Origin of the sequence: Microbacterium resistens NBRC 103078, assembly GCF_001552355.1 — a bacterium.
Classification (GTDB): Bacteria; Actinomycetota; Actinomycetes; order Actinomycetales; family Microbacteriaceae; genus Microbacterium; species Microbacterium resistens.
In genome coordinates this window covers 1-49125 of sequence record NZ_BCRA01000039.1, presented here as the reverse complement: position 1 = coordinate 49125, position 49125 = coordinate 1, and the positions used below count along the sequence as shown (strand labels likewise).

Annotated in this window: 45 protein-coding genes and 2 pseudogenes; 28 read left to right on the top strand and 19 right to left on the bottom strand. The window is 69.9% G+C overall.

The window, feature by feature from the left end; all coding sequences use genetic code 11:
* Window positions 1–608: IclR family transcriptional regulator (locus MR1_RS08230; RefSeq protein ID WP_409366244.1), on the bottom strand; the 608-nt coding region annotated here is incomplete at its 3' end.
* Window positions 609–660: 52 nt separating this feature from the next.
* Between MR1_RS08230 and hutH the strand changes: the two genes are divergently transcribed.
* The 3 genes from hutH to hutI all read left to right on the top strand — a co-directional run bounded on the left by hutH (window position 661) and on the right by hutI (window position 5141).
* The gene (gene hutH, locus MR1_RS08225; protein ID WP_067244898.1) at window positions 661–2202 is read left to right on the top strand and encodes a histidine ammonia-lyase; all 1542 of its coding nucleotides are present in this window, start codon (window positions 661–663) and stop codon (window positions 2200–2202) included.
* The gene (gene hutU / locus MR1_RS08220) at window positions 2195–3865 is read left to right on the top strand and encodes a urocanate hydratase (protein ID WP_067244896.1); all 1671 of its coding nucleotides are present in this window, start codon (window positions 2195–2197) and stop codon (window positions 3863–3865) included. The genes hutH and hutU overlap by 8 nt, the downstream gene beginning before the upstream one ends.
* A gap of 100 nt (window positions 3866–3965) precedes the next feature.
* Window positions 3966–5141, top strand: a complete 1176-nt coding sequence (gene hutI, locus MR1_RS08215) for an imidazolonepropionase (protein WP_067244894.1) — start codon at window positions 3966–3968, stop codon at window positions 5139–5141.
* A gap of 89 nt (window positions 5142–5230) precedes the next feature.
* Here hutI and MR1_RS08210 read toward each other — a convergent pair whose 3' ends face one another.
* Both MR1_RS08210 and MR1_RS08205 read right to left on the bottom strand, forming a co-directional pair.
* Window positions 5231–5503: a hypothetical protein gene (locus MR1_RS08210; RefSeq protein ID WP_067244891.1), complete on the bottom strand. Its 273-nt coding sequence runs from the start codon at window positions 5501–5503 to the stop codon at window positions 5231–5233.
* A complete protein-coding gene (locus MR1_RS08205) occupies window positions 5500–5739 on the bottom strand; it encodes a hypothetical protein (protein WP_067244889.1) in 240 nt (79 codons plus the stop codon). Before MR1_RS08205 ends, MR1_RS08210 begins: the two co-directional genes overlap by 4 nt.
* A 142-nt stretch (window positions 5740–5881) precedes the next feature.
* Between MR1_RS08205 and MR1_RS08200 the strand changes: the two are divergent.
* Window positions 5882–6534, top strand: a pseudogene (locus MR1_RS08200) (NAD(P)H-binding protein).
* Window positions 6535–6624: 90 nt separating this feature from the next.
* Here MR1_RS08200 and MR1_RS08195 read toward each other — a convergent pair.
* Together MR1_RS08195 and MR1_RS08190 are read right to left on the bottom strand one after the other, a co-directional pair.
* Complete coding sequence (locus tag MR1_RS08195; RefSeq protein ID WP_067244887.1) at window positions 6625–7527, bottom strand: arginase family protein; 903 nt, start codon at window positions 7525–7527, stop codon at window positions 6625–6627.
* A gap of 16 nt (window positions 7528–7543) precedes the next feature.
* Window positions 7544–8821, bottom strand: coding sequence for a DUF445 domain-containing protein (locus tag MR1_RS08190; RefSeq protein WP_067244884.1), 1278 nt, complete (start codon window positions 8819–8821; stop codon window positions 7544–7546).
* Between the two features lie 152 nt (window positions 8822–8973).
* Here MR1_RS08190 and MR1_RS08185 point away from each other — a divergent pair, with 152 nt between their 5' ends.
* Window positions 8974–9246, top strand: coding sequence for a metal-sensitive transcriptional regulator (locus MR1_RS08185; RefSeq protein WP_067244882.1), 273 nt, complete (start codon window positions 8974–8976; stop codon window positions 9244–9246).
* Window positions 9247–9499: 253 nt separating this feature from the next.
* Here the strand turns inward: MR1_RS08185 and MR1_RS08180 are convergent, their stop codons facing one another.
* The gene (locus MR1_RS08180) at window positions 9500–14449 is read right to left on the bottom strand and encodes a type ISP restriction/modification enzyme (RefSeq protein WP_067244879.1); all 4950 of its coding nucleotides are present in this window, start codon (window positions 14447–14449) and stop codon (window positions 9500–9502) included.
* 125 nt (window positions 14450–14574) lie between these two features.
* On the opposite strand from MR1_RS08180, the gene MR1_RS20045 reads away from it, so the two are divergent.
* The gene (locus MR1_RS20045) at window positions 14575–14886 is read left to right on the top strand and encodes a helix-turn-helix domain-containing protein (protein WP_067244877.1); all 312 of its coding nucleotides are present in this window, start codon (window positions 14575–14577) and stop codon (window positions 14884–14886) included.
* Between the two features lie 153 nt (window positions 14887–15039).
* On the opposite strand, the gene MR1_RS08170 is transcribed toward MR1_RS20045, so the two are convergent.
* Complete coding sequence (locus tag MR1_RS08170) at window positions 15040–15960, bottom strand: sugar kinase (RefSeq protein WP_067244875.1); 921 nt, start codon at window positions 15958–15960, stop codon at window positions 15040–15042.
* The gene (locus MR1_RS08165) at window positions 15957–17138 is read right to left on the bottom strand and encodes an MFS transporter (protein ID WP_067244872.1); all 1182 of its coding nucleotides are present in this window, start codon (window positions 17136–17138) and stop codon (window positions 15957–15959) included. The genes MR1_RS08170 and MR1_RS08165 overlap by 4 nt, the downstream gene beginning before the upstream one ends.
* 438 nt (window positions 17139–17576) lie before the next feature.
* Between MR1_RS08165 and nrdH the strand changes: the two genes are divergently transcribed.
* From nrdH to nrdF, 4 genes are read left to right on the top strand one after another with little or no spacing between them, the layout of a single operon-like run.
* Window positions 17577–17810: a glutaredoxin-like protein NrdH gene (gene nrdH, locus MR1_RS08160; RefSeq protein ID WP_067202914.1), complete on the top strand. Its 234-nt coding sequence runs from the start codon at window positions 17577–17579 to the stop codon at window positions 17808–17810.
* Between the two features lie 8 nt (window positions 17811–17818).
* The gene (gene nrdI, locus MR1_RS08155) at window positions 17819–18277 is read left to right on the top strand and encodes a class Ib ribonucleoside-diphosphate reductase assembly flavoprotein NrdI (protein ID WP_084344453.1); all 459 of its coding nucleotides are present in this window, start codon (window positions 17819–17821) and stop codon (window positions 18275–18277) included.
* Window positions 18274–20418 carry a class 1b ribonucleoside-diphosphate reductase subunit alpha gene (gene nrdE, locus MR1_RS08150; protein WP_084344452.1) on the top strand — a complete coding sequence of 715 codons (2145 nt, stop codon included), beginning with the start codon at window positions 18274–18276 and terminating at the stop codon, window positions 20416–20418. The genes nrdI and nrdE overlap by 4 nt, the downstream gene beginning before the upstream one ends.
* Window positions 20419–20463: 45 nt before the next feature.
* Window positions 20464–21441: a class 1b ribonucleoside-diphosphate reductase subunit beta gene (gene nrdF / locus MR1_RS08145; RefSeq protein ID WP_067244868.1), complete on the top strand. Its 978-nt coding sequence runs from the start codon at window positions 20464–20466 to the stop codon at window positions 21439–21441.
* 362 nt (window positions 21442–21803) lie between these two features.
* Here nrdF and MR1_RS08140 read toward each other — a convergent pair whose 3' ends face one another.
* From MR1_RS08140 to MR1_RS20705, 4 genes are all read right to left on the bottom strand, one after another.
* Complete coding sequence (locus MR1_RS08140; protein WP_157517970.1) at window positions 21804–22034, bottom strand: single stranded DNA-binding domain-containing protein; 231 nt, start codon at window positions 22032–22034, stop codon at window positions 21804–21806.
* A gap of 476 nt (window positions 22035–22510) precedes the next feature.
* Complete coding sequence (locus MR1_RS08135; protein ID WP_255218116.1) at window positions 22511–23113, bottom strand: HAD-IA family hydrolase; 603 nt, start codon at window positions 23111–23113, stop codon at window positions 22511–22513.
* Between the two features lie 213 nt (window positions 23114–23326).
* Window positions 23327–24211 (bottom strand): NAD(P)-dependent oxidoreductase, encoded by an 885-nt coding sequence (locus MR1_RS08130; protein WP_067244862.1) that lies wholly within the window; start codon window positions 24209–24211, stop codon window positions 23327–23329.
* 168 nt (window positions 24212–24379) lie between these two features.
* A complete protein-coding gene (locus tag MR1_RS20705; RefSeq protein WP_409366243.1) occupies window positions 24380–24607 on the bottom strand; it encodes a MerR family DNA-binding protein in 228 nt (75 codons plus the stop codon).
* Window positions 24608–24864: 257 nt separating this feature from the next.
* Between MR1_RS20705 and MR1_RS08125 the strand changes: the two genes are divergently transcribed.
* From MR1_RS08125 to MR1_RS08110, 4 genes are all read left to right on the top strand, one after another.
* Window positions 24865–26265 carry an MFS transporter gene (locus MR1_RS08125; RefSeq protein WP_067244860.1) on the top strand — a complete coding sequence of 467 codons (1401 nt, stop codon included), beginning with the start codon at window positions 24865–24867 and terminating at the stop codon, window positions 26263–26265.
* Window positions 26262–26918, top strand: a complete 657-nt coding sequence (locus MR1_RS08120) for a LysE family translocator (RefSeq protein WP_231820302.1) — start codon at window positions 26262–26264, stop codon at window positions 26916–26918. Before MR1_RS08125 ends, MR1_RS08120 begins: the two co-directional genes overlap by 4 nt.
* Window positions 26919–27038: 120 nt before the next feature.
* Window positions 27039–27458 carry a hypothetical protein gene (locus tag MR1_RS08115; RefSeq protein ID WP_067244858.1) on the top strand — a complete coding sequence of 140 codons (420 nt, stop codon included), beginning with the start codon at window positions 27039–27041 and terminating at the stop codon, window positions 27456–27458.
* A 67-nt stretch (window positions 27459–27525) separates the two neighbouring features.
* Window positions 27526–28350 carry an alpha/beta fold hydrolase gene (locus MR1_RS08110; protein ID WP_067244855.1) on the top strand — a complete coding sequence of 275 codons (825 nt, stop codon included), beginning with the start codon at window positions 27526–27528 and terminating at the stop codon, window positions 28348–28350.
* 556 nt (window positions 28351–28906) lie between these two features.
* On the opposite strand, the gene MR1_RS08105 is transcribed toward MR1_RS08110, so the two are convergent.
* Together MR1_RS08105 and MR1_RS08100 are read right to left on the bottom strand one after the other, a co-directional pair.
* Window positions 28907–29350, bottom strand: a complete 444-nt coding sequence (locus MR1_RS08105; protein WP_157517968.1) for a hypothetical protein — start codon at window positions 29348–29350, stop codon at window positions 28907–28909.
* Between the two features lie 266 nt (window positions 29351–29616).
* Entirely contained in the window at window positions 29617–30939 is a 1323-nt protein-coding gene (locus MR1_RS08100) for an FAD-dependent oxidoreductase (RefSeq protein WP_067244851.1), read from the bottom strand.
* Window positions 30940–31026: 87 nt separating this feature from the next.
* On the opposite strand from MR1_RS08100, the gene MR1_RS08095 reads away from it, so the two are divergent.
* Window positions 31027–31380, top strand: coding sequence for an ArsR/SmtB family transcription factor (locus MR1_RS08095; RefSeq protein WP_084344451.1), 354 nt, complete (start codon window positions 31027–31029; stop codon window positions 31378–31380).
* On the opposite strand, the gene MR1_RS20510 is transcribed toward MR1_RS08095, so the two are convergent.
* Window positions 31326–32387 (bottom strand): hypothetical protein, encoded by a 1062-nt coding sequence (locus MR1_RS20510; RefSeq protein ID WP_067244847.1) that lies wholly within the window; start codon window positions 32385–32387, stop codon window positions 31326–31328. The genes MR1_RS08095 and MR1_RS20510 overlap by 55 nt on opposite strands.
* Here MR1_RS20510 and MR1_RS20700 point away from each other — a divergent pair.
* The 4 genes from MR1_RS20700 to soxR all read left to right on the top strand — a co-directional run bounded on the left by MR1_RS20700 (window position 32292) and on the right by soxR (window position 34757).
* Window positions 32292–32507 (top strand): thioredoxin domain-containing protein, encoded by a 216-nt coding sequence (locus MR1_RS20700; RefSeq protein WP_409366245.1) that lies wholly within the window; start codon window positions 32292–32294, stop codon window positions 32505–32507. The genes MR1_RS20510 and MR1_RS20700 overlap by 96 nt on opposite strands.
* A 79-nt stretch (window positions 32508–32586) precedes the next feature.
* Window positions 32587–33201 carry an isochorismatase family protein gene (locus MR1_RS08085; protein WP_255218115.1) on the top strand — a complete coding sequence of 205 codons (615 nt, stop codon included), beginning with the start codon at window positions 32587–32589 and terminating at the stop codon, window positions 33199–33201.
* The gene (locus tag MR1_RS08080) at window positions 33198–34130 is read left to right on the top strand and encodes a GlxA family transcriptional regulator (protein WP_067244846.1); all 933 of its coding nucleotides are present in this window, start codon (window positions 33198–33200) and stop codon (window positions 34128–34130) included. The genes MR1_RS08085 and MR1_RS08080 overlap by 4 nt, the downstream gene beginning before the upstream one ends.
* Window positions 34131–34289: 159 nt before the next feature.
* Window positions 34290–34757 (top strand): redox-sensitive transcriptional activator SoxR, encoded by a 468-nt coding sequence (gene soxR, locus MR1_RS19315; RefSeq protein ID WP_084344448.1) that lies wholly within the window; start codon window positions 34290–34292, stop codon window positions 34755–34757.
* Window positions 34758–34819: 62 nt separating this feature from the next.
* Here soxR and MR1_RS08075 read toward each other — a convergent pair whose 3' ends face one another.
* Window positions 34820–36271: an MFS transporter gene (locus tag MR1_RS08075; protein ID WP_067244844.1), complete on the bottom strand. Its 1452-nt coding sequence runs from the start codon at window positions 36269–36271 to the stop codon at window positions 34820–34822.
* A gap of 829 nt (window positions 36272–37100) precedes the next feature.
* Between MR1_RS08075 and MR1_RS08070 the strand changes: the two genes are divergently transcribed.
* Genes MR1_RS08070 through MR1_RS08045 form a run of 6 tightly spaced genes read left to right on the top strand, consistent with a single transcriptional unit; the run spans window position 37101 to window position 43725 of the window.
* Window positions 37101–37922 carry a tryptophan synthase subunit alpha gene (locus tag MR1_RS08070; RefSeq protein ID WP_067244842.1) on the top strand — a complete coding sequence of 274 codons (822 nt, stop codon included), beginning with the start codon at window positions 37101–37103 and terminating at the stop codon, window positions 37920–37922.
* Window positions 37919–38761, top strand: coding sequence for a GntR family transcriptional regulator (locus MR1_RS08065; RefSeq protein ID WP_067244839.1), 843 nt, complete (start codon window positions 37919–37921; stop codon window positions 38759–38761). The genes MR1_RS08070 and MR1_RS08065 overlap by 4 nt, the downstream gene beginning before the upstream one ends.
* 23 nt (window positions 38762–38784) lie before the next feature.
* The gene (locus tag MR1_RS08060; protein ID WP_067244837.1) at window positions 38785–40290 is read left to right on the top strand and encodes a sugar ABC transporter ATP-binding protein; all 1506 of its coding nucleotides are present in this window, start codon (window positions 38785–38787) and stop codon (window positions 40288–40290) included.
* A complete protein-coding gene (locus tag MR1_RS08055) occupies window positions 40287–41267 on the top strand; it encodes an ABC transporter permease (protein ID WP_217996204.1) in 981 nt (326 codons plus the stop codon). The genes MR1_RS08060 and MR1_RS08055 overlap by 4 nt, the downstream gene beginning before the upstream one ends.
* A 1-nt stretch (window position 41268) precedes the next feature.
* On the top strand, window positions 41269–42738 hold the full coding sequence (locus tag MR1_RS08050) for an FGGY family carbohydrate kinase (RefSeq protein WP_067244834.1): 1470 nt from the start codon (window positions 41269–41271) through the stop codon (window positions 42736–42738).
* A 33-nt stretch (window positions 42739–42771) separates the two neighbouring features.
* Window positions 42772–43725, top strand: coding sequence for a sugar ABC transporter substrate-binding protein (locus tag MR1_RS08045; protein WP_067244833.1), 954 nt, complete (start codon window positions 42772–42774; stop codon window positions 43723–43725).
* A 200-nt stretch (window positions 43726–43925) separates the two neighbouring features.
* Here MR1_RS08045 and MR1_RS08040 read toward each other — a convergent pair whose 3' ends face one another.
* Window positions 43926–44306, bottom strand: a complete 381-nt coding sequence (locus MR1_RS08040; RefSeq protein WP_067244831.1) for a VOC family protein — start codon at window positions 44304–44306, stop codon at window positions 43926–43928.
* Between the two features lie 145 nt (window positions 44307–44451).
* On the opposite strand from MR1_RS08040, the gene MR1_RS08035 reads away from it, so the two are divergent.
* Window positions 44452–45381 carry an aldo/keto reductase gene (locus MR1_RS08035; protein WP_067244903.1) on the top strand — a complete coding sequence of 310 codons (930 nt, stop codon included), beginning with the start codon at window positions 44452–44454 and terminating at the stop codon, window positions 45379–45381.
* A 185-nt stretch (window positions 45382–45566) separates the two neighbouring features.
* Here MR1_RS08035 and MR1_RS08030 read toward each other — a convergent pair whose 3' ends face one another.
* Window positions 45567–46322: a sugar phosphate isomerase/epimerase family protein gene (locus MR1_RS08030; RefSeq protein ID WP_067244828.1), complete on the bottom strand. Its 756-nt coding sequence runs from the start codon at window positions 46320–46322 to the stop codon at window positions 45567–45569.
* Entirely contained in the window at window positions 46319–47860 is a 1542-nt protein-coding gene (locus MR1_RS08025; protein WP_067244826.1) for a UxaA family hydrolase, read from the bottom strand. Before MR1_RS08025 ends, MR1_RS08030 begins: the two co-directional genes overlap by 4 nt.
* Window positions 47861–47989: 129 nt before the next feature.
* Between MR1_RS08025 and MR1_RS08020 the strand changes: the two genes are divergently transcribed.
* Complete coding sequence (locus MR1_RS08020) at window positions 47990–48769, top strand: glucosamine-6-phosphate deaminase (protein WP_067244823.1); 780 nt, start codon at window positions 47990–47992, stop codon at window positions 48767–48769.
* Window positions 48770–48774: 5 nt separating this feature from the next.
* Window positions 48775–49125: pseudogene (locus MR1_RS08015) on the top strand (hypothetical protein); the annotation flags it as partial.

The window sequence follows — 49125 nt, the reverse complement described above, 5'->3', positions numbered from 1 at the left end:
GTCACCTCCCCGTCCTCGGTCGCGTGCCCGGCACGGCGGACCTCCCGCAGCACCTCACGCAGCTCGACGGGCCGGGTCGGGCCGCGCCCGGTGCGGTCCGCGAACGCGGAGGCGTCGGGGTACAGCGCCCGCACCTGCGCCGCGGGGAGCGCGGCGAGCATGGCCCGTCCGGTGGCGGTGAGATGGGCGGGCAGCCGGACGCCCACGTCCGTCACCAGCGCCGGGCGCCGGGCCGCCCGCTCCTCGACGATGTAGAGGACGTCCCGCCCGGTCATCACCGCCAGGTGCGCGCTCTCGCCGATCCGGTCCGCCAGACCCGCGACGACCGGACGCCCGAGCCGAGCCAGGGGCTCCTGGCGGGCATAGCCGCCGGCCAGCTCGAAGGCCGCGGTGCCGAGGCCCCAGCGGCGCTCCTGCGGCAGATGCACGACGAACCCGTGATCCTCCAGCGTCGCGAGGAGGTGGTAGACCGTCGAGCGGGGGATCGACAGATCGCGGGCCAGGGCCGACGCCGCCACCGGCCCCGGCCGCCGGGCCAGATGGCGCAGGATCCGCAGCGTCTGGTCGGCCGCCGGGACCTGCGGACGATTGTCTGGGATCACAGACAAAGGTTGCCACAGCGATCGACCGCGCGGAAGGCGCGCGGTGTGGAATCGAGGCATGCCGGATCCCTCTCCCGTCCTCGTCGGCGCCGCGACGCTGACTCCCGCCGCCGTCGTCGCCGTCGCCCGCGACAGCGCCCGTGTCGAGATCGCGCCCGAGGCGCGCGCCCGCGTGGCCGCCGCGCGCGGGGTCATCGACGCGATGGCCGCGGATCCCCGTCCGCACTACGGCGTCTCCACGGGCTTCGGCGCGTTGGCCACGACCTTCATCGCGCCCGAGCGGCGCCGTCAGCTCCAGGCGAGCCTCATCCGCTCGCACGCCGCCGGCACCGGTCCCGAGGTCGAGACCGAGGTCGTGCGGGCGCTGCAGCTGCTGCGCCTGCAGACCCTCGCCTCCGGCCACACGGGGGTGCGGCCGGAGGTCGTCGACGCCTACGCGGCCATGCTCAATGCCGGGATCACGCCGATCGTCCGCGAGTACGGGTCCCTCGGCTGCTCCGGCGACCTCGCCCCGCTCGCGCACATCGCTCTCGCAGCCATGGGGGAGGGCGAGGTGCGGGGAGCGGACGGTGCCGTCCGCCCGGCGGCCGACGCGCTCGCAGAGGCCGGGATCGAGCCGCTCGTCCTCGTGGAGAAGGAGGGGCTCGCCCTCATCAACGGCACGGACGGCATGCTCGGGATGCTCCTGCTCGCCCTCCACGACCTGGACACCCTGATCACGACGGCCGACCTCGCCGCGGCCATGTCCATCGAGTCGCAGCTCGGCACCGACGCGGTCTTCGCCGCGGACCTCATGGCCCTGCGCCCGCAGGTCGGGCAAGCGGCCTCCGCCGCGAACCTCCGCGCCTTCCTCGGGTCCTCGCCCATGGTCGCGAGCCACAAGGGCCCGGAGGACGGACGCGTGCAGGACGCCTACTCACTGCGGTGCTCGCCGCAGGTGCACGGCGCGGCCCGCGACACGATGGCCCACGCCGCCTCCATCGCCGAGCGGGAGCTCGCGAGCGTCGTGGACAACCCCGTCGTGACCGCGGACGGGCGCATCGAGTCGAACGGCAACTTCCACGGCGCCCCGGTGGCGGCGGTCCTGGACTTCCTCGCGATTTCCGTCGCGGACGTGGCGTCCGTGTCCGAGCGCCGGACCGACCGCGCCCTCGACCCGGCGCGCAACCACGGCCTCCCGCCCTTCCTCGCCCACGAGGTCGGCGTGGACTCCGGCCTCATGATCGCCCAGTACGCCGCCGCCGGCATCGTCTCCGAGCTCAAACGCCTCGCCGTCCCCGCCTCGGTGGACTCGATCCCCTCCTCGGCGATGCAGGAGGACCACGTCTCGATGGGCTGGGCCGCGGCGCGAAAGCTCCGCCGGGCGATCGACGGGCTGGCCCGGGTCCTCGCCGTCGAGATCATCACCGGCGCCCGCGCGCTGGACCTGCGCGCGCCGCTGGAGGCGGGACCCGCCACCGGCGCGGTCCGCGACCTCGTGCGCACGGTCGCCGCGGGGCCGGGTCCCGACCACTTCCTCTCTCCCGACATGGAGGCGGTGACCGAGCTCGTCCGCTCGGGGGCCGTCGCCCGCACTGCGAAGGAGCACGCGAATGTCTGACCCGTCCTCGACCGGCGCACGTCCGCCGGTCCGCGCCCCCCGCGGCAACCAGCGCACTGCGAAGAGCTGGGGCGCGGAGGCTGCCAAGCGCATGCTGATGAACAACCTCGATCCCGAGGTCGCCGAGCATCCCGAGGACCTCGTCGTGTACGGCGGGACGGGGCGTGCGGCGCGCAGCTGGGCCGCCTACGACGCGATCGTCCGGACCCTGGACGAGCTGGAGCCGGACGAGACGCTGCTCGTGCAGTCCGGCAAGCCCGTGGGGGTCTTCCGCACCCACGAGTGGGCGCCGCGGGTGCTCATCGCGAACTCGAACCTCGTGGGCGACTGGGCGACCTGGCCGGAGTTCCGCCGCCTGGAGGAGCTCGGGCTCATGATGTACGGCCAGATGACGGCGGGATCCTGGATCTACATCGGCACCCAGGGGATCCTCCAGGGCACGTACGAGACGTTCGCCGCCGTCGCCCGGTCGCTCGGTCGCGACTCGCTGCGCGGCACGCTGACGCTCACCGGGGGCGCCGGCGGCATGGGCGGCGCGCAGCCGCTCGCCGTCACCCTCAACGAGGGCACGGTGCTCATCGTCGACGTCGACGAGTCGCGCCTGGCCCGCCGCGTGGAGCACGGCTACCTCGACGAGTACACGACCGACCTCGATGCCGCCATCGCGCGGGTCGTCGCCGCGAAGGAGGCCGGCGAGGCCCTCTCGGTCGGCGTCGTCGGCAACGCCGCGGAGGTGTTCCCGGAGCTGCATCGTCGCCGCGTGCCGATCGACATCGTCACCGACCAGACGAGCGCCCACGACCCGCTGGCGTACCTGCCCGTGGGGATCCCGTTCTCGCAATGGCGGGCGGAGGCCGAGCGCGACCCCGAGGGGTTCACGGCCCGGGCCCGCGCCTCGATGGCCGCGCACGTCGAGGCCATGGTCGCGTTCCAGGACGGTGGGGCCGCGGTGTTCGACTACGGCAACTCGATCCGCGCCGAGGCGCAGCTGGGCGGCTTCGATCGCGCCTTCGCCTTCCCGGGGTTCGTCCCGGCCTACATCCGTCCGCAGTTCGAGGAGGGGCGCGGGCCGTTCCGGTGGGCGGCGCTCTCCGGGGATCCCGAGGACATCCGCAGGACCGACCGCGCGATCGCGGAGCTCTTCCCCGAGGACACGGCGCTGCACCGCTGGCTGGAGAAGGCGGGGGAGAAGGTCCGTTTCGAGGGGCTGCCCGCACGGATCTGCTGGCTGGGCTACAAGGAGCGCCACCTGGCCGGGCTGAGGTTCAACGAGATGGTCGCCTCGGGGGAGCTGTCGGCTCCGATCGTCATCGGCCGCGATCACCTCGACTCCGGCTCCGTCGCGTCTCCCTACCGCGAGACGGAGGCGATGAAGGACGGCTCGGACGCGATCGCCGACTGGCCGCTGCTGAACGCGCTGCTGAACACGGCGTCGGGGGCGTCGTGGGTGTCGCTGCATCACGGCGGCGGCGTCGGGATCGGTCGGTCGATCCACGCCGGTCAGGTCACCGTCGCCGACGGATCCGAGCTCGCCGCGCAGAAGCTCGAGCGTGTGCTGACGAACGATCCGGGCACCGGGGTCATGCGGCACGTCGACGCGGGCTACGAGCACGCCAAGGACATCGCCCGCGAGCGCGGTCTCACGGTCCCGATGGGCCTGTGACTCGCGCGTTCCCCCATCGAGTGGTCAGTTTCTGTGGGTTCGGGCGGCCCCAACCCGCAGAAACTGACCACTCGGCATCACACAGAGGGAGGATGGCACCGTGCGCACGCTGATCACGAACATCGGGGAGCTGACGACCAACGACCCGCGGCGGGCGGCGGCGGACCCGACGGGGACCCTGCACGATGCGGCGGTGCTCGTCAAGGACGGGCGGATCCGCTGGGTCGGGACGACCGGTGACGCACCCGCGCCGCGCGAGGCCGAGGAGACCGTGGACGCCGCAGGGCGTGCCGTGATCCCCGGCTTCGTCGACAGCCACAGCCACCTCGTGTTCGGCGGGGATCGCGCTGCGGAGTTCGAGGCGCGGATGGCGGGTCAGAAGTATGCCGCGGGCGGCATCCGGTCCACCGTCGCCGCCACACGCGCGGCCACGGACGACGAACTGCGCGCCCGGCTGCGCGGCCTCCTCGACGAGATGCACGCCCAGGGCACCACGACGGTGGAGGTCAAGAGCGGATACGGCCTGGATGTCGCGACCGAGGAGCGGCTCGTGCGGCTGGCGGCCGAGGCGACCGAGGAGGTCACGTTCCTCGGGGCGCACGTGGTGCCGGCCGAGTACGCGGACGACCCGGACGCGTATGTCGATCTCGTGACGGGGCCGATGCTCGACGCCTGCGCTCCGCATGCGCGGTGGATCGACGTGTTCTGCGAGACGGGCGCCTTCACGGTCGCCCAGTCGCGCCGGATCCTGGAGGCCGGGATCGCCCGAGGGCTGCGCCCTCGGCTCCACGCCAGCCAGCTCGGCCCCGGGGACGGCGTGCGTCTCGCGGTCGAGCTCGGCGCCGCATCCGTCGACCACGGCACGTTCCTGACCGACGACGACATCGCGGCGCTCGCGGGGTCGGACACGGTCCTCACGCTCCTCCCGGGCGTGGAGTTCTCCACGCGCCAGCCATACCCGGATGCGCGGCGGCTCATCGACGCCGGCGTGACGGTCGCCCTGGCCTGCGACACCAACCCGGGATCCAGCTTCACGTCCTCGATGCCGTTCTGCATCGCCGTCGCTGTGCGCGACATGCGGATGACGGTGGCGGAGGCGGTGTGGGCGGCCACGGCGGGCGGTGCCGCGGCCCTGCGCCGGGAGGACGTCGGCCGCATCGCACCGGGCGCCCGCGCCGACCTCGTCCTCCTGGACGCGCCGACCCGCGTGCACCTGGCCTATCGGCCCGGTGTCCCGCTCGTGCACCGCGTGTGGAAGGACGGCCTCCCCGTCTGATCCCGGATCCGCGCGCGTTTGGGGCGCCCTCCGGGGGATCGGGGCGCGATACGGGGCCGGAACGCCCCAGAACCGGCCCCGAGCCGGGGTCACGCACGGTCGCGCAGGGACTCCTCGCCGTGGCCGCGCGCGCAGTGCGCGCAGCAGTAGACGACGCCGTCCGCCTCCACGCCGTGGCCGATCACGCGGCACCCGCAGTGGGCGCACGTCGGAGCCATGGCGTGGATCGCGCACTCGAAGCTGTCGAACGTGCGCGTGCGGCCGGCCTGGGTCACGGTGAACGACCTGTCGTAGACGTTGCCGCAGACCTCGCAGACCGCCGTCGTCGTCGATCCCGCCGCGGCGTCGACCGCCCCGCTCATGCCGGGACCTCCTCGACCTCCTCCAGCCGGGCACGGAGCATGCGCTTGCCCTGCTCGCCGGCCTTGAGGCTGTTGTGCTGCACCTTGCGGAACCACTCGGCGAGCTCCGCGTCGCCGGCCTGCTCCGCGTCCTCGATGTACGTCTGCATCTTCCAGGCGTTGCGCAGCGACGCCTCCAGGACGCAGACGAGGTTGTAGTTCTCGTCCTTCATCGCCCGGGCGGGCTTGTCCTCCATGATCGATCCTCTCTGTCGGGATCACCCCACCCTCACGCGGGGAGCACCGGGGGCCGAGGGGCTGGCGGACGCGGGGGCACGTGCGTATCCTGACCCGGCTCGACCGGCCCGCGTGCCGGATCCTCGGCGTAGCGTGGACGGCATGACACGCATCCTCCTCATCGGCGGCCACGGCAAGATCGCCCTTCTCCTCGAGCCCCTGCTGGCCGCGCGCGGAGACGAGGTGACGGCCGTGATCCGCGACGCCGCCCAGGCGGAGGACGTCCGCCGCGCCGGGGCCGACCCGGTCGTCTTCGACGTGGAGCGCGAAGACCGCGGCGCGCTCGCCGCCCTCATCGCCGGACACGACGCGGTCGTGTGGTCGGCCGGCGCGGGCGGGGGAGACCCGGCGCGCACCCGGGCCGTGGACCACGACGCGGCGATCCGCTCGATGGACGCGGCGGCGGACGCCGGTGTCGGCCGCTACGTGATGGTGTCGTACTTCGGATCCTCGCCGGATCACGGCGTCCCCCGGAGCACTCGTTCCACGCCTATGCCGAGGCGAAGGCGGCCGCGGACGAGCATCTGCGGGCAACGGCGCTCGACTGGACCGTGCTCGGGCCGAGCCGGCTCACCGACGCCGCGCCGACCGGACGGATCGACGCGACGGCGACGAGCTCGGGAGAGGTGCCGCGGGCGGACGTCGCGGCCGTCGTCGCCGCGGTGCTCGCCGATCCGTCCACCGTGCGGCGCACGATCCGGTTCAACACCGGAGGCGTCCCCATCCCGGAGGCGGTCGCAGGTCGGGACGGCTGACGGATTCGGGGCGCGTTTCGCTGATTCGGGGCGCGTCGTGGGGCCCGGAAGCCCCAGAACGGACCCCGAACCCCCGGAACAGACCCCGGCTCAGCCGCGGGCGGCGAGCGCGGCGAGCAGCTCCAGGACGCCGAGCGCGGCGAGACGCACGGTGCGCCCGTCCTCGGCGTCGGCGGTGGCGTCGACCTCGGCGAGGTCCGCGCTCACGACCCGCGGATCCGCGACGATCGCCCGGACGAGGGCCCGCAGCTCCCACGCGGCGAACCCGCCGGGGACGCTCGCCGGGCAGCCGGGCGTCGCGGCCCGGTCACAGGCGTCGACGTCGATGTCGAGGTGGACGCGCGGATCCGCGCCCGCCCCCGCGATCTCGACGGCCTCGGCCACGACGTCGTCGATCCCGCGGCGGCGCACCTCGTCGATCGTGATGACCCGGATGCCCCAGTCGGCGGCGCGGGCGGCGTACGCGGCGGAGTTGGCGAAGTCTGCGATGCCGATCTGCACGATCCGCCGCGGATCGATCCGCTCCCGCTCGGGCGCGTCCTCGACGAGGCGGCGCACGGGCGAGCCGTTGGAGACGCCGTCGCGGAGGTCGAAGTGCGCGTCGATCGTGATGAGTCCCGACGCGCCCGCGCCCCGGGCGACCGCGTACGTCAGGGAGTTGTCGCCGCCGAGGGCGATGACGAGGCGCGCCGTCTCGGCCAGCGCCCGTACCCGGTCCACCGTCCGGGCGACGCCGTCGTCGCCGTCGGGCTCGGTCACGTCGCCGGCGTCGGCGATGCGGAGGAGAGCGTCCAGGTCCTGCACCGGCGGGCCCATCACGGTCGGGCTGTAGCGGCGCAGGGCCTCGCGGATCGCCGCCGGCGTCGCATGCGCGCCGGTGGGGGACAGCGACGTGCGCCAGGTGGGCACGCCGAGGAGCACGGCGTCGGCCGGGCCGTCGGGGGCGGGCCAGTCGCCGCCGCGCGGCCAGAGGGGATCGTGGGAGAGGGCCATGGCGGCTCCGTTCGAGTCAGACGCCCGGGATCAGGGCGTGGGCGACGGTGAAGATGGCCAGCCCCGCGAGCGCCCCGACCACCGTGCCGTTCAGGCGGATGTACTGGAGGTCCCGGCCGACCATCAGCTCGATCTTCTCGGTCGTCTCGGCCGGATCCCAGCGCTCGACGGTGTCCGTGATGATCGACGCGATGTCGTGCCGGTAGCGGTCGACGAGGAAGACGGCGGCGTCGGTCACCCACCCGTCGACGCGTGCCTGCAGGGCGGTGTCGGTGGAGAGGCGACGGCCGACGTCGGCGAGGGCGGCGACCGCGCGGCGGCGCAGGCCGCTGTCCTCGTCCGCGAGCGCGGTCAGCAGGCCGTTCTTGGCGGTGGTCCAGGCCTCGGCGGCGAGGGCGGCGACCTTCGGGCTGTCGAACACCGTCGCCTTGGCGTTCTCGAGCCGTGCGCGGGTCGCCGCATCGTGCTGGAGGTTGTCGGCGAGGCGGGCGAGGTAGCGATCGATCGCGTGCCGGGCGGGATGGGCGGGATCGGCCTGGACGGCGCGCACGAACTTGAGCGCCTCGTTGTAGGCCGCCTCGTCCACGAGCCGTTGGGCGACGCGCGGGACCCAGGACGGCAGGCGCCGCGAGATCAGCCCCTCGAACGTGTCGCGGTTGGCCGCGAGCCATGTCTCCAGGCTGTCGACCGCGAGGTCCACGGCGCCGTGGTGGGCACGGCTCTGCACGACCTTCTCCAGCCACCCGCCCGCGGCCGGGCCCCACTCCGGCTGGACCAGGTGCTCGCGGGCGAGGTCGGCGATCAGGTCGCGCACGTCGTCGTCGCTGAGCGCGCGGAGCACGGCCGCGGCGACGGTCGCGCCCTCCGCGGCCACGCGTTCGGCATGCCGCTCCTGGCCCAGCCACTCGCCGAGCCGCGCGGCGATGTCGGTCTCGTCGAGCTTCGTGCGCACCACCTCGGCGGCGAGGAAGTTCGTCTCGACGAACTCGCCCAGGGAGCGCCCGATCTCGTCCTTGCGGTTGGGGATGATCGCCGTGTGCGGAATCGGGAGGCCCAGCGGACGCCGGAACAGCGCGGTGACGGCGAACCAGTCGGCGAGGGCTCCGACCATGCCGCCCTCGGCCGCGGCACGGACGTAGGCCAGCCACGGGTACCGGTTCTGGAGCCAGAACGCGACGACGAAGGCGACGGCCATCACGAGCAGCGCGACGAGGGCCACGGCCTTCATACGCCGCAGCGACCGCAGGCGCTCGCGGTCGGCCTCGGAGAGCAGGGCGGGCGGTGCGGTCACCATGGTCGCTATCCTGCCACCCTCGTCCTGCCGACTCCGGACGCGCGGTCCGCGTGCCCGGGGAGGCCCCTGCGCCGTGAGCCGACGTCCGCCGACATCATCGGTCCGGCGGGGGATCGACCCGTTCCCGGCCGGATCCGGTCTACGCTCGGAGCGTGATCGAAGACATCAAGAAGCGCGCCCTGCACCGCGCCAGCATCCTGGAGGGCCAACTGCGCGGGGTGACGCGGATGATCGAGGGCGAGGAGTACTGCATGGACATCATCACGCAGTCCCGCGCCATCCAGCGTTCGCTCGAGTCCCTCAACCGCCTCCTGCTGGAGAACCACCTCCGCACGCACGTCTCCCACATGTTCGACGAGGGCGGCCCCCAGCGCGATCAGGCCGTCGAAGAGCTGCTGAAGGCGTTCGACTTCAACTCCAAGTAGTCCGTCGGCGGGGCGTTTCGTCTCGTCGCTGCGCTCCTCGCTCAACGACCGGTGGGTTTCGGTGGTTGAGCGAGCGGAGCGAGTCGAAACGCGCGGATCCGACGGCGGGGGCGCCCCGCCGCTGCGCTCCTCGCTCAACGACCGGTGGGTTTCGGTCGTTGAGCGAGCGGAGCGAGTCGAAACGCGCGGATCCGACGGAGGGGCGCCCCGTCGCTGCGCTTCTCGCCCGACGACCGAGTGCGCCGGGATCCGCTCAGGCGTCGAGCACCTCGAACGGCGGCAGGCCCGCGATGAGGAGCCGCGTCTGCATCGACAGCGTGACGAGGGACCCGATGAGGCGCACGACGTATCGCGGATCGGCGCGATCGCGCAGCCAGGCGTTGGGATCGTTCACGATGCCGGTCTGCGCGTCGACGCGGACGCGGTAACGGTCCAGGATCCACTCGAGGGGACTGCGTCCGCCGATCCGGTACTCGTGCGCCTCCTCCGGGATGCCGGTGAGGGTCAGGAAGGCGTTGTAGCGGATCGCGCTGCGGTCGCGGCGCGTCGTCCAGGTCATCCGATCGATCGCGTACCGCGCGGCGTCGTCGTCGGTGGGGGCGTCGATCGCCCAGACCTCGGCCAGCGGGAACCCGTCCGCCGCCTCGTACCCGAGGTGCAGCGCCGCCAGCGCCTCGCCGGTGCGGACGTACGCGCGGATGTCGGCCACGACCGGGATCCGCGGCAGCACGCGCTTCAGATCCGCCTCGTAGCGGGCGCGGTACTCGGGATGGTGCAGGATCGCGTACACCGCGGAGAACACGTCGCCCTTCGTCAGCTCGTCGTCCTCGTAGACGCGCCGATACCGGGCGAGCGTCTCGTCGGTGATGTTGTCGACGCGCCGGTACCCGTCCACCACGACCTCGTCCTCCGTCGGATCGAGGCCGTCCAGGGCGCCGAGGTCGAGGCCGGTGGGTGCGGCGAGCGGCTCCCAGCGCCAGCGCGCGAAGACCTGGGCGTCGCCGACGACGTGGAGGTCCGGGATCGCGTCGACCATCAGCGGGACGTCCGCGCCGCGGGCATTGACCGCGATGGCGCGGTTGGGGTGCGCCGGGGTCGGGAAGAGCCGGGGGAGCTGGTAGGTGCAGTTGTTCATTCGCTGCGTGGGATCGAAGTAGATCGGGGTGCGGACGAACGGGCGGTACACGCCCTCCCGGTAGCCCGCATCGGAATGGGCCGTCTCCCGGTCGCGGTCGACGTCGCCGAGGTTGACCCGGTCCCAGCTGCCCCGGCGCGGGTCGCGGGTGACGAGCGTCCGCGGGCGGGTGCCGCCGGCGGCGAGGGACCGGACCCTTCGCCGTTCGCCGTTCAGGAAGTCGACGTGCCGGCGGACGTTGGCGCGCAGCAGCGTCCGGTCGAAGTTGACGCACCACGCGTCCCGGTTGGTCTTGAGCCCGTTCGAGGACAGCGCGAACACCCCGTCCGGCCCGGACAGCGCGCGGAAGGCGCCGAAGCGCTCGTCGCGCTGGTTGAGCCAGTCGCCGGCGGCGTTGGGGAGGATCTCGCGGAACTCGGATCCGCGGAGGGACGCCTCGGTGCGCAGTGCGTCGAGCTTCTGCTCACGGGTCATCGCGTCGCCCATGCTGCGGTAACGGATCCGGGCGGGGCCGACGTGACCGGCGCGCTTGACGAGGACGGCGATCACGACGCCGGTCATGATGTCGAAGACGTTGCCGCCCTCGTTGCGCGCCGCGTCGCCGACCCGGCCGCGGATGCCGCCGCGCAGGTCGTAGAGGAAGACGTCGCTGAACTCGTCCCCGAAGGCGAGCCGCACCCCGTCCGCGGTGTTGCCGTCGACGAACCCCGAATTGGACACGAACGCGATCACGCCCTCGTCGCCGATGCGGTCGGTGGCCCACCGGAGCGCGCGGAAGTACGAGTCGTAGAGCGAGTTCTTCAGGGTCGCCGTGGAGCGTTTCGCGTAGGTCTCCTCGATCCTCGCGTCGAGGGCGGGGTAGCGGGCGTTCTGGTTGTCGTCGTTGGCGCTGCGCTGCCCGACCGAGTAGGGCGGGTTCATGACGATCACGTCGATCGGCGCGCGGCGCTGCCGTTCGAGGCGCTCGGTGTTCTCGGGGAACACCCCGCCGGCCAGCTCGTGGTCGCGTTCGTCCATCGCGAAGGTGTCGGTGAGGCTGATGCCGGGAAAGGCCGCCTCCCCGGCGTCCGGCGTCGTGCCGGTCAGCTCGCGGAACACGCTCTCGAGGTTGACGGCGGCGATGTAGTAGCTGAGCAGCACGACCTCGTTCGCGAAGAGGTCGTGACGGTACTTGTACGCGAGGTTCTCCGGCGGGACGAGGCCGAGCTGGAGGAGGCGGGTGAGGAACGTGCCGGTCCCGGTGAAGGGATCGAGGATCCGCACGCCCCGGTCGCCCAGGCCGCGGTCGAAGGCGGCCCGGAACGCGTCGTCGGCCGACCGGAGGATGTAGTCCACGACGTCGACCGGGGTGAAGACGATGCCCATCCGGTCGGCGAGCTTCGGGAACGCCTTCGCGAAGAACCGGTCGTAGAGCGTGACGAGGAGGCGCTGCTTGGAGGTGAAGTCCGGGAGACGGCGGATGTGGTCCGTGATTCCGGAGTAGAAGGACTCGAGCGGCTCCCGTTCACGGGCGAACGCCGCGTTCTCGGAGAAAGAGTCGATCACCTCCTGCATCGTCAGCGACACGGGGTTCGCGCGGGTGAACGAGTCGTCGGGGAACATGGCGTCGAAGACGGGCATCGTGATCAGGTGCTGCGCGAGCAGCTCGATCGCCTCGTGCTCGGCGATCTCGGGATTGACGGTGGCCCGGAGCGCTCGGAGGAAGGCCTGGAAGCGCCCGCGGTCGCCCGCGGAGGCGTCCAGGTGCGCGCCGATGAGTGTGACGTACGTCTGCGCGATTCCGGAGACGTCGTCCGCCCAGTCGTCCCAGTACAGCCGGTCGCCGACCTTCTTCACGAGCGTGGCGTAGACCGCATTCTTCCAGTCGTCCGCGCCGAACAGCGGGAGGGCGGGGGAGACGGCCGCCGTCCTCGTGCGCGCTACGCGGCCGGCGGCGTCCGGGTCGTGATCGACCGCCCCGATCTCCCCGGGGGCCCGCGTGGGGGATGACGATGCAGCCAGGTCGACATGAGCGACGACCACCGTCTCGGGGGAGCGGCCGGTCAGGCCCATCCGGTTGATCTGGGCGTCCAACCGCTCGTCGTGGGAGCGAAGCGCCTGGAGGACCTGCCAGACGACCCGGTAACGCTCATTGTCCTTCAGGGCCTCCTCGCCGGAGATCTGCTCCGGGATCGCGACGGGGAGGACGATGTAGCCGCAGGTCTTCCCTTCGGCGCGACGCATCACCCGTCCGACGGCCTGCACCACATCGACCTGCGACTTGCGCGCGCTCAGGAACAGCACGGCGTCGAGGCCGGGGACGTCGACGCCCTCGCTGAGGCAGCGGGCGTTCGTCAGGACGCGCGCGGTCGGCGGTCCCGGACGCTCGATCCCCGGATCCTCGCGCAGCCACTGCAAAAGCGCCCCGCGCTCGATCGCGTTCATGGTGCCGTCGACGTGGCGGCACTCGACGCCGAGATCGTCGGTCGGGTCGTCGTTCAGGCGGGCCTGGAGGTGGGCGCGGACCAGGTGCGGGAAGTCCTGCTCGACCTTTCGCGAGGTCTTGATGTCCCGCGTGAACGCCACCGCGCGGCGCATGGGGGCGATGTCCCCGCCGAACCCGTCGGTGAGATGGCCGGACGGCCGCTGGGCCAGCGCGCTCCAGCAGCCGATGAGCTTGGCCACGTCGGTGAGGGGGAGCTCGTGGGATTCGAGCCGGAGGTGCTCGACGAACGACCGGGCGACCTGGCCCTCGCTCACCCCGAGAACGAGGACCTTGTAGTCGGTCAGCAGTCCCCGCTCCACCGCCTCGCCGAAGCCGAGTCGGTACACGACGGGGCCGAACAGCGTCTCGTCGTCCATCGAGACGAGCTCGACGTCCCGCTGCCGGGCCTGGCTCTTCGCCTCCGGGGCGTAGATGCGCGGGGTCGCCGTCATGGAGAGGCGTCGTTCGGCGTCGATGATCCGCGGATCGTGGATCTTCACGAACTCGGAGGGGTCCTCGTCCTCTGCGAGGCGGACACCCGTCGTGCGGTGGGCCTCGTCGCAGATCACCAGGTCGAAGGCGGGGACGCCGAGGCCCTGTGCGTCGCTGACGGCTTGGATCGACTGGTAGGTCGAGAAGACCACCGTCATGCCCTCCGACAGGTCGACATCGTCGAGGAGCCGGAACAGCATCGCCCCGTCCGTCGTCGCGGGGGCGGCCAGGTCCTCCAGGGCCACGCTCGTGAGATCGCCGTTGGCGACGCGCCCGAGCCGCGGATCCGATCCGACCGCGAACGCGCGGAACGGCATGTCCGGGTCGTGCTCGCGGGACCACTCCTCCAGGGCCTGCTGCAGGAGCGCCAGCGACGGCACCGCGAACAGCACCATGGACCGGCCGCCGCCGTGTTCTCGGGTGTAGCGCTCGGCGATCTTCAGCGCGGTGAAGGTCTTGCCCGTGCCGCAGGCCATGACGAGCGTGCCGCGGTCGAGGCGGTCCTCCGTGAACGCGCGAAGCGTCGCTTGGACGGCTTCGTGCTGATGAGGGCGCAACTGTTGACGGCCATGGAGCCGCGGCGCCCGTTCCGGGGCGGTCAGGCGGTAGGTGGACCAGTCGATCTGGCTGTGGCGCAGCTCCTGGAGCGTGATCCGGCTGATCCGCGCGGTGCGGTTCTTCAGCGCGTCCTCGGCGTTCGTCGACCATCGCCCGGACGTCGTGTCGACGACGATCCCGCCGGCGAAGGGCTCTCGGCCGACGGCCTCGAAGAAGGAGTCCAGGTCGGACGTGCGCATCCGGTGGTCCGCGGCGAAGAACCTGACCTGGATGGCGAGGAGGTCTCCGTCGGTCGTCTCCGCGACGAGGTCGATCCCGGGGTCCCCGCGCCCGTCGCGCCCCGGCCAGTCCCGCCACAGCCAGACCCGGCGGAACTGCCCGGATCTCAGGGGATCGAGCCGCAGGTAGTGGCGGACGAGCTCCTCGAGGTAGGCACCCTGGACGCGTCGCGAGTCGGCCATGGCCCGGAGCTCGTCCAGCAGCGCGTCGAAGGGGGTGTCGCCCGTCTCCTCGGGCGCGAAAGCCGGGGAGACGGGGAGGTCCTCGGTCGGCATACGGCTTCGCTCCCGGTTCGGCGGCGCGGTCGAACGGGGTCGTGGATGTGCGGTTAAAACCCCGTGGCGTTAACCTATCGGAAGCAAACCTTCGTCTTCTCGCCCGGGGCGATTACCAAGGAAGGGTGACCACCGCCTCCCGTGATCCCCGCATCGTGCTCGGGGAGCGGATCGCGCAGCTGCGGGTGCGCAGTCTGCTCACGGTCAACGGACTCGCCGCCGCGTGCGAACTGGACCCGTCGAACCTCCGCAAGATCGAGAAGGGCGAGGGGAATCCGCGTCTGGCCACGGTGCTCAAGATCGCCGGCGTCCTCGAGATCGATCCCCGCGACCTGTTCGACGGACTCGACCCCTACGGTCTCACCGGCAAGGACCGTCCGCAGCCGCTCAGCGGCTTCGACGCGTCGTTCTGGCGCCGCGGCGACCGCATCGCCTGACGCGAGGCCGCGGTCTGCGGGGGCGGGGCGGGTGAGCGCCATCGGCGCCGGGCGCGTCGTGGTGCTCTTTCGCTCTCGACGCAGAACGCCCGGCTCGGCCTTTCGGCGAGCCGGGCGGTCTGCGAGGGGAGATGCGTGCGGTGCGTGGCGCGATCAGGCCAGCGGCGGGATGTCGTGGGGGATCGTGAGGACCCGGGCGGCGGCGGCGTGGCCGGCCGACAGCCGCTCCGCCATCTCCGTCCCTTCGAGCGTCGCCACCAGGAAGCCGGACGCGTAGGCGTCTCCGGCACCGACCGGCTCCACGACCTCCACGCGGGGCGCCGGGACGAACACGGGCTCCGCCGACCCCTCGAACGCGGTGGCGCCGACGTCGCCGTCCTTCACGACGAGCAGTCCCGCATCCGGGATGTGGGCGCGGATCTCGGCGGGGGTGGCGGTGCCCCAGAGGCGCTCGGCCTCGTCGCGCCCGACGAAGGCGATGTCCGCACGGTTCGCCAGGCGCGCGAGCTCGCGCGCGGCGTCCTCCAGGGACCACAGCGCGCGGCGGTCGTTCACGTCGAACGACACCAGCGCGCCGGCCTCGTGAGCGTCGTCGAAGAGGCGCTCGACCATCGCGGCGCAGCTGGCGGACAGCGCGGGGGTGATGCCCGTGGTGTGCACGATCCGGACGCCCGCGAGGCGCTCGGGGGAGAGGAAACCGACGTCCATCCGCGAGGCGGCGGATCCGCGCCGGTAGTAGTAGACGGTCGACGACTCGGCGCCGGGGTCCTTGAACATGACGCCGGTGGGCGCCTCCTCGTCGCGCTCGACCCACAGTTCGACGCCCCGGGGCCGCAGCTCGTCGAGGATCCGCTCGCCGAGGGGGTCGGTGCCGAGGCGTGAGGCCCAGGCGGCGGGGTGCCCGGCTGCGGCGACCTGAGCGGCCACGTTGGACTCGGCCCCGGCCAGCCCCAGGGTGGCGTGGGCGGCCGCGGAGAGCGGCGCGCCGTCCGGGGTCACGAGGAGCATGCACTCGCCCACGCAGACGAGCTCGGGGACGACGGAGGAGGCGGGGGAGGTGGTGGCGTTCGTCATGATGGCGGGAGTGAGACCGGTTCTGTGTCGGGGATCGGACTGGGATCGCGGTGGCGGAGATCGGGGAAGGCGCGGACGAAGAGGATCGAGGCGGCGAGCCCCACGGCGGCGAACAGCGTCGCCGCGAGGTAGGCGCCCTGGGGGCCGCCGGTCTGGTCGATGAGGAAGCCGGCGATCGCGGATCCGGCGGCGGCCCCGATCAGCTGGCCGGTGCCGGCCCAGCCGAACGCCTCGGCCGTCTCCGAGAACTTGACGCTCGCCGTCGTGATCGCGAACAGGACCGCCAGCGCGGGGGCGACGCCGATGCCGGCGACCAGCAGCGTGCCGCCGAGCCAGAACACGTTGAGCGAGACCATGGTCAGCGCGAGCCCGACCGTGACGATCGCGAGCCGGCGCGCCATGGCCCACGGCCCGATCGGCACCCGGCCGCTGGCGAGGCCGCCGACGAGGCTCCCGAGCGCGAACACCGCCAGCACGATGCCGGACTCGATCCCGCTCTCGTGCTCGCCGCCGTGGCCGAAGGTGGCGACGACGCCGACCTCGACGGCCGAGCAGGCGCCGATGAGGAGGAAGCCGATGACGGTGGCCATCAGTACCGGGGGCTTCAGCACGACCCGCCCGAAACCGTGGCGGCTGCGCGGGATCCGCACCCGCCCGACCTCGGGGGAGAGGATGAACCAGGCCCCGCCGGCGACGAGGATCGCGGCCACGAGCAGCAGGCCCTGGACGGTCCCGATCTGGGTCGAGACCAGGGTGATCGTGACGGGCGCGAGGATCCAGATGATCTCCTGCAGCGACGCGTCGAGGGAGAACAGCGGAGTCAGCTGCGACGAGTTCACGAGCTTCGGGTAGATGGTGCGCACGGCCGCCTGGACGGGCGGCGTCGACAGTCCCGCGACCAGGCCGAGGGCCATGTAGCCGGGGACGGCGAGCGGAAGCAGTGCGAGCCCGAGGAACGCCAGCACGCAGACCGAGAGGGTGAGCGTGAGCACCCGGCGCATGCCCCAGGCGCCCATCCAGCGGCTCGTGATCGGGCCGGCGACCGCCTGGCCCACCGAGGCCGCGGCCAGGGCGAGCCCCGCTGCCCCGTAGGAGCCGGTGGTGTGCTCGACGTGGAGGAGGATCGCGAGGCTCGACATGCCGTTCGGGAAGCGCGCGGTCAGCTGCGCGGCGATCATGCGCCCCACGCCTGGAGTGCGCAGGAGTTCGCGATATCCCGATGCGGCCACGCGACCACGTTACCGGGGTCGCGACCGTGCCGCGCGGCGTCGATCGGGGGGCCTCGGCGCGACACGCCGACGACACGCCGGAGGGCGGATTCCACAGGCTGGGGAATGTCGGAGGCCGGTTCTAGCGTCCCCCCTGTGGAGGGATCCGCCGGGGCGGTCCGCGAGGCCCGGGAATCCGCGCTTCGCGGGGCTCGGGGCGGGGTGCCCGCCTGTGGATGAAACCGTGGACAACCTGTGTTGTATCAGGGGAGAGCGGTGGAAAACTACACGGATGTAACTACTATCCCTTGTGGTCGACCCGAATGTCGGTCCCCATATGTAGTATTGAAGTCCCGGTGAGGGTCCACCGGGTGAACACCGGGTTTTGAGGGGAAGAAGAGGCAGAACATGTCCATCACGGTTTACACGAAGCCTTCCTGCGTTCAGTGCAACGCGACGTACCGCGCGCTCGACGCCAAGGGCATCGAGTACGAGATCCACGACCTGTCGGAGGACCCGGCGGCGCTGGAGCAGGTCAAGGCCCTGGGGTACATGCAGGCGCCGGTCGTCGTCACCGACGAGGACCACTGGTCGGGCTTCCGTCCCGACAAGATCGACGAGCTCGCCTCGCGACTGGCGTAAGGCCGATCATGAGCGCCGTCGCAACCGCCGCGCCGCTCCTGGTCTACTTCTCGAGCGTGTCTGGCAACACCGCGCGCTTCATCGAGAAGCTGGGACTGCCGGCGAAGCGCATCCCGCTGCACCGCGGGGACGAGCCGCTCGTCGTCGATGAGCCCTTCGTCCTCGTCACCCCCACCTATGGCGGTGGCCAGGGGCGTGGCGAGGAGAAGGGCGCCGTCCCCAAGCAGGTGATCCGGTTCCTCAACGACGAGCGCAACCGGCGACACATCCGCGGAGTGATCTCCGCGGGGAACACGAACTTCGGCGATGCGTTCTGCCTCGCCGGCGACATCGTCAGCCGCAAGTGCCACGTGCCTCACTTGTACCGGCTCGAAGTGTTCGGCACACAGGAAGACGTCGATCGCGTGAGCGACGGATTGGAACGATGGTGGGTATTGCAGTCCAGCATGCAGAGCATGACGCAGTGAAGGAAGAGGCGGCCTTCAAGGTCAACCCGGCGTACGAGGGGCTGGATTACCACGCCCTCAACGCCATGCTCAACCTCTACGACGCGAACGGGAAGATCCAGTTCGACGCCGACAAGCGTGCCGCGCGGGAGTACTTCCTGCAGCACGTGAACCAGAACACGGTGTTCTTCCACTCCCTCAAGGAGCGCCTGGACTACCTCGTGGAGAAGGAGTACTACGAGGGCGCCGTCCTCGAGAAGTACTCGTTCGACTTCATCCAGAAGCTCAACGACCTCGCCTACTCGAAGAAGTTCCGCTTCGAGACCTTCCTCGGCGCGTTCAAGTATTACACGAGCTACACGCTGAAGACCTTCGACGGCAAGCGGTACCTGGAGCGCTTCGAGGACCGCGTCGTGATGACGGCCCTCGCGCTCGCGGACGGCGACGAGAAGCTCGCCGTCAGCCTCGTCGAGGAGATCATCTCGGGTCGTTTCCAGCCGGCGACGCCGACCTTCCTCAACGCCGGCAAGGCGCAGCGCGGCGAGCTCGTCAGCTGCTTCCTGCTGCGCATCGAGGACAACATGGAGTCGATCGCCCGCGGCATCAACTCCGCCCTGCAGCTGTCCAAGCGCGGCGGGGGCGTCGCCCTGCTGCTGTCGAACATCCGCGAGTCGGGCGCGCCGATCAAGCAGATCGAGAACCAGTCCTCGGGCATCATCCCGGTCATGAAGCTCCTCGAGGACAGCTTCAGCTACGCCAACCAGCTCGGCGCGCGTCAGGGCGCGGGCGCGGTGTACCTCTCCGCGCACCACCCGGACATCATGCGGTTCCTCGACACCAAGCGCGAGAACGCCGACGAGAAGATCCGCATCAAGACGCTGTCCCTCGGCGTCGTCGTGCCGGACATCACCTTCGAGCTGGCGAAGAACGACGAGGACATGTACCTGTTCTCGCCGTACGACGTCGAGCGCGTGTACGGCGTGCCCTTCGGCGACATCTCCGTCACGGAGAAGTACCGCGAGATGGTCGACGACCCGCGCATCAAGAAGACGAAGATCAACGCGCGCGAGTTCTTCCAGACCCTGGCGGAGATCCAGTTCGAGTCGGGCTACCCGTACATCATGTTCGAGGACACGGTGAACAAGGCGAACCCGATCAAGGGCCGCATCAACATGTCGAACCTCTGCAGCGAGATCCTCCAGGTCAACACGCCGACCACGTACAACGAGGACCTCTCCTACAGCCAGGTCGGCAAGGACATCTCCTGCAACCTCGGCTCGATGAACATCGCGCTGGCGATGGACGCGGACGACCTCGGCCAGACGGTCGAGACCGCGATCCGCGCGCTGACCGCCGTGAGCAACCAGAGCCACATCGGCTCGGTCCGCTCCATCGAGGACGGCAACGACCGTTCGCACGCGATCGGCCTCGGGCAGATGAACCTGCACGGCTATCTCGCGCGGGAGCGGGTGTTCTACGGCTCCGAGGAGGGGCTCGACTTCACGAACATCTACTTCTACACGGTGCTGTACCACGCGCTGCGGGCGTCCAACGCCCTCGCGATCGAGCGGGGCGTCGCCTTCGACGGCTTCGAGGACTCGACGTACGCGTCGGGGGAGTTCTTCGACAAGTACATCGAGCGCGCCTGGGAGCCCGAGACCGAGAAGGTCAAGGAGCTGTTCGCGGGCAAGCACATCCCGACGCAGCAGGACTGGGTCGCGCTGAAGGAGAGCATCCAGAAGCACGGCATCTACAACCAGAACCTGCAGGCGGTCCCGCCGACCGGATCGATCTCCTACATCAACAACTCGACGAGCTCGATCCACCCGATCGCGTCGAAGATCGAGATCCGCAAGGAGGGCAAGCTCGGGCGCGTGTACTACCCGGCGCCGTTCATGACGAACGACAACCTGGAGTACTACCAGGACGCGTACGAGATCGGCTACGAGAAGGTCATCGACACCTACGCCGCCGCCACGCAGCACGTGGACCAGGGGCTGTCCCTGACGCTGTTCTTCAAGGACACCGCCACCACGCGTGACATCAACAAGGCGCAGATCTACGCCTGGCGCAAGGGCATCAAGACGATCTACTACATCCGTCTGCGTCAGCTGGCACTGGAGGGCACCGACATGACCGAGTGCGTCTCCTGCATGCTCTGACCCTCGCGACCGCTTCGCTCGCTCAACGACCGATCTAGGAAAGACATGACCCCCGAATCGCTCAAGCTGGTCGACCACGTCCAGGCGATCAACTGGAACCGCATCCAGGACGACAAGGACCTCGAGGTCTGGAACCGTCTGGTGAACAACTTCTGGCTGCCGGAGAAGGTGCCGCTGTCCAACGACATCCAGTCGTGGAACACGCTCACTCCGGAGGAGCAGACACTGACGATGCGCGTGTTCACCGGCCTCACGCTCCTGGACACCATCCAGGGCACCGTGGGCGCCGTCTCGCTCATCCCCGACGCGATCACCCCGCACGAGGAGGCCGTCTACACGAACATCGCGTTCATGGAGTCGGTGCACGCGAAGAGCTACTCCTCGATCTTCTCGACGCTGTGCTCGACGAAGGAGATCGACGAGGCCTTCCGCTGGTCGGTGGAGAACCCGAACCTGCAGAAGAAGGCGCAGATCGTCATGGACTACTACCGCGGGGACGAGCCCCTGAAGCGGAAGGTGGCCTCGACGCTGCTGGAGTCCTTCCTCTTCTACTCCGGGTTCTACCTGCCGATGCACTGGTCGAGCCGGGCGAAGCTGACGAACACGGCGGACCTCATCCGCCTGATCATCCGCGACGAGGCCGTGCACGGCTACTACATCGGGTACAAGTTCCAGAAGGGGCTCGAGCGGGTCGACCAGGCCAAGCGCGACGAGCTGAAGGACTACACCTTCTCCCTGCTGTACGAGCTCTACGACAACGAGGTGCAGTACACGCAGGACCTGTACGACGGGGTCGGCCTGACCGAGGACGTCAAGCGGTTCCTGCACTACAACGCGAACAAGGCGCTGATGAACCTCGGGTACGAGGCGATGTTCCCGTCGACGGTCACGAACGTGAACCCGGCGATCCTGTCGGCGCTCTCGCCGAACGCGGACGAGAACCACGACTTCTTCTCGGGGTCCGGCTCCTCGTACGTCATCGGCAAGGCCGTCGCCACCGAGGACGACGACTGGGACTTCTGACGCCCAGCTCTAGCTGACAGCCCGCAAGGGCTGGTGAGAGGCCCGGAACTGCATGTTTCTGCAGTTCCGGGCCTCTTTTCGTGCCTTCTCTCAAAGATCAGAGGAGGACAGCAATGTACACGAGTACCTGTTCGGTGGGGCACGGAGGGGGCACGAGCGCACCTGTGACGTGGGTGAGGGGGGTGCCCGCCTACCGGAAACAGGTTCGGCGTGCCCCTCATGTCGTGCCCCACAAGGCACGCCGGATAGCCCGGGATCCGCGAGATTCTGCGGGTTCTGCCGTCTCTGCCCCGCGAGGGGCACGAGGGGGCACGACCGCCCGCGAGAGTCCGCGCGAGTCCACGGGAAGGCATCATGAGCGCTCAGGAACGAGAGTTCTGGTTCGTCCTGCTCGGGTACGAAGTCTGCGTTGTCGCTTCCTCCCCGTCGCGTCGGAAGTGCTCGACGCCGACGCGGGCGTAGAGCCGTGGCACCCCGCTCTGGCCGTAGGTGACTCTCGGGTCGGAGTCGATGTACCCCACCAGGGCCTGTCGCGGTCGCAGCTTCGCCTGATCCGTCCGCTGCTCGTTCTGCGGTGCGTTCTGCTCGTCCATCAGCGTGTCTCCTACCTCGCGGTGCCCCGCACGGAAGCGGCGCAGCTTGTGTGTGGCGGCAAGGTGCACGTCGCGGCCCGCGAGCGTCAGAACCCTCGCGCGGGCATCTCCCGCCTCCACGGCTGCGGCGAGGAGCCTGATCCGCTGGGAACGGGGCTGCGTTCCGGGTTCAGGTGCACACCGAGCGCAGGCCGGCGCGCCCACATTGCGCCACCGCAGTCCTCTCGCTCTTCTTCAGGCGGTTTGCCGGATTGCCGCCCTGACATGTACACCCAGGAGATCTACCCACGCGCTCCAGACACAGAGCGCCTCCCCACAGCCCTCCGCCTCCATCGCCACACCAAGGAGTGACCTCGCCCCAACTGGTCCAAGCAGTGTCACTGCTCGACCGCGAAAAGCCGCCCGGCACCGAGGTAGAGGCCGCCTCGGCCGCGACACCTGCATGGTCGTCGCCGGCCGTGGTAGCCGGAGGCTGGTTATCGGATCAGCAGCGCGTGCAGGTGCTCGAGGCTGTCGGCATACAGGTCGAAGGCGTCCTCGGGGGTGGGAGGATCCCCTCCCAGGCGGGGAACATAGGCGGTGCGGAGGCCCGCGCTGGCTGCGGCGCGCAGATCCCAGGCGTGCGCTGCGACCATGTACGGCGGCGCCGAACCCGGGGAGGCGGTTGCCAGTGCCAGCTGGTAGATCTCCGCGCTCGGCTTGTACACTCCGACATCCTCCGCGGAGAGGAACTCGGACACCGGCATCCCTGAGTGTTCGCGCAGGCCGTCCAGTACTCTACGGCTGGCGTTCGACAGGCCGAGCACGGTCGCATCGGCCGAGAGTCTCGACAGGCCGACGACGGTGTCCGGACAGGGGTCGAGGCGCTGCGAGGCGGAGGACAGTGGAGGCACTGCAGATGCCGGCAGCATGCCCCGACCCGTGAGAGCCTGCAGCGCCTCTGCATCGAGCACATGGCTGGGGCCGAACGCGGCTTCACCGGCGTTGATCTCGCCTTCTCGGTCGGCGACGTACGTCAGCCAGGCCTCCACCATCTGAGCCGAATCGACGTCCCCCACCCAGTGACGGCGCTTGCGCACCGTTGGAGACTGCCGAACTGGTGCCCGAGAGTGCCCAGCACGTCGAAGACGAGCCGGGGGCGGCCGGGAACCGTGGCGTTCATGCCGGATGGAACCGCGGCGCACCCTGGTCTATTCCGCGCGGTCACCCGACGCCCCCAGGCCCGCCCCGCCTCACACGGCGGCACGGATCTTCTTTCCATGCCCGGCGCAGGCGGTCCATGGCCGTGTTCTTCATCGGGGCAGTCGGTGTCGCGAACCGAGAAGCTCGAACAAACTTGAAAAGCCTTCTTCCCCGTGCCCGTCGGCAATTCGACGTTGCATGAGCGTTCGCACCTCGCGCATCCGGGTCGTGTCGACACCGGCCGAGGCGCGATGCTCGATCAAGTCATCCATGAGGGCGGCTTGCACCTTAAGGTTGCCGAGGTCCGGAGCATATTCGCCGCTCGCAATGGCGGCACCGAACGTCGTGACCAGCTGCGCGTACCCCGTCATTGTTTCTGCGACACGACCGGCGAACTCAGCTACATCGACCCCCTCGGTGCGCACGAGTCGGAACGTGTGCAGCAGCCCGATCAAGAACTCGTAACCGATGGCGACTTGGGCCATGAACTCCACTGCGGCGAGGCCGGCATCATCGCCGTAGAAGGTGGTCCTGCCAAGCTCATCGATTGTGGAGCGATGAGCCTCCAATGCCTTACGATCACCGCTGAGTGAGATCAGCATCGAGGGCGTTCCGGCATACGATGGGTCACCGAGCAGCGCCCCGCCGATGTACTTCGCCCCGCACTCATGAGCCCACTCGGCGTTGTGCCTCGCATCCGCGGGCGACCCACTTGTGAGGTTCACGATCACCTTGCCTGCAATGACATCGGCTATGCCGCGCTGTACCTCGGTCACGGCAGTGCGATCGAGCAAGCTCATGACGATCAGCGGGCTGGCAGCCACTGCTTCGGCTGCCGTCGATGCAGCGATCGCGCCATTCGCCGCCAGCGGGGCGGCCTTGGCCAGGGTTCGGTTCCACACCGTCGTGCGGTAGCCCTGCTCGATAAAGGTGCCCGCAAGCGCGGAGCCCATCGCGCCCAGCCCCAGAACGGTTACAGCGTTATTAGTCGTCATTGAGTGGCTCCCTTTATGAACAGCATCATGATGACGTTCAGGTTAGAATCTCAAGTACGGTTGAGGTCAAGGGGTGAAACGGTCGAGATCGCCGGATGCGCCGCGGGTTAGATGCGCAGGGGATCCTCAGTGGCGAGTTCGTCGTCAGTGTTGAGGAGTCCGCACGCGCTAAGGGGAGAGACGACCGCAGCCGATGCAACCGGTCAGCTCGCGCTGCAGGTTTTCGAGCTGCTTGCGGCGTGCGGTGGTCTCCTCGCGCCAGAGTCTGGCGATGCGCTTCCAGTCAGCCTGTGTCGGCGTGTCGTCGAGCGGGGACGTGTGAAGACTTCGCCGACCTGATCGAGCGACACCCCCGAGGCGCTTTGCGATGACGATCAACGAGACGCGGTGGATCATGTGGCGGCGGCGTCTCTGGTTTCCTGCCGTTCGGGTAGAGCAGATGAGCTCGAGCCGTTCGCAGAAGTGCAGGGTTGAAACAGGTGTGCCTGCCCGGCGAGACCTCGCCGGCGGCGAGCAGGTCTTCAGGTTCCACGAACTTCTCCTCTCGACTTGACCTCAAGTTAAGTTGAGGTATTAGCGTGGCCGCAATCGACCGCTCGCGGCACTTCTCGACAGCGATGAGCCGCCCTAGCCGACCCGGCGATTGGAACGCAATGACCGACAGCACACCAGTACAGACCGCCACGGGAACGTGGCGCGAACTTCTCACGGGGCGCAACGCGCCCATCGCTCTCGTGCTCGCCGGTGGCGTGCTCATCGAGGCGAGCAACGTCTACCTCACCACGAGCCTCCTGCCCACGATCGTCGGCGAGATCGGCGGCATGGAGCTGTACGCCTGGACCATGACGGCGTTTCTCCTGGCCTCGATCGTTACCTCGATGCTCGTCAGTCGCGTGCTCATGCGCTGGGGCGCGATCGGCGCGTATCTCATCGCGCTCGGCACATTTGCGCTCGGTTCGCTCATCTGTGCTGCGAGCCCGACAATGCCAGTGCTTCTGACAGGTCGCGCTGTGCAGGGTCTCGGTGGCGGGCTCCTAGCCGGGCTCGGCTACGTCATGCTGCAGCGCGCGCTCCCCGAACGGCTCTGGGCGCGCGGCGCAGCGCTCGTCTCTGCGATGTGGGGTGTCGGAAACATCCTTGGTCCACTCGTTGGCGGGCTGTTCGCACAGTTCGGCGCGTGGCGACTCAACTTCATCTGCCTCGCCGGCGCCGCAGTTTTGCTGAGCTTCGTCGCTATGAAGGCGCTTCCGCGCACCGAGCGCGGCCGCTCTGATGAGGTCGTGCCGTGGGTTTCGCTCGGCCTCGTCGGCAGCGGTGTCATCGCGATCGCAATTGCGAGCGTTCTGCCAGTCGGCCTGGGCACCGTGCTCGCCTTCGCAGCGGGCGTCGTCCTTGCTCTGCTCTTCATCGCCTACGAGAAGCGCAGCACGAAAGGCATTCTGCCCCGCGTCGCGTTCGACCGACGTTCACCGCTTGCCGCGGTCTACCTGACCGTCGCCGTCTTCGCCTTCGCGATCGGTACGGAGGCGTTCGTGCCGCTCTTCGGGCAGGAGATCGGGCTCATGGGCCCGCTCGTTGCCGGGCTGCTCGGCGCTGCGCTTTCGTTCGGATGGTCGATCGTGCAGGTGTTCTCGGCGAACGTTTCGAGTGCTGCTGCACAGCGGTCACTCATTGTCGTCGGCCCTGTTGTCATCGGGCTGGGGCTTGCCGCCTACGGGGCACTGCAACACAACGGGCCATCCGTGACCGTGCTCGTGTTGTGGTTCGTGACGCTCTTCTTCGCGGGCAGCGGCATCGGCCTGGCCTTCCCGCACCTCACGGTCGCCGCGCTCGGCAGTACCAGAGATGAGGACGAAGGCGCGAAGGCGGCCGCCGCGATCAACACCGTGCTCATCATCGCTCAGGCGTTCAGCGCGACCCTCGCCGGCATGATCGTGAACTTCGCCCTGCCCGACATGGTGCACGCGGCCCGCACACTCATGTTCACATTCGCGGTCATCGCGATTGCGGGCACGATCTTCTCACGCCGCGCGGGCCGCGGAATCGAGGCATGATGCCCGAAGCATCCGCAATTCTTGGCATCGCGATCGTGGCGTTCGGCATGGCGCTGACGCCGGGGCCGAACATGATCTATCTGGTGTCGCGCACACTCTCGCAAGGAACGCTCGCGGGGTTCGTCTCGCTCTGCGGCACTGCGCTGGGTTTCGCCATCTACATGACAGCGGCGAACCTCGGCCTCGCGGTTGTCTTCACGGTCGTGCCGTGGCTGTACACAATCATCAAGATTGCGGGTGCGCTCTACCTGCTGTATCTGGCGTGGACCGTGCTTCGCGGCAGTGCAGGGCTCTTCGAACCCGCACAGATTCCGCGCGATTCGAAGCGTCGCCTCTTCGGTATGGGGCTCGCAACCAACCTGCTCAACCCCAAAGCTGTCATCTTGTACGCGGCCCTCATCCCGCAGTTCATCGACCCGGCGCGGGGCAATGTTGTCGCGCAGGGCTTCGTGCTCGGGGGCGTCCAGATCGTGGCCAGCATTGTCGTCAACAGTGCGTTCATCTTGAGCGCCGGCTCGATCGCGCTCCTGTTGCAACGTCGACCGCGCTGGGCCGTGTGGCAACGTCGCGTGGTCGGCGGGGCACTCGCAGGAATCGGCGTACATCTGCTGCTCGATTCACACGCTCCCGTGAGTGCGGGGGCGGCCTCATGAGCACGCTCGAGCGCACGCGCACCGAGGCGAGCTCGGGGGGTTTGGGCTCGCACTCGCGGCAATGGTCGCCGGCCAACTCGCTGCGAAACCAGCCAGTCTTCCGCCCCCGAAAGGATCACCATGACTACGCAACCCTCAATCCCCGCCGTCATCGGGGCCACCGAAAATGCGCTTCGCGCACTGCTGCTCACGACCCTCGCTTCGACGGTGATCGCGAGTTACGCCGAGTGGGTCGTGCTCAACGCCGTGAGCGCAGCCGGCACGGATGCTTCGAGTGGGCAGTGGCGTGACGAAACCGCCCGCGCGCTCAAGACAGAGATCGAACCCATCGAGGCAGCGTTACGTGATCGCGGTTTGGTCGTGGGTGAGACGCAACTGAGCGACGACGGCCTCGAGGCGTTGGTTGCCGCCCGCCGCGCCGTCGGCGCGGCGACGGCTTCACTCGTCGAGGGCATCAGCGAGTCGGATGACGCAGCAACACGCCGTGTCTTGGCCACCTTGCGTGAACGCGCCGAGGCGCTTGTCAGGGTCCAGTCGTGATAGCACCCGTGGCAATGCCGGGTGGCAACGCACTTCGCGAGGCGCAAATGATCGGTAGCGTCGAGACATGGTGACACTTGACCGCGTGCTGCAGCGCCCGACCGCGCGCATTGCTTATCGCGATTCCGGTCGGGGGTCGCCGACGGTCGTTTTCCTCCATGGTGCGGGTCTCGATCACGTGATGTTCGACGATCAAGCCGACGCGCTCGTGGCGGCTGGCGCGCGCATTGTGCAGTGGGATCTTCGCGCGCACGGGCAGTCCACACTCGCCCCGGGCACGCGATTCACGGCCGAAGATGCACTTGACGACCTTGCGGCGTTGCTCGATGAAACGCAAGTATCGGATCCCGTTCTCGTCGGCCACTCGCTCGGTGGCAACATCGCGCAAGCATCTGCTCGAATGCATTCGAGCCGAGCGAGCGGCGTCGTGATCGTTGACTCCGCGTGGAACGCCGGGCCGCTTTCGGCCACGTCGCGATTCTTGCTCGGGCTTGCGGCACCCTCGCTCGCACTCATTCCGGCGCGTAATTTGCCGGGTCTCATGGCGAAGGCATCGGCCGTGACACCGGCGGCGATTGAGCGAGCAACAGAGACTTTTGGCCGAATGCCCAAGAAGACATTTCTTGACGTGTGGCGCGCGACTTCATCGTTCATAGCACCTGACCCTGCGTATCGCTCGCCAGTCCCGATTGGGCTCATGCGCGGCAGCGACGATCAGACGGGCAATATTTCGCAGGCAATGGGCACCTGGGCTGCGGCTGAGGGTGTCGCAGAGCACGTCGTTGCGAATGCCGGGCATATTGTCACGTGGGACGCACCCGCCCAAAGCACGGTGACCCTCTTCGAGATTCTCGGTCAGTGGCATCCGCAGCTTGTGAGCGGCGAGGGGTGACGCACGTGTTTGTTGCGGAGTACCACCCAGAGCGACCGCGCACCGTTGTCCTGCTGCACGGTGGTGGTGTCGCGGGCTGGATGTGGGAGCCTGGGCTCCCGGTCTCACGCGAGTACTGCTCTCATCGACCGCGGGGCTTGCGAAGAGCGAGCGGTTTGCAAATGCGCAAGCGAGAGCGCTCGGTGTGCCACCCACGCTCGTGCCCGACTATCTTCGAACCTCCGAGTCCATCTCGAAGACGACCTTGCTCACCGTTGTCGCCGCGAACGGCGCATTCGCGCCTCCATCTGGGTGGGAACGTTTCACCGGGGCCGCCATTGTGCTCGCTGGCGGTCGCGAGCCGCGCCCTGTTCAGCGGTCCGCACGACTATTGCACGCCGCCAACCCACGGAGCACCCTCGAGGTCGACCCAGACGCGGGCCACACGCTCCCTTTCAGCAACCCCACTCTCGTTGCCCGCAGCATCCGCGCGATGACGATCGAACATGGCGAGGCTTAGAAGCCTCGCGCGGACGACTCCCGCGTCCACGGCTGCGGGGAGGAACCGGCCCGCTGGTTATGGGGCTGCGCTCCGGGTTCGGGCGTACCCGAGCGCGGGCCGGTGCGCTCGCACGATCTCCACGTTCAGCCCGCTTGATCGAGGACTCTCCGGGGCGGTGTCGGCCTGTGCTGCCGGGTCGCTGTCTTCTTGCATCGCGGCGAGCTGGGTCTCGGTCCGGACGAGATTTTTCTCCACGTCCGCCGAGGCCTGGGTGTGGCGGAACGGCTGGCCGATGCGCTGGGCGGCGTCGTCACGCTCGGTCTCGGCGCTGGCGAGATCGGTGCGGGCGTGCTCGAGGAGCGAGGGGATGCCCGAGGTGCGATTCTCGATGCGCTGAATCAGACCGACACCGCCGTCGAGGAACGCCTGCCGGGTCATGACGAAGCCGCTGCGTGGCACTCCGTCGAGCCGAATGCGCACCACCGGCTCACCAGCGCCCAGTGCCGGACTGGTGGACACGGCGACGTCGAAGCTGCTGATCTGGCCGATGACGCCGTAGTCGCGGGAAGCGTACCGGGGCGCCCACTTCAGGTCGGAGTCGTGCGCCCACGATGTCGCTGGGCCGCCACGGACAGTCCAGGTGATATAACGCGATGGCGCGGGCTTGCACGTTGGTGCCGACGCCGCGGAACTCCTCGCCTGAAACTCAGCGCCATCGCGCTGGCATGCGAGGGAGGGGTGGGTGGGACCGTTTGGTTCCCACCCCTCCCTGCTGTTGCCGTGTTCTACCGGACTGCGGGTGCGGTGCCGAGCTGGATGAGTTGCGAGGCCGGGGCGCAGCACGACCCAGCGGTGCCCGCGTCATCCGGGGCGTCGAACAGGCCGGACCCGCCACACACGCCTGTATCCGGCAGCACGAGATCCACGCGGGCTGCGGCCTCGCGGTCGCCGGCGATCTCCGCGACCACGGAGCGCACCTGCTCGAACCCGGTCAGCGCGAGGAACGTCGGCGCACGCCCGTAGGACTTCGCGCCTACGATGAAGAATCCCGGCTCCGGGTGCGCGAGATCCGCAGCCCCGGTCGCGCGGACCGAGCCGCAGGAGTGCAGGTTCGGGTCGACCTCGTCAGCGACCTTCGCGGGTGCCTGCAGTCGCAGGTCCAGGTCGAGGCGGATCTCCGAGAGGAACGAGAGGTCTGGGCGAAACCCGGTCGCCACGAACACCTTCGCGGCCGGGTCCAAGCGTCGCCCATCCTCGGCGACCAGGACCGCGTGATCGTTCTCGAGGAGGATCTGTTCGGTGCGGAACCCGGTCACGAGATCCACGAGCCCGGATTCGACGGCCTGCTTCGCCCGCTGCCCAAGGGCTCCACGTTCGGGCAACTCATCGGCGCTCCCGCCACCGAAGGTGTTCCCGACGGTGCCGCGGCGCAGCACCCACGAGACCCGCAACCCGTTGTCACGCTTCGCCACCCGCGCGAGCACGCAGATCGTCGTCGCGGCCGAATGCCCGTTCCCGACCACGACCACATGCTGACCGGCGAGTTCGGTGACATCCTCAACGGTCGGCATCCGGTAGTCGACGAACCCGGCGTCCGTGGCGGCACGCTCACCCAAAGCGGGCAGGCCGTCGGCACCGGCGGGGCTGGGGGTGCGCCAAGTCCCGGACGCATCGATCACCGCACGCGCCTCGATCCGCTCCTCCCGCCCGTCCGCATGCTGCACGTGGACGACAAAAGGCTGCTCCGCCCGGCCGGCATCGACCGAGAGATCACGGCCCTTCCGCCCCACACCGACGGCGCGCGCCCCATACCGGACCCGGTCACCGAGCGCATCGGCGAGCGGGGCGAGATACCCGTCGATCCACTGCGCACCCGTCGGGTACCCCTTCTCCGGCGCCACCCATCCGGCCGGCTCCAGCAAGCGACGGGCGGCCGCGTCGGTCAGTTCCGACCACGGCGAGAAGAGCCGCACATGCCCCCACTCCGCGACCGCCGACGCCGGACCCGCACCCGCTTCCAGGACCACCGGTTCCAGGCCCCGCTCCACCAGGTGAGCAGCGGCGGCGAGCCCCTGCGGGCCGGCTCCGATCACGACAACGGGTTCCATTCCAACCTCCACACATTGAAGTTCTTCGATACGTCACAGCCTGCCTGACGTATCGACAACCGTCAATACGTCAGGCAGAATAGGAGCATGACCAGCCTCCCCGTGACCGTTGACACCGCTCCCGCGGGGGCCGCGTGCTGTAATCCCGCGACCGAGGCGATGGTGGACGATGCGACCGCGCATGGACTCGCGAAAGTGTTCAAGGCACTCGGGGACCCGGCCCGCGTCAAGCTGCTGTCCCTGATCACCGCGAGCGCGGACGGCGAGATGTGCGTGTGTGATCTCACCGAACCCGTCGGACTGTCGCAGCCGACCGTCTCGCACCACATGAAGCTTCTCGTCGAGGCGGGCCTCGTGACCCGGGAGCAGCGCGGCAAGTGGGCGTACTACCAGCCGACGACCGGCACCCTCGCCGACGCCGCCCGGACGCTCATTGCCTGATGGTCGATGTGACGGTGCGGCCAATGACGGACGCCGACTGGCCCGCCGTCAGGGCGATATACCGTGCCGGGATCGCCACCGGGCACGCCACCTTCGAACCTCACCCGGCCGCGAGCTGGGAGGCCTTCGCCGCAGGCAAGCGCCCGGGGCTCTCGCTCGTCACCGACGACGCGGACGGTCACGTCATGGGGTGGGCCGCCGCCGGTCCCGTCTCGGCGCGTGAGGTGTACCGCGGGGTGGTCGAGCACTCGATCTACATCCACCCGACGCCGCAGGACACGGTGTCGGCACATTGCTCCTCGCGCGTTCATCGGCCACGCCGACCGCGCCGGCGTCTGGACGCATGACCCGTCGCCGCGCACCCGCCTCCGGCGCTCATCGAGCGCCCGCCGCGCCGCCTCCGCGTCCCCGGCAGGCCCGTCGCCCTCCGCCGTCGTGGTGGCGGGCGACGGGGTGTATGCACGGTAGAGCACGACGTATCCGAATGTCGGGCTGTACGTCAGCGCGTACTCGACTTCGGTCACCATCCGGGTGTTCGCGTCCGTGGGCGGCACGTCGTAGGCGTCCTCCTTCGCGAGCGCCGCACGGGTGGTCTCGTCGCCGGAGTCGAAGCCGCGCAGCTGTTCGATCGCCGCGTCGGTGCCGTCGCGGTCGATGGGATCGAGCACCCCGTCGGCGTCTTCTCCGTGCAGGAACACCACGGTCACCCATTGCCGCTCGGGTGGCTGCCAGGCGATCCGGCCCAGGTGCCCGGACGCCTGATCGAGTGCCCGCTCAGCGGCACTGACCTGCTGTGCGGCCTGCCGGAGAGCGTCGGCGGCAGCCCAGGCGTCCGCTGCCCCGAGGTTCCGGTCGCGCAGCATCAGAGCAGCCCGGAGCAAGCCGCCGCCCGAGCGTGGCACATCCAGTCGATGGGGGCCGAAGAGGGGCTCCGCCTCGACCTGCGCACGGCGCGACCCGTCAACTCCTTCGACGCGCATCGACTGGTCCGGATGGGTGCTGCTCATGGTCGGGGAGAAGAGATCCTGGAGCGACTGCTACACGCCCATCACAGCGAAGGGCTCGACATCGGTGCGGTCGAGGTGCTGGAGAAGCTCGGAGGCGAGGCGGGTACCTGCTCAAGATAAGACCTCAACTGGCATTGAGGCCAAGGAAGCAAGGCTCTGACTGACCAGATCGTTCCGCTTGGCGTCGATATTGTGCCTTGTGCGCACCGTGGCAGCCGTTCAGGATGAGAGCATGTCACAAGCAACGCAGACTGCTCTCATTATCATCGATGCGCAGGAGTCATTCCGCCAGCGATCCGACGACTGGGCCGCGACCGCGAACCCGCGGGTGCTGGAGAACATCGCAGAACTCGTTGAGCACGCGCGACGCATTGGTGACCTGATCGTGTGGGTAACTCACGCGGAGCCGGGTACCGGTGGCGTCTTCGACCCTGCCTCCGGGTTCGTGCGCGTGGTCGACGAGCTCGAACCTCACGACGGCGAGGTTCGGATCATGAAGACGTCGATCAACTCGTTCACGACGACGAACCTGCAGCAGCAGTTGACGACGCGCGGTGTTCGTCGTCTGGTGATCTGCGGTATTCGCACCGAGCAGTGCTGCGAGACGACCGCGCGAGTCGCGAGCGATCTCGGGTTCGAGGTCGAGTTCGTCATCGATGCCACGACCACTTCGGGCATCAAGGCCGGTGACGGGTACGGTGCGGTGTCCGGCGAGGACCTGATGCGCAGGACTGAGAGCATCCTCGGCGGGCGGGGCTTCGCGACGATCACGACGACCGCCGAGCGCATCGGCACAGCGACGGCGACCGTATGACACGAGTCGTCTTCGTGCTGGTGCCCGGCGTGATCCTCTTGGACCTCGCCGGCCCTTCACAGGTCTTCGCCTCCGCGGCTGCGATCGGGGCCTATGACCTCACGTACGTCGGCGAGCAGCCGGTCATCGCCTCCAGTCACGGGCTCGTCCTGCAGGCGCAGGTGCACTGGCCCGAACTCGATCCCGATGACATTGTCATCATGCCGGGTTGGCGGGCGCCGCTGGAAGACGGGTCCGGGTCGCTGAGCGAAGAAGGACTGCAGTTCCTCCGAGGCCACCATGCGTCCGGGGGCACGGTCGCGAGCGTGTGCTCCGGTGCGCTCGCGCTCGGCCGCGCGGGGCTCCTCGACGGTCGACGCTGCACCACGCACCATGACATCCAGCAGGAGTTGGGTCGCAGGTACCCGCTCGCGCACGTGGTTCCGGATGTGTTGTTCACCGAGGACGACCGCGTCATGACCTCGGCGGGTATCGCCAGCGGCATCGACCTGGCGCTCCACATCGTCGCGAGTAGGCAGGGGGCGCCGGTCGCGGCGCAGGTGGCGCGAAATATGGTCGTGTACGCCCGACGCAACGGGGAAGCGGCACAGCTGAGCGTGCTGCTGAGCTATCGCTCGCATGTCGACGAACTTGTCCACCGTGTACAAGACCACATCGACGAGCAGTTTGACCGTGCGCTCCCTCTCGACCGGCTCGCGAGAATCGCGGGCGTCAGCCCACGAACACTGACCAGGTCGTTCACGGCTGCGACCGGGCTGACGCCGCTCCGGTATCAACAGATGCTCCGGCAGGAGCACGCGGAGAACCTGCTGGAGCAGGGCTCGACCGCAGAAGCTGCCGCTCGCGCGGTCGGTTTCGGAGACGCACGTATGCTCCGCCGACTCCGGCAGGGCGCTTCGTTCCCAGCGGCAAGACCAACCAGAAAGTGATGCCGACCAATGCCAAAAGCGTACTGGGTGAACGTGTTTCTTTCGATCTGCGACCCTGGCAGGCTTGCACGGTAAGCCGAGCTCGCCGCAACTCGGATGTCTGTTCCTTCCCGCCGCCTCACAAAGTAGGATCAACCTCAACCAAAGTTGAGGAGGACCATGGGCACCCCGAAGCCTTCTCCGACCGACCTGCTCACCGTGGGTGAGGTAGCGCGGCGCACGGGCGTCGCCGTGTCAGCACTGCACTTCTACGAGCGGGCAGGGCTCATCACATCCACTCGCACCTCGGGTGGACAACGCCGCTACGCCCGCCACGTGATCCGTCGAGTATCGGTCATCCAAGTCGCCAAACGCATGGGCATCCCCTTGTCCGAAGTCGCCGAAGTCTTCGCCGACCTCCCCACCGACCGCATGCCCGGAAAAACCGACTGGCGCCACATCAGCGAACGCTGGCGAGGCCGCCTCGAAGCACGACGCCAAGAAATCGAACGAATGGAAAGTGAACTGGTCGAGTGCATCGGCTGCGGATGCGTCTCACTACGCAGCTGCCGAGTGCTCAACCCCGACGACGAGCTAGGCTCGAACGGCCCCGGCCCCCAACGCCTACCCGAGATCAGCGCGACTTGAGGGCAACGCAGCGGAGGCCGCGTAGAGATCCCGTCAACAGGCAGCACCTGGCGTGGGATCTCTTATGTACTCGTGGCGTTTGAGGTGTCTGATACGTCGGACGGCCAGTTCTCGCCGATGCCCCAGCTGGCACCGCGGGCGATGAAGGTGCCGATCGCGGTGATGCCGGCGAAGACGAACAGCAGGAGGTGGGCGGATCCGACGTAGACGGGTGCAGAGATGTTGACGAGGACTCCGGCGAACGCGGCACTGAATGCACTCGCGATGATGAGCACGGTGTTCACGGCTGCGGCGGCCTTGGCTCCCTCTTCCTCGTCTCTCGTGCTGCTCAACGCAGCGACGGTGAGGTGCGGGAATCCCAGCCCGATGCCCGAACCCGCCAGGAACAGCGTGACGAACCAGAGCACGATGACCAGCGTCGATGGCCCGTCGTGCTGGAGCAGCCCATAGGCTGCCAGCCCCAAGGCGACGACCACGGGGCCGACCGTGATCAGCACGCGACGCGACCGGATGCCGGTGGCGTTCGCCGCGACGACCTGCGTCAGGGACCACCCCAGTGACAGTGCCGCGCCGAGCAGACCCGCGACGAACGGCATCAGGCCGCCGATCTCCTGCCCGAACAGCGGGATGAACGCTTCCGTCCCGATCGCGAATGCCAGCACGGCGACGGTCAGGTAGACCCAGCGAAGTGACGGGCCGGAAACGAAGGTGAAAGTCGCCCGGGGAAGGATGCCGTTGCCGCTACGACGCTCGTGACGGAGGAACCAGCCGCAGAGGACGACGCCGGAGGCGATGGCTGCCCCCCTTCCGAGATCGTGGGGGACGACGCTCGCGATCCCGACCGCGCCCACGCTGCCCGCGAGGAGCATGAGGGAAGCCCACGGCACCGGGTCGCTTGATCGTCCCTGCGCGGCGCGGGGAAGAGCGCGAACCGCGACGATGCCGACCAGCGCAGTCACGACGGCAAGAGCGATGAACGCCATCCTCCATTCGTCGAACTGAGCGAACAGACCGCCCACCACCGGGCCGAGGATGTTGCCCACTCCCCACATCGCCGACACCAGCGCGGCGGCGCGCGCCCACAGCCGCTCCGGCAGCGCACGCTGGATCAGCGCATAGCCCAGACCGGCAAGCAGCCCACCGCCCAGGCCCTGCACCGCACGCCCGAACAACAGAGCTGACATCCACGGACTTGCCGCGCACAGCACGGACCCGAGTGCGAACAGACCGAGCGCCAACAGGTATGCGCGACGCGCCCCCTGCCGAGTCAGCACCCTGCTCACCAGCATCGCACTCACCACCGAGGCGAGCAGGAACGTCATCATCGTCCACGCGTAGAACTCCGCACCGCCGATCTCGGCGACGATCGTCGGTAGGAGACTGGTGGTGAGGTAGACATTGCTCGCCTCGAGCAGGACTCCTCCGGCAAGAACAGAGGCGACGGGCGCGTAGCGGCTGCTCAACAGTTCGCGCCAACTCCCGTCCACGACGGCGCGTTCAGGATCATGAGCCATGAGGTCGTCTTCCCTTGCGTTCGCGGGTGCGGATACTGGCTCCGCACCGCCGTCATCAGTGGTGCTCCCGAGAGTAGAACCTCAACTAACGTTGAGGTCAAGGGAGTGGGGCGAGGTTTGCGAGCGACTTGCCCCCGAACTCGTTGACGCTCTCAGCGCAGAACTGCCCGAAGGGGCCATCGCAAAGTGGGATCGGGCGGTCGGGCGTCCACAGCGTTACGGCCGGTGGCGCCGCGACCAGCTCGCCTCTCTGGTCGTTCGCGCCACACGAATGACTGGGCATGTTCAGTCCGAGGCCAGGGAGCTGATTCATCGATTCCTAGCGCTCGAGACGTATGAGGTTCTGCAGGTGGGGCTACCTAGAGTGTGTTCGAGACGTACTGCAACCCCTGTGTTCACGGCCCAGCGAGGTGGACTGAAATGCGTGCCGACGTCCTGTCGGAGTGGCTACTCGGCCACGTGGCAGGAGGGGCACGCAGAGGGCACGAGGTGCCAGCGGGCTTCAGGAACCGCATGACTCCGCGCTTCTCAACTAGAACTGGGACTTCTAGAAAGCTGGTGCAGGTCCGGCGCCTCCCTGTGCCGCGACCTCCGCTGACGGCCGACAGAGACACGGATCCGCCCCACGCTCCTCCGGGAGGGTGGGGCGGATCCGTCGTGTGCGGCAGGCGGCGTGCGTGGAGATTCGCGTGCGGTGCCCATGGTCCGCTGGGCGATGCGGGCGTCTGCCGACGGGAGCGCGCCAGAGTCCCGGACTCGCGCTTGCGCAGGGGCGCCGGTCGCTTTATGGTGATCTAGTACTCTAGAAGAGTTGGTTCGAGGGAGAACGATGGTCACGCGACTGAAGCGCCGGCTGGGGCAGCTGGCCTCCGAACGGCGCGGAATGCTGATGGGGTTCCTGCCCGCGGGGTTCCCGGCGCCGGACGAGTTCCGCCGCGTCGCGCAGGCGGCGTTCGACGCGGGCCTGGACGCTCTCGAGGTCAGCATGCCCGGCCCGGCCCCCGCCCTGGACGGCCCCCTCATCCAGGCCGCCGCCGAGCGCGCGTCCGCCCACCTGGACGGGATCCCCGCGGCCCTGGAGCTGGCCGCGCGCAGCCGGTCGACCGACGACGACACGATCGTCGCCCTCGCCTACGCCTCGACGTTCGACGGGATCGCCACGGACGCGTTCTTCGACGCACTCGTCGCGGCGGACATCGACGCCTACCTCCTCCCGCAGCACCCCATGACCGAGCAGCTCGCCCTGGGCGCGCAGGCGCAGGCGCGGGGGATCGAGCCCGTGCTGTTCCTCTACCGGCAGGAGGACCTGCCGCTCCTCGCCGCGAGCGCGATCGACGAGCCCGTGATCTACCTCCAGTCGGCCGACCTCCGCACCGGCGGCGTCTTCAACCCGGCGAAGGCGCAGGAGCGGCTCACCGAGCTCGCCGAGGCCCTCGGCGAGCGTCGCTACCACGTGTGCGTCGGCTTCGGGGTGCGCGGGCCCGACGAGGTCGAGTCGCTCATGGCCACCGGTGCGGACGGCGCGATCATCGGCACCCAGCTCGTCCGCGCCGCGGAGGAGGGGCCCGAGGCCGTCACCGCGCTCGTCGACGCCGTCGCACCGGCCCTCGTCGGCCGCACGCTGCGGAGCGCGGAGGAGGTCATCCGATGACGGTGGAGGGGACCTGGAGTCCGCAGCGCATCTCGTTCAGCCGCAACGACGGACTGCCGAAGTACGTGGCGATCGCCCGCGCGATCACGCTCGCCATCACCGACGGCGAGCTGACCGCCGGGGAGACCCTGCCCTCGCAGAAGGAGCTCGCGGAGAGCTTCGGGGTCACGCTGATGACGGTCCGGCAGGCGATCCAGCTCCTCACGGAGCAGGACCTGCTGACGACCGAGCAGGGCAAGGGCACGTACGTGCGCAGTCGCCCGTTCCATCTCCCGCTCGGCCGGCTGGCGAGCCTCGCCGCCCAGGTCGAGGCGTCGGGGCGACGCCTGAGCACCGAGGTGCTGGGATTCGCGCCGATCGAGATCTCGCCGCTCGAACAGCAGCGGATGGGGCTGCCCGCGCCCGAGGCCGTCGAGCTGGTGCGACTGCGTTTCGTGGACGGCGTGCCGTTCATCCTCCAGACCTCGCTGCTGCCGCCCGAGTTCGCGCGCGGGGTCGAGCCGGACCAGCTCGTGGAGCGCTCCCTCTACGACGTCCTCCAGGACGCGCACGGGATCCGGGTCGAGCGCGCGCACGAGACGGTGCAGGCGACCAGCCTGGACGACGAGTCCGCCCGGCTCCTCGGACGCAGGACCGGCGAGTCCGCCCTGCTCTCGTCCCGGCTGACCTTCAGCTCGGACGGCATCCCGGTCCTGGACGACCGGGCGCTGACGGCCGGGGACACGGTCGTCGTGTCCGCCGAACGCCACGCCAACGACGGGGGGCTGTCGCTGGTGCTCTCCCGCGACGCGACGGCCCTCGCGGACAGCTCGCTCCCGTTCATGCGCGGAAGCCGCTGACGCCCTCACGACAGGAGATGACGATGACGTCAACGCTCACACGGACCGCCGTGCTCGGCACCCGCGGACTCAGCAAGGACTACGGTGCCGTCCGCGTCGTGTCCGACATCACCCTCGACTTCCACGCCGGCAGCATCCACGCCCTCCTCGGCGAGAACGGGGCCGGGAAGTCCACGCTCATCAAGATGCTCTCCGGTGCGGCGGCGACGAGTGCCGGCGAGCTCCTCGTCGACGGACAGCCGCGGTCGTTGAAGTCCGTGCGCGACGGGCAGGCGCTCGGTGTCGTCGCTCTGCCGCAGGAGCTGACGCTCGTCCCGACGCTCGGGGCGGCCGAGAACATCTTCCTCGGCATGCGGCCGCCGGGGATCCGCGGGCTGGTCGACCGACGCCGCCTCGACCGCGACGCGGGCGAGCAGCTCGCCCGCCTCGGGCAGCGGATCCCGCTGAACGTCCCCGTCGGGGAGCTGTCGGCCGTCCAGCAGACGATGATCGCGCTGGCGAGGGCACTGGCCCGGGACGCCCGCGTGCTCATCCTCGACGAGCCGACGGCCGCCCTCACCGACACGGAGACGGAGCAGCTGTTCGGCGTGCTGCGCGCGCTGCGCGACGCCGGCACCGCGATCCTCTACGTCTCGCACCGCCTGGAGGAGGTCTTCGCGCTCGCCGACACGGCCACCGTCCTGCGCAACGGGCGCCACGTGTGGACGAAGCCCATCGCGGAGACCGACACCGACGACGTCGTCTCGGCGATGATCGGGCGTGAGCACGGACAGGTGTACCCGCCCCGGTCCGACGCTCCGGGCGAGGTCGTCCTGCGCGTCGAGGGGCTCTCCGGGTACACGCTGCGGGACGTCACGCTGGAGGCGCGATCCGGTCGCGTGCTCGGGATCGCGGGGCTCGCCGGCGCCGGACGCAGCGAGCTGCTGAAGATCGTCGCCGGAGCCCAGCGCGCCCGAGCAGGGACGGTCCGGCTGGGCGACGCCGACGTCACCGGGCGCTCGCTCGGCGCGTCCATGGATGCGGGGATCTCCCTCGTGCCGGAGGAGCGCCGCAGCCAGGGGCTGGTCATGACGGACTCGGTGCAGGCGAACATCGCCCTCGCGAACCTCCGTGCGCTCAGCACCCTCGGGGTGCTCAGCCGCGCCCGGGAACGGGAGACGGCGCAGCGCCGGGCGACGGAGCTGCAGATCAAGGCGACCTCGATCCGCCAGCCCGTCGACGAGCTCTCCGGCGGCAACCAGCAGAAGGTCGTCCTCGCGAAGTACCTCGAACGCCGCCCCCGCGTCCTGCTGCTGGACGAACCGACCCGCGGCATCGACATCGGCACGAAGGCCGAGATCTACCAGCTGATCCGCCGGCTCGCCGACGAGGGCGTGGCCGTCCTGGTGGTGTCGAGCGAGATCCCCGAGTTGCTCGGCCTCGCCGACGAGATCGCCGTGCTGCACGAAGGACGACTCACCGGAGTCGTCCCGGCGGCGGGCGCCACCGAAGAGTCCATCCTCCACCTCTGCTACAGGAAGTCCGCATGATGACAACGACCGAGACGACCACGGCGACGACGCCGCGGCGTGCCGCGCTCCCCGCGCGCCTGGCCTCCTACGGAACCCTCATCGGCCTGGTCGGGCTGATCGCCCTGTTCGCCGCCATGAAGCCGCAGGTGTTCTTCACGCCGCTCAACTTCACCAACATCCTGGAGCAGGTCGCGATCCTGGCGATGATCGCCGCCGTGCAGACGGTGGTCATGGTGGTGGGCGACTTCGACCTGTCCGTGGGATCGCTCGCGAGCCTCACCGGCGTCATCACCGCGCAACTGCTGGTCGGCGGGATGCACCCGGCCGTGGCGGTGCTCATCGGCCTCGGCGCGGGCGTGATCGCCGGCGCCGTGAACGGGTTCCTCGTCGCCTACCTCGGGCTGTCCGCCTTCATCGCGACCCTCGCCACCATGACCTCCTTCTCCGGCCTCGCCCTGCTGCTCTCCAGCGGCACGACCGTCTTCGGTCTCCCGGACGCGTTCGTCTGGCTCGGGCAGGGCAGGCTCGGCATGATCCCGGTGCCCGTCGTCATCGCCGTCGTGGTCGCCCTGATCGTCTGGTTCGTCCTGTCCAAGACCGTCATCGGACGCAGCTGGTACGCGGTCGGCGGGAACGCGGAGGCGGCGCGACTGTCCGGGGTGAAGACGCGCGCGGTGCGGTTCTCCGCGTTCCTCGTCTCCGGGTTCGGCGCCGCGCTCGCGGGCATCATCCTGACCGCACGGCTCGCCTCCGCGCACCCGTCCGCCGCGGATCCGTTCATGCTGTCCTCGATCGCGGCGGTGTTCCTCGGGATCACGCTCTCCCGGGCGGGCCAGCCGACGATCGGAGGCACGGTGGTGGGCCTCGGGATCGTCGGGGTCCTGAGCAACGGCCTCAACATCATGCAGGTCAACAGCTACGTGCAGCAGATCCTGACCGGTCTCATCATCGTCCTGGCGGTCAGCCTCAGCCGTCTGAGCAGGAAGCGCCGCTGACGTGACCGTCATCGCGGGTCTCGACTTCGGCACCTCGAGCGTGAAGCTCGCGGTGGCGTCCTCCGACGGCACGGTCCTCGCCCGGGCACAGACCGGGTACCCGACCGTGACGGGACCGGGCGGGCGCGCCGAGCAGGATGCGGACCACTGGTGGGCGGCGGCCGCCGCGGTCATCGCCGAGACGGGACTCGGCGCTCGGATCGACGCGATCGGCGTCACCGGCCAGATGCAGGATCTCATCACGGTCGCCCGCGGGCGCGCCGCGGGCCCGGTGCTCCTCTACTCCGACACCCGCGCCGGCGCCGCGCACGCACGACTGCGGGCCGCGCACGGGGACTGGGAGGGGCGGACCGGGAACCACCAGGACCCGACGAACGTCGCGGCGAAGATCGCCTGGCTCGCCGAGAACGACCGGGACCGTCTGGACGGCGCCGAGCACCTGCTGTTCGGCGCGCCCGGATACATCGCCTGGCGGGCAACCGGCGTCGCGGCCTGCGACGTCGTGACCGCGTCGACCACCGGACTGCTCGACGTGTCCCGCCGCACGTGGCTGACCGAGGTCCTCGTCTCGACGGGAGCGCGGGCCGATCAACTCCCCGTGCTCCTGGGGACCGCGTCGGACGACGCGCTGATCGGCGGCGTCGGCCCGGCGGCGGCGGCCGAGCTCGGCGTGCGCGCCGGGATCCCCGTCGTGCACGCCCTGGGCGACGCGGGCTCGGCGACCGACGGCCTCGTGGGCGTCGCACCGGGTGACGCCTACGTCTACCTCGGCACCACCGGCTGGCTCGCCGCGGTCACCGAGGCGGACCCGGCCGCGGTCCCGTCGCCCATCCATTCGCTCGTGATGCCCGGATGGGAGACCCGGCTGCGGATCGGCGCCGTGCAGTCGGCGGGATCGACGGCGGAGTGGTCGCGCCGGACGTTCCTCCCCGGGCTCGATTTCCGGGCGGTCGACGCGCTCGCGGCAGACCGCATGGCGGATCCGACGGCGCTCGGCGTCCGACCGCTGGCCCTGCCGGGGCTCGGCGGAGAGCGGACCCCGGTGCGCGACGCGGACTTCCGCGGGGCGTTCGTCGGCGTGCACGAGGCGACACAGCCGATCGACTTCCATCTCGCCGTGCTGACCGGCGTGGCTCTCGCGCTGCGCCACGCCAGCGACGAGCTCGGCATGGCCCAGCACCGCATCCCGCTCGTCGGCGGGGCGGCGTCCAGCCCGGCGTGGCGGCAGATCCTCGCTGACGTCTTCGGCGCGACGATCGTCACGGGTGACGCGGAGGATCCGGGCACGCACTCTGCGATCCGGGCCGTCGGGTCCGTCCTCGGACTGCCGACCCGGCCGGAGCCGCTGTTCGGCACGCTCGACGCCGGGACCGTGACGCGACCGTCCGCCCAGGCCTCCGCATACGAGCGCCTGATCCCCGTCCACCGTGCCCTGTACGACGCGCTCGCCCCGACCTTCCGCGATCGCTGACCCGTCCCGACCCACCCACGAAAGGCACCCACGATGAAGAAGACAAGGACCCTCGCGCTGATCGGCGGCATCGTCGCCGCCGCGAGCCTGGCCCTCACCGCCTGCTCCGGCCCGGCGTCGGCCGGCTCGGCGGGCAGCGGCGACGCCGCCATGACGATCGCCGTCGTCACGCCGTACCTCAGCAACGCGTCCACCAAGGAGGTCATCGACCTCTTCACCGAGGACGCGGAGTCCCGGGGCTGGCAGGTCAGCGTCGAGGACACCGCCGGCGACATGAACAAGCTCAACAGCGCGTTCCAGAACGCCGCGGCGCAGCAGCCCGACGCGATCGTGCTCGGCATGGGGGACCCCACCCAGGTCTCGCTCGGACTGAAGTCCGCGGCGGATGCGGGCGTGCCGGTGTTCGCGATCGACGCCGCCGAGGCCGACGGCATCGCGGCCAACGTCACGAGCGACAACACCGACCTCGGCGAGCAGAGCGCGAACGCCCTGATCGAGGCCATGGGCGGCACGGGCGCGGTCGTCATGCTGACGCATGACCCGCACCCCGGAGTCAAGGAGCGTGCCGCCGGTGCGAAGGCCGTGTTCGAGAAGGCGGGCATCACGATCCTCGAGTCCAAGCACGTCGAGGTGCCCGGTCCCGTCGACGACGCCCGCAAGTCGGTGCAGGATCTCCTCTCCGCACACGGTGACGCGGTGACCGGCATCTGGGGCGGTTGGGACGAGCCGGCGCTCGGTGCCACGCAGGCGCTGCAGGCCGCGGGCATCACCGGCGTCCCGGTCGTCGGCATCGACGGGCAGGACTTCGCCCTGGCCGAGGTCGCGAAGGGCGGCCCGTTCACCGCGACGGTGAAGCAGGACTGGGAGGCGATCGCGGCGCAGGTCGCCGATCTGATCGAGGCGAACGCCGCCGGCACTGCGCCGGAGAAGACGCAGTACGAGCTTCCGGGGACGCTCGTCACGAAGGACAACGCCGGGCAGGACTGAGGCCCGTCGACGAGACCGCGCGCGTCCTTCTCCGGCAGGACGCGCGCGGTCTCGTCGCGCCTCCCGTCAGCATAAAAGCGGGGAGGCGGAGCTTCGCCTCTCGACGGTAACCGCCGTCGGTTCCGCGGAACGGACAACGTCAATCGCGTTGCCGACAGCCCGCTTCCCGGCGCCTCTCCGGCCGGGCCTGCCCGGATGGGTCAGACCTGTGCCGAGCGGTCCGGGAGCTGCTGCAGCGTCCAGGTGTTGCCGTCCGGATCGGCGAAGCGCACGAACCGGCCCCACGCCTGCTCGTCGACGCCCTCCGCCTCGACGCCGAGTCCGCGCAGGTGCGCGAGCGCCTCGTCGGCGTCGGGGACGACCACCTGGATCGTGTTCTGGCGACCGGGCTCGAGGTCCAGCCCGAGGCCCGTGCCGAACGCGATCGAGCAGGCCGATCCCGGAGGAGTCATCTGCACGAACCGCAGCCCCTCGAACGGGACTTGGTCGTGGTCGGCGTGGAAGCCGATCTTCACGTAGAAGTCCTTCGCACGGTCGACGTCGGTCACCGGCACGAAGATGAGCTCGATCTTCCAGTCCATGCTCGCCCTCCTCTGCGGGAGTCCGTCTCCCGCTGCCGCACACGCTACGCCGGGGCACCGACACGGGACAGACCCGCCGGAACGACCCTCGCGTCACGACTCGTCCCGCGCCAGAATGGGCCGGGACGCCGAGGAGAGGGAGAGCATGAAACAGGTCGCATTCGGGACGGGAACGGCCCCTGCGGTGATCGCGGGGATGATGCGGATCGCCGACAAGACGGACACGCAGATCCGCGAGCTGTACGCCGCGGCGCGGGAGTCCGGCATCGACTTCTTCGACCACGCCGACATCTACGGCGGCGAGATGCACGCCTGCGAGCGGCGCTTCGCCGAGGCGCTGCGGCTGAGCCCCGCCGAGCGCGACGAGATCACGATCCAGACCAAGTGCGGCATCGTTCCGCAGCAGGGGATGTTCGACTTCTCGGCGGAGCACATCCTGCGCCAGGTCGACGGCTCGCTGCGCGCCCTCGGCACGGACCGACTGGACGTGCTCCTGCTGCACCGCCCCGATGCGCTCGTCGAGCCGGACGAGGTGGCCCGCGCGTTCGACCAGCTCGAGGCCTCCGGAAAGGTGCGCGCGTTCGGCGTCTCCAACCACACGCCGCGTCAGATCGACCTGTTGCGCACGGCGGTGCGCCAGCGCTTCGTCGCGAACCAGCTGCAGCTGTCTCTCGTGCACGCGCCGATCATCGCGCAGCCGGTCGCCGCGAACATGGCGGGTGTCGAGCAGAGCACCGTGATCGACGGCGGGGGGATCGTCGAGTACTGCCGGATCGAGGGGATCGCGATCCAGGCCTGGTCCCCGTTCCAGGCGGGCTTCTTCACCGGGGTCTTCCTCGGCCACCCCGAGTACGCGGAGCTGAACGCCGTCATCGATCGGCTGGCCGCCGCGCACGGCGTCACGCCGACGGGCATCGCGACGGCCTGGATCGCCCGCCACCCGGGCGGCTTCCAGACGGTGCTCGGGACGACGACGCCGCAGCGGGTGCGGGACGCGGCCGCGGGCGCCGACGTCGTGCTCAGCCGCGCCGAGTGGTACGAGCTCTTCCGCGCCGCCGGCCACCTCCTGCCCTGACACCCCCGTCCACCGCCGTCTCGGCCCCGCGCGGGGTCAGGCGATCGCGCGGGATCAGGCGGGTGGGGGCGGGGGGTACCTGTTCTGGTGCGTGTGCCTGATCTGGCGGTGCGTGGAGGCGGGGTGCGGGGCGTGGGGGCGGGGTGGTGGGGGTGGGGCTCCGCTGAGGACGCGGCCCACGGCGCTCACGCGTCTGCCCGGGCCTCCAAGGCGGCGAGGCTCACGGCGAGGGCCTGGAACAGGTCTCCGCGGGTGTCGTCGAACTCCACGACGCGGAGGGCGTCCCGCGGTGCGGCGTCGATGCAGGCGCCGTACGGCACGTCGCCGAGGCCGAGGGCGACCTGGTCCGCGACGTCCTCCGAGCCGGCAGGGGCGTCCTTGAGGTGCAGCGCCGCGATGCGCTCTCCGAGCGCGGCGACCAGCGCGACCGGGTCCGCCCCGGCGCGCATCGCCCAGTACACGTCGAGCTCCAGGGCGACCCGGTCGTCTAGCCGATCCGACAGGTGCTCCAGCGCCGTGCGGCCGTCTCCGGCGTCGAACAGCTCATGGGCGTGGTTGTGGTATCCGAGCCTCGTGCCGTGGGCCGCGGCGACATCGGCGGCGGCGTTCATGTCGTCCGCGATGCGCGCGATCCCATCCTCGGCCCTCCAGCGCGAGGCGGGCACCGCGGGGTCGATCACCAGTTCCACGCCCTGGGCGGCGGCCCGGGCGAAGACGGCGGAGAGATCCGTGTCCTCCGCGGCCGACACCGTGCGCTCATGGGCGCTCGGCATGCTGATCCCGTGCGCCGCGAGCAGGGCGGGCAGGGCCGGGAGATCGGCGAGCCGGTACCCCTCCGCGCGGGAGAAGCCGGTGTCCGCCAGACGCCGGACCGTGTCCGCGGCGTCCGTGCGCAGCCCCTCGCGGACCGAGTACAGCTGGACGACGGCGGGCGCGCTCACGTCACGCTCCCGATCTGCCACGGGACGAACTCGTCCTGGCCGATGCCGAGCTCCTCGCTGGCCGTCCTCTCCCCGGAGGCGACGCGGAGGATCGTGTCGAAGATCTCGCGGCCGACCTCGTCGACGGATCGCCCGGCGTCCACGATCCCTCCGGCGTCGACGTCGATGTCATCCCCCATGGACAGGGCGAGCGCCGAGTTGGTCGCGATCTTGATGCTCGGCACCGGCTTGCAGCCGAGGACGGACCCGCGTCCCGTCGTGAAGCAGACGACCGTGGCCCCGCCCGCGACGAGCCCGGTGACCGAGACGGGATCGTATCCCGGGGTGTCCATGAACGACAGGCCGGGGGAGGGGATCGGCTCGGCGTACCGGAGCACGTGGCTGAGCTCCGTGCGACCCGCCTTGGCGACGGCGCCGAGCGACTTCTCCAGGATCGTGGTGAGGCCGCCCTCCTTGTTGCCCGGCGACGGGTTGTTGTCGAGCGTGCCCCCGCCCGCCTCCGCGTACGCGCGCCACCAGTCGATCCGCTCCAGGAGCGCGCGGCCGACGTCCTCCGACACCGCGCGTCGGGTCAGCAGGTGCTCCGCGCCGAAGACCTCGGGGGTCTCGGCGAGGACGGATGCGCCGCCGAGTCCCACGAGCAGGTCGGAGGCGACGCCGAGGGCCGGGTTCGCCGTGATCCCGGAGTATCCGTCCGAGCCGCCGCAGTTCAGCCCGAGGACCAGCTCGCCGGCGTCGATCGGCTCGCGGCGCCAGGCGTCGATCCGGGGGAGCATCTCGCGGATCCGGCGCACGCCCTCCTCGACGGTGGCGCGGACGCCGCCGGTGCCCTGGATCGTCATCCGTTCGACGAGGACGTCCGGGGACACCTCCAGGTCCTGGGAGATGAGGTCGAGCTGGAGCATCTCGCACCCGAGCCCCAGCAGCAGCACCCCCGCCATGTTCGGGTGCTGGGCGTACCCCCGCAGGGTGCGCAGCAGCATCCGGGCGCCCTCCGAGTCCGAGATCAGCCCGCATCCGCTCTGATGGGTGAGGGCGACCACGCCGTCGACGTTCTCGAACTCCTCCAGGTCGTGCGGACGGAAGCGGTCGGCGATCATCTTCGCCGTCGCCGCCGAGCAGTTCACCGAGGTGACGATGCCGATGTAGTTGCGCGTCGCGGCGCGCCCGTCCGCGCGACGATAGCCCTGGAACGTCGGCCGCCGACCCTCCCACGACGGGGGATCGAGCCGGGCGGTGCCGAACTCGGCCTCCTGCCCCGCGTCCCGCATCCCGAGGTTCCGGGTGTGCACGTGGGCGCCGGGGGCGATGTCCTCGGTGGCCACCCCGATCGGCTGACCGTACTTGAGGACGTCCGCCCCGCGGGGGACCGCGGCGATCGCCACCTTGTGGCCGCGCGGGACGGCATCGAGGATCCGGACGTCGCCGTCCGGGAGCGGCGCGGTCGTCCCGGGCGCGAGGTCGGTCGTCGCGACGGCGACGTTGTCGTCCGGGGACAGGACGAGGACGGGGCGGGGCGGGGCGGACGGATCGGCCATGGGGCCTCCTTCGCGGGATCCGATGCAATTTCTTCGACCCATTCTGCAAGAACTATGACATATGCTGAATGCGATTGCAGAACGAGTCTACGACGCGAGCCTCCTCGCGTCCATCGCGAAAGGATCGTCATGGCTGCACGACAGAACTTCATGGCCGGGAAGCTCGCCGTCGAAGTGCACGACACCGAACGGGAGATGGGGGAGGCCGCCGCACGGCGCGCCGCCGCCGTGATCCGGGACGCGGTCGACGCCCGCGGCGCCGCGCGCGTGGTGATCGCCACCGGCAACTCCCAGTACGCCTTCACGGATGCGCTGCGCGCGCAGGACGTGCCCTGGGGTGCGGTGACCGTCTTCCACATGGACGAGTACGTCGGGATCGACGAGGACCATCCGGCGAGCTTCCAGCGCTGGATCCGGGAGCGCATCGAGGACCCGCTCCGCCCTGCGCGCGTCGAGTACATCGGCGGGCAGGGCGACGCCGAGGCGGAGGCGGCGCGCTACGAGGGGCTGCTGCGCGCGGAGCCCCTGGACCTCGTGTGCATGGGGATCGGGGAGAACGGTCACCTCGCCTTCAACGAGCCGCACGAGGCCCGCTTCGACGATCCGCGATGGGCGCGGGTCATCACCCTCAGGCCGGAGTCACGGCGCCAGCAGGTCGGAGAAGGGCACTTCCCGACGATCGACGACGTGCCGGCTCAGGCGATCTCGCTCACCATCCCCGCGCTCCTGTCGGCGCGCCACGTGCAGGTCTGCGCCCCGGAGCCGCGCAAGGCCGACGCCGTCCGTGCCACGGTGACCGAGCCGATCTCTCCCGCCTGCCCTGCGACGATCCTGCGTGAGACGCCCCACGCGACGCTGTTCGTGGACGCGTCCTCGGCGTCCCGGCTGGACCTCGCGCCGGCGGTCTGAACCCCGTGTCCCGAGACGGGGACGGCGCTCTCGCGGTCGTCGACGGGCAGGTGCTGGTCGGCGGCGGATTCGTGCCGGCCGACATACGGATGCGGGGCGGCGTCGTGGTCGCCGTGACACCGCGCGTGCCGGGCGGGCCGGCCGGGGAGGACCGGATCGCGCACGAGCGGGTGATCGACGTCGGCGGCTCGTGGGTCACGCCCGGCCTCGTCGACGTGCATGTGCACGGCGCCCGCGGGCACGCCTTCGCCGACGCGGACGCGGAGGGGCTCGCCGAGATCGAGCGTCACCTGCTCGCCGAAGGGGTCACGTCCTACGTCGCCTCCCTGGCCTCGGCTCCCGCGGAGGCGCTCGAC

Bases quoted from the DNA above. Each gene is read 5' to 3' on its own strand.
- MR1_RS08170 (WP_067244875.1), bottom strand. From the start codon at position 15,960: ATGACGAACGCCACCACCTCCCCCGCCTCCTCCGTCGTCCCCGAGCTC.
- MR1_RS08080 (WP_067244846.1), top strand. From the start codon at position 33,198: ATGACACGAGTCGTCTTCGTGCTGGTGCCCGGCGTGATCCTCTTGGAC.
- MR1_RS08205 (WP_067244889.1), bottom strand. From the start codon at position 5,739: ATGGAGGACAAGCCCGCCCGGGCGATGAAGGACGAGAACTACAACCTC.
- MR1_RS08195 (WP_067244887.1), bottom strand. From the start codon at position 7,527: ATGGCCCTCTCCCACGATCCCCTCTGGCCGCGCGGCGGCGACTGGCCC.
- MR1_RS08130 (WP_067244862.1), bottom strand. From the start codon at position 24,211: ATGACGACTAATAACGCTGTAACCGTTCTGGGGCTGGGCGCGATGGGC.
- nrdH (WP_067202914.1), top strand. From the start codon at position 17,577: ATGTCCATCACGGTTTACACGAAGCCTTCCTGCGTTCAGTGCAACGCG.
- MR1_RS08040 (WP_067244831.1), bottom strand. From the start codon at position 44,306: ATGGACTGGAAGATCGAGCTCATCTTCGTGCCGGTGACCGACGTCGAC.
- MR1_RS08025 (WP_067244826.1), bottom strand. From the start codon at position 47,860: ATGGCCGATCCGTCCGCCCCGCCCCGCCCCGTCCTCGTCCTGTCCCCG.
- MR1_RS20705 (WP_409366243.1), bottom strand. From the start codon at position 24,607: ATGATCCACCGCGTCTCGTTGATCGTCATCGCAAAGCGCCTCGGGGGT.
- MR1_RS08125 (WP_067244860.1), top strand. From the start codon at position 24,865: ATGACCGACAGCACACCAGTACAGACCGCCACGGGAACGTGGCGCGAA.
- MR1_RS08190 (WP_067244884.1), bottom strand. From the start codon at position 8,821: ATGGTGACCGCACCGCCCGCCCTGCTCTCCGAGGCCGACCGCGAGCGC.
- MR1_RS20700 (WP_409366245.1), top strand. From the start codon at position 32,292: ATGGGGGCCGAAGAGGGGCTCCGCCTCGACCTGCGCACGGCGCGACCC.
- MR1_RS08140 (WP_157517970.1), bottom strand. From the start codon at position 22,034: ATGGACGAGCAGAACGCACCGCAGAACGAGCAGCGGACGGATCAGGCG.
- MR1_RS08060 (WP_067244837.1), top strand. From the start codon at position 38,785: ATGACGTCAACGCTCACACGGACCGCCGTGCTCGGCACCCGCGGACTC.
- MR1_RS08180 (WP_067244879.1), bottom strand. From the start codon at position 14,449: ATGCCGACCGAGGACCTCCCCGTCTCCCCGGCTTTCGCGCCCGAGGAG.
- MR1_RS20510 (WP_067244847.1), bottom strand. From the start codon at position 32,387: ATGAGCAGCACCCATCCGGACCAGTCGATGCGCGTCGAAGGAGTTGAC.
- MR1_RS08055 (WP_217996204.1), top strand. From the start codon at position 40,287: ATGATGACAACGACCGAGACGACCACGGCGACGACGCCGCGGCGTGCC.
- MR1_RS08100 (WP_067244851.1), bottom strand. From the start codon at position 30,939: ATGGAACCCGTTGTCGTGATCGGAGCCGGCCCGCAGGGGCTCGCCGCC.
- MR1_RS08095 (WP_084344451.1), top strand. From the start codon at position 31,027: ATGACCAGCCTCCCCGTGACCGTTGACACCGCTCCCGCGGGGGCCGCG.
- MR1_RS08045 (WP_067244833.1), top strand. From the start codon at position 42,772: ATGAAGAAGACAAGGACCCTCGCGCTGATCGGCGGCATCGTCGCCGCC.
- MR1_RS08065 (WP_067244839.1), top strand. From the start codon at position 37,919: ATGACGGTGGAGGGGACCTGGAGTCCGCAGCGCATCTCGTTCAGCCGC.
- MR1_RS08120 (WP_231820302.1), top strand. From the start codon at position 26,262: ATGATGCCCGAAGCATCCGCAATTCTTGGCATCGCGATCGTGGCGTTC.
- MR1_RS08035 (WP_067244903.1), top strand. From the start codon at position 44,452: ATGAAACAGGTCGCATTCGGGACGGGAACGGCCCCTGCGGTGATCGCG.
- nrdI (WP_084344453.1), top strand. From the start codon at position 17,819: ATGAGCGCCGTCGCAACCGCCGCGCCGCTCCTGGTCTACTTCTCGAGC.
- MR1_RS08115 (WP_067244858.1), top strand. From the start codon at position 27,039: ATGACTACGCAACCCTCAATCCCCGCCGTCATCGGGGCCACCGAAAAT.
- MR1_RS08020 (WP_067244823.1), top strand. From the start codon at position 47,990: ATGGCTGCACGACAGAACTTCATGGCCGGGAAGCTCGCCGTCGAAGTG.
- MR1_RS08210 (WP_067244891.1), bottom strand. From the start codon at position 5,503: ATGAGCGGGGCGGTCGACGCCGCGGCGGGATCGACGACGACGGCGGTC.
- MR1_RS08110 (WP_067244855.1), top strand. From the start codon at position 27,526: ATGGTGACACTTGACCGCGTGCTGCAGCGCCCGACCGCGCGCATTGCT.
- hutH (WP_067244898.1), top strand. From the start codon at position 661: ATGCCGGATCCCTCTCCCGTCCTCGTCGGCGCCGCGACGCTGACTCCC.
- MR1_RS08075 (WP_067244844.1), bottom strand. From the start codon at position 36,271: ATGGCTCATGATCCTGAACGCGCCGTCGTGGACGGGAGTTGGCGCGAA.
- nrdF (WP_067244868.1), top strand. From the start codon at position 20,464: ATGACCCCCGAATCGCTCAAGCTGGTCGACCACGTCCAGGCGATCAAC.
- MR1_RS08070 (WP_067244842.1), top strand. From the start codon at position 37,101: ATGGTCACGCGACTGAAGCGCCGGCTGGGGCAGCTGGCCTCCGAACGG.
- soxR (WP_084344448.1), top strand. From the start codon at position 34,290: ATGGGCACCCCGAAGCCTTCTCCGACCGACCTGCTCACCGTGGGTGAG.
- hutU (WP_067244896.1), top strand. From the start codon at position 2,195: ATGTCTGACCCGTCCTCGACCGGCGCACGTCCGCCGGTCCGCGCCCCC.
- MR1_RS08165 (WP_067244872.1), bottom strand. From the start codon at position 17,138: ATGATCGCCGCGCAGCTGACCGCGCGCTTCCCGAACGGCATGTCGAGC.